38 protein-coding genes and 4 pseudogenes (1 of these 42 running past the window's edge) are annotated in these 47,858 nt (G+C 68.7%); 15 read left to right on the top strand and 27 right to left on the bottom strand.

The window, feature by feature from the left end; all coding sequences use genetic code 11:
• The 8 genes and pseudogenes from B1L11_RS14565 to B1L11_RS14535 all read right to left on the bottom strand — a co-directional run.
• Nucleotides 1-325 (bottom strand): sirohydrochlorin chelatase (locus B1L11_RS14565; protein ID WP_256862536.1); only part of this gene is annotated, 325 nt, incomplete at its 3' end.
• A 190-nt stretch (nt 326-515) separates the two neighbouring features.
• Nucleotides 516-1,322 (bottom strand): annotated as a pseudogene (locus B1L11_RS54815) (uroporphyrinogen-III synthase); the annotation flags it as partial.
• A 172-nt stretch (nt 1,323-1,494) separates the two neighbouring features.
• On the bottom strand, nt 1,495-1,851 hold the full coding sequence (gene nirD, locus B1L11_RS14555) for a nitrite reductase small subunit NirD (RefSeq protein WP_079314969.1): 357 nt from the start codon (nt 1,849-1,851) through the stop codon (nt 1,495-1,497).
• Nucleotides 1,848-4,301, bottom strand: a complete 2,454-nt coding sequence (gene nirB / locus B1L11_RS14550; protein ID WP_079314968.1) for a nitrite reductase large subunit NirB — start codon at nt 4,299-4,301, stop codon at nt 1,848-1,850. Before nirB ends, nirD begins: the two co-directional genes overlap by 4 nt.
• A gap of 14 nt (nt 4,302-4,315) precedes the next feature.
• The gene (locus tag B1L11_RS54810) at nt 4,316-5,377 is read right to left on the bottom strand and encodes an FAD-dependent oxidoreductase (protein ID WP_372974674.1); all 1,062 of its coding nucleotides are present in this window, start codon (nt 5,375-5,377) and stop codon (nt 4,316-4,318) included.
• 106 nt (nt 5,378-5,483) lie between these two features.
• Nucleotides 5,484-5,699, bottom strand: a pseudogene (locus B1L11_RS54805) (NAD(P)/FAD-dependent oxidoreductase); the annotation flags it as partial.
• A 23-nt stretch (nt 5,700-5,722) separates the two neighbouring features.
• Nucleotides 5,723-7,822, bottom strand: coding sequence for a molybdopterin oxidoreductase family protein (locus B1L11_RS14540; RefSeq protein ID WP_256862541.1), 2,100 nt, complete (start codon nt 7,820-7,822; stop codon nt 5,723-5,725).
• A gap of 237 nt (nt 7,823-8,059) precedes the next feature.
• A complete protein-coding gene (locus B1L11_RS14535; RefSeq protein ID WP_079314966.1) occupies nt 8,060-9,430 on the bottom strand; it encodes an MFS transporter in 1,371 nt (456 codons plus the stop codon).
• Nucleotides 9,431-9,902: 472 nt separating this feature from the next.
• On the opposite strand from B1L11_RS14535, the gene B1L11_RS14530 reads away from it, so the two are divergent.
• On the top strand, nt 9,903-10,718 hold the full coding sequence (locus B1L11_RS14530) for a peptidoglycan recognition family protein (RefSeq protein ID WP_079314965.1): 816 nt from the start codon (nt 9,903-9,905) through the stop codon (nt 10,716-10,718).
• A 13-nt stretch (nt 10,719-10,731) separates the two neighbouring features.
• On the opposite strand, the gene B1L11_RS50790 is transcribed toward B1L11_RS14530, so the two are convergent.
• Complete coding sequence (locus B1L11_RS50790; RefSeq protein ID WP_256862540.1) at nt 10,732-10,992, bottom strand: EamA family transporter; 261 nt, start codon at nt 10,990-10,992, stop codon at nt 10,732-10,734.
• 11 nt (nt 10,993-11,003) lie between these two features.
• Nucleotides 11,004-11,567, bottom strand: coding sequence for a hypothetical protein (locus tag B1L11_RS50785; protein ID WP_256862543.1), 564 nt, complete (start codon nt 11,565-11,567; stop codon nt 11,004-11,006).
• A 67-nt stretch (nt 11,568-11,634) separates the two neighbouring features.
• Here B1L11_RS50785 and B1L11_RS53990 point away from each other — a divergent pair.
• Nucleotides 11,635-11,775: pseudogene (locus B1L11_RS53990) on the top strand (helix-turn-helix domain-containing protein); the annotation flags it as partial.
• Between the two features lie 98 nt (nt 11,776-11,873).
• Nucleotides 11,874-12,215 carry a cupin domain-containing protein gene (locus B1L11_RS50780; RefSeq protein WP_256862535.1) on the top strand — a complete coding sequence of 114 codons (342 nt, stop codon included), beginning with the start codon at nt 11,874-11,876 and terminating at the stop codon, nt 12,213-12,215.
• 23 nt (nt 12,216-12,238) lie between these two features.
• Here B1L11_RS50780 and B1L11_RS14515 read toward each other — a convergent pair whose 3' ends face one another.
• Both B1L11_RS14515 and B1L11_RS14510 read right to left on the bottom strand, forming a co-directional pair.
• A complete protein-coding gene (locus B1L11_RS14515) occupies nt 12,239-13,498 on the bottom strand; it encodes a nucleotide sugar dehydrogenase (protein ID WP_079314964.1) in 1,260 nt (419 codons plus the stop codon).
• A 458-nt stretch (nt 13,499-13,956) separates the two neighbouring features.
• Entirely contained in the window at nt 13,957-14,319 is a 363-nt protein-coding gene (locus B1L11_RS14510; RefSeq protein WP_079314963.1) for a glycosyltransferase, read from the bottom strand.
• Between the two features lie 369 nt (nt 14,320-14,688).
• Between B1L11_RS14510 and B1L11_RS14505 the strand changes: the two genes are divergently transcribed.
• From B1L11_RS14505 to B1L11_RS14485, 5 genes are all read left to right on the top strand, one after another.
• A complete protein-coding gene (locus B1L11_RS14505) occupies nt 14,689-15,552 on the top strand; it encodes a methionyl-tRNA formyltransferase (protein WP_218671121.1) in 864 nt (287 codons plus the stop codon).
• 291 nt (nt 15,553-15,843) lie between these two features.
• Nucleotides 15,844-17,406 carry a Rieske 2Fe-2S domain-containing protein gene (locus tag B1L11_RS14500; RefSeq protein ID WP_079314962.1) on the top strand — a complete coding sequence of 521 codons (1,563 nt, stop codon included), beginning with the start codon at nt 15,844-15,846 and terminating at the stop codon, nt 17,404-17,406.
• A 75-nt stretch (nt 17,407-17,481) separates the two neighbouring features.
• Entirely contained in the window at nt 17,482-18,147 is a 666-nt protein-coding gene (locus B1L11_RS14495; protein WP_079314961.1) for a YdcF family protein, read from the top strand.
• Nucleotides 18,148-18,415: 268 nt separating this feature from the next.
• On the top strand, nt 18,416-20,332 hold the full coding sequence (gene asnB, locus B1L11_RS14490; RefSeq protein WP_079314960.1) for an asparagine synthase (glutamine-hydrolyzing): 1,917 nt from the start codon (nt 18,416-18,418) through the stop codon (nt 20,330-20,332).
• 156 nt (nt 20,333-20,488) lie between these two features.
• Nucleotides 20,489-21,997, top strand: coding sequence for an MBL fold metallo-hydrolase (locus B1L11_RS14485; RefSeq protein ID WP_218671120.1), 1,509 nt, complete (start codon nt 20,489-20,491; stop codon nt 21,995-21,997).
• 543 nt (nt 21,998-22,540) lie between these two features.
• On the opposite strand, the gene rfbB is transcribed toward B1L11_RS14485, so the two are convergent.
• The 14 genes and pseudogenes from rfbB to B1L11_RS14420 form a co-directional block, all read right to left on the bottom strand.
• On the bottom strand, nt 22,541-23,518 hold the full coding sequence (gene rfbB / locus B1L11_RS14480) for a dTDP-glucose 4,6-dehydratase (RefSeq protein ID WP_079314958.1): 978 nt from the start codon (nt 23,516-23,518) through the stop codon (nt 22,541-22,543).
• Nucleotides 23,515-24,582, bottom strand: coding sequence for a glucose-1-phosphate thymidylyltransferase (locus tag B1L11_RS14475; RefSeq protein ID WP_079314957.1), 1,068 nt, complete (start codon nt 24,580-24,582; stop codon nt 23,515-23,517). Before B1L11_RS14475 ends, rfbB begins: the two co-directional genes overlap by 4 nt.
• A gap of 149 nt (nt 24,583-24,731) precedes the next feature.
• Nucleotides 24,732-25,205 (bottom strand): GtrA family protein, encoded by a 474-nt coding sequence (locus tag B1L11_RS14470; protein ID WP_143737266.1) that lies wholly within the window; start codon nt 25,203-25,205, stop codon nt 24,732-24,734.
• 5 nt (nt 25,206-25,210) lie between these two features.
• The gene (locus B1L11_RS14465; RefSeq protein WP_079314955.1) at nt 25,211-25,915 is read right to left on the bottom strand and encodes a WbqC family protein; all 705 of its coding nucleotides are present in this window, start codon (nt 25,913-25,915) and stop codon (nt 25,211-25,213) included.
• Nucleotides 25,916-25,920: 5 nt separating this feature from the next.
• A complete protein-coding gene (locus B1L11_RS14460; RefSeq protein ID WP_256862534.1) occupies nt 25,921-27,054 on the bottom strand; it encodes a glycosyltransferase family 2 protein in 1,134 nt (377 codons plus the stop codon).
• Nucleotides 26,978-27,445, bottom strand: a complete 468-nt coding sequence (locus B1L11_RS14455) for a GtrA family protein (RefSeq protein ID WP_079314953.1) — start codon at nt 27,443-27,445, stop codon at nt 26,978-26,980. The genes B1L11_RS14460 and B1L11_RS14455 overlap by 77 nt, the downstream gene beginning before the upstream one ends.
• Nucleotides 27,442-28,386, bottom strand: coding sequence for a WxcM-like domain-containing protein (locus B1L11_RS53985; protein WP_079314952.1), 945 nt, complete (start codon nt 28,384-28,386; stop codon nt 27,442-27,444). Before B1L11_RS53985 ends, B1L11_RS14455 begins: the two co-directional genes overlap by 4 nt.
• Nucleotides 28,383-29,354, bottom strand: a complete 972-nt coding sequence (locus tag B1L11_RS14445; protein WP_218671119.1) for a glycosyltransferase family 2 protein — start codon at nt 29,352-29,354, stop codon at nt 28,383-28,385. Before B1L11_RS14445 ends, B1L11_RS53985 begins: the two co-directional genes overlap by 4 nt.
• Before the next feature lie 13 nt (nt 29,355-29,367).
• Nucleotides 29,368-30,018, bottom strand: a complete 651-nt coding sequence (locus tag B1L11_RS50760) for a DegT/DnrJ/EryC1/StrS aminotransferase family protein (RefSeq protein WP_256862538.1) — start codon at nt 30,016-30,018, stop codon at nt 29,368-29,370.
• Between the two features lie 7 nt (nt 30,019-30,025).
• A pseudogene (locus B1L11_RS54800) lies at nt 30,026-30,388 on the bottom strand (DegT/DnrJ/EryC1/StrS family aminotransferase); the annotation flags it as partial.
• Between the two features lie 191 nt (nt 30,389-30,579).
• Nucleotides 30,580-32,766 (bottom strand): hypothetical protein, encoded by a 2,187-nt coding sequence (locus B1L11_RS14435; RefSeq protein ID WP_143737264.1) that lies wholly within the window; start codon nt 32,764-32,766, stop codon nt 30,580-30,582.
• 298 nt (nt 32,767-33,064) lie between these two features.
• Complete coding sequence (gene rffA, locus B1L11_RS14430) at nt 33,065-34,294, bottom strand: dTDP-4-amino-4,6-dideoxygalactose transaminase (RefSeq protein WP_079314949.1); 1,230 nt, start codon at nt 34,292-34,294, stop codon at nt 33,065-33,067.
• 337 nt (nt 34,295-34,631) lie between these two features.
• Nucleotides 34,632-35,768 carry a glycosyltransferase gene (locus B1L11_RS14425; RefSeq protein WP_256862537.1) on the bottom strand — a complete coding sequence of 379 codons (1,137 nt, stop codon included), beginning with the start codon at nt 35,766-35,768 and terminating at the stop codon, nt 34,632-34,634.
• Nucleotides 35,769-36,059: 291 nt separating this feature from the next.
• Nucleotides 36,060-37,286 (bottom strand): hypothetical protein, encoded by a 1,227-nt coding sequence (locus B1L11_RS14420; RefSeq protein WP_143737263.1) that lies wholly within the window; start codon nt 37,284-37,286, stop codon nt 36,060-36,062.
• Between the two features lie 685 nt (nt 37,287-37,971).
• Here B1L11_RS14420 and B1L11_RS46820 point away from each other — a divergent pair.
• The 3 genes from B1L11_RS46820 to B1L11_RS14410 all read left to right on the top strand — a co-directional run bounded on the left by B1L11_RS46820 (nt 37,972) and on the right by B1L11_RS14410 (nt 42,900).
• Nucleotides 37,972-39,228 carry a hypothetical protein gene (locus B1L11_RS46820; RefSeq protein ID WP_179155144.1) on the top strand — a complete coding sequence of 419 codons (1,257 nt, stop codon included), beginning with the start codon at nt 37,972-37,974 and terminating at the stop codon, nt 39,226-39,228.
• A complete protein-coding gene (locus tag B1L11_RS14415; protein ID WP_179155143.1) occupies nt 39,225-40,331 on the top strand; it encodes a glycosyltransferase family 4 protein in 1,107 nt (368 codons plus the stop codon). Before B1L11_RS46820 ends, B1L11_RS14415 begins: the two co-directional genes overlap by 4 nt.
• Before the next feature lie 157 nt (nt 40,332-40,488).
• Nucleotides 40,489-42,900, top strand: coding sequence for a hypothetical protein (locus B1L11_RS14410; RefSeq protein WP_179155142.1), 2,412 nt, complete (start codon nt 40,489-40,491; stop codon nt 42,898-42,900).
• Nucleotides 42,901-43,045: 145 nt separating this feature from the next.
• Here B1L11_RS14410 and B1L11_RS14405 read toward each other — a convergent pair whose 3' ends face one another.
• Complete coding sequence (locus tag B1L11_RS14405; protein WP_218671116.1) at nt 43,046-44,179, bottom strand: glycosyltransferase; 1,134 nt, start codon at nt 44,177-44,179, stop codon at nt 43,046-43,048.
• Between the two features lie 469 nt (nt 44,180-44,648).
• On the opposite strand from B1L11_RS14405, the gene B1L11_RS14400 reads away from it, so the two are divergent.
• The 4 genes from B1L11_RS14400 to B1L11_RS14385 all read left to right on the top strand — a co-directional run.
• Nucleotides 44,649-45,749 carry a glycosyltransferase gene (locus tag B1L11_RS14400; protein WP_256862532.1) on the top strand — a complete coding sequence of 367 codons (1,101 nt, stop codon included), beginning with the start codon at nt 44,649-44,651 and terminating at the stop codon, nt 45,747-45,749.
• A gap of 30 nt (nt 45,750-45,779) precedes the next feature.
• Nucleotides 45,780-46,721: an NAD-dependent epimerase/dehydratase family protein gene (locus B1L11_RS14395; RefSeq protein ID WP_079314942.1), complete on the top strand. Its 942-nt coding sequence runs from the start codon at nt 45,780-45,782 to the stop codon at nt 46,719-46,721.
• 71 nt (nt 46,722-46,792) lie between these two features.
• Nucleotides 46,793-47,782, top strand: coding sequence for an NAD(P)-dependent oxidoreductase (locus tag B1L11_RS14390; RefSeq protein WP_079314941.1), 990 nt, complete (start codon nt 46,793-46,795; stop codon nt 47,780-47,782).
• On the top strand, nt 47,779-47,858 hold the start of the coding sequence (locus tag B1L11_RS14385) for a glycosyltransferase family 4 protein (RefSeq protein WP_179155140.1). The gene runs 952 nt beyond the window's last position; 80 of the gene's 1,032 nt are visible here — the first part of the coding sequence; the start codon lies at nt 47,779-47,781; its stop codon lies off the right edge, out of view. The genes B1L11_RS14390 and B1L11_RS14385 overlap by 4 nt, the downstream gene beginning before the upstream one ends.

The following is a 47,858-nucleotide window of genomic DNA, read 5'->3' as shown; positions in this document are numbered from 1 at the left end:
GCCAGGCGCGCGCCAGCACCGAGGTCAGCAGCCGGTGCGGTCCGAGCTGCCCGGCGACGACCGCGTCGGGCCGGGTGCGGGCGACGACGGCCGGCAGGTCGATGTGCGCGTGGTATCCCCCGGCGAGCAGCATGGGGACCACCACGACCGGTCCCGCCACCCGCGACAGCACGTCGGACAGCAGCGGCGCGCTGATCTCCAGGAAGCCGAGTTCGACCGGCGCGCCGGGCCGGGCGCGGCGCACCCGGGCCGCCAGGGAGTCCATGACCGACTCCCAGTGGCCGCTGCGCGCCCCGTGCGCGGCCATCACCAGAGTCGGGGTCACCGCTCGTCCCGGCCGCAGGCGAGGCGGTAGCCGCGCTTGACGACGGTCTCGACGATGCCCGAGGGGCCGAGTGCCCGGCGCAGACGGGTGATGGCCATCTCGACCGCGTGCTCGGCCGAGTCGCGGGAGGGCCGCCGGGCAGCACGACCCGCAGGTCGGCCCGGTTCACCACGTGCCCGGGACGCTCGGCGAGCCGCTTGAGCACGGCCATCGGGGCGGGCGGCAGCGGCTTGAGCTCGCCGTCGACCACCACGGCGTGGCCGCGGATCTCCAGCTCGTGCCCGCCCGCGACGAGCCGCGTGACGCCGCTTTCCGGCAGGTGGCGGGCGAGGGTCCGGGCGAGCGCGCCGAGGCGGGCCCGGTCGGCTGGACGACCGGCACGCCGCGCTGGGTCAGCGGCCCGGCCGTGACCGGGCCCACGCAGGCCGCGACCACGCGGGTGCCGAACGCGGCGAGCAGCGCGTCCTCCAGCCCGTCGGCGCGGGCGGCGCCCAGCATGGCCAGCACGGCGGGGCGCGCTGGTGAAGGCCACCGCGTCCACCGAGCCGGTGATCGCCTGGCTGATCAGGCGGCGCAGCGGCGAGGTGTCGCGGTAGGGCAGCCACCGGTAGACCGGCACCTCGATCACCTCGGCCCCCGCTTCCCGCAGCGCCGCGACGAAGCCGTCGAGCGGCTCGCCGTGCAGTTGCACGGCGATGCGGCGGCCGTGCAGATCCTGCGCGAGCAGGTACTCCTTGACCTCCTCGCACGACTCGGTGGCCGGCGTCCAGAAGTCCACCAGGCCGGCCGCGCGTACGGCCCCGCGCGCCTTGGGGCCGCGGGCGAGCAGCCGCGCGCCGCCCAGGTGCGCGTTCAGGTCGGCGGCCAGGCCCCAGCCCTCCGCCGCCGCCATCCACCCGCGGAACCCCACGCCCGTGGTGATGACCACGTCGTCGACGGGCGCCTCCAGGCAGGCCCGGGTGGCGGCGAGCAGCCCGGCGTCCTCCGCGAGCGGCACGATGCGGATCGCGGGCGCCGCACGACCCGGGCGCCCCGCCGTTCGAGGAGCGCGGCCAGCTCCTCGCTGCGGCGGGTCGCCGTCACCCCGATCGTGAACCCGGCCAGCGCGTCCGGCGCCGTCTCCAGGCTCATCGGGGCACCGTCCACGAGTGCGGGGTCCACCAGCGCGGTCATACCACGCTCACCTCCACGGTTCCGTCGGTGACTCGAATGGGATAGGTCGGTACGGAGACGCCGGAGTCGTCCGCGCACACGCCCGTCACCAGCGAGAACACCTGCTTGTGCATGGGCGAGGCCACGGTCGGCTCGCCGTTCCTGGTGCCGACGATGCCCCGGGACATCACGTACGCCCCGCTGAAGGGGTCGAGGTTGCCCAGGGCGTACAGGGCGCCGTCGAAGGTGCGGAAGACCGCCACCTGCCGTTCGCCGACGAGCACAGCCGCGCCCCGCTCGGGCAGCAGGTCGGTGTAGGAGCAGACCGGGGTCCAGTGGCCGGCAAGGGCCGGGGTCTCGTCGAGGATGGTCATGTGCGGGTCACCTCCAGTGGGATAAGCACCGGCTTGATCTGGTCGCGCTCGGTCTCGAAGGAGATCGAGGGGTCGGGAACGCCGGGGGCGTTGACGAAGCTGACGAAGCGGCGCAGCTTGTCGGGGTCCTCGATGGTGGCGCGCCACTCGTCGACGTACGTGGACACGTGCCGCTCCATCTGCGCGTCGAGTTCCGCGCAGATGCCGAGCGAGTCCTCCATGATCACCTCACGGAGGTAGTCGAGCCCGCCGTCCAGGTTCTCCAGCCACGCGGCGGTGCGCTGGAGCCGGTCGGCGGTGCGGATGTAGAACATCAGGAACCTGTCGATGGTCCTGACCAGGTCGTCGGTGGACAGGTCGGACGCGAGCAGGTCGGCGTGGCGGGGCTTGAAGCCGCCGTTGCCGCCCACGTAGAGGTTCCAGCCCTGCTCGGTCGCGATGATGCCGAAGTCCTTCGACCGGGCCTCGGCGCACTCCCGGGCGCAGCCGGAGACGGCCGACTTCAGCTTGTGCGGCGAGCGCAGCCCCCGGTAGCGCAGCTCCAGAGCGATGGCCAGGCCCACCGAGTCCTGCACGCCGTAGCGGCACCAGGTGGACCCGACGCAGGACTTCACCGTCCGCAGCGCCTTGCCGTACGCGTGACCGGACTCGAAGCCGGCGTCGACGAGGCGGCGCCAGATGGCGGGCAGCTGCTCGACCCGGGCCCCGAGCAGGTCGATGCGCTGCGCTCCGGTGATCTTCGTGTAGAGCCCGAACTCGCGGGCCACCTCCCCGATCACGATGAGCTTGTCCGGGGTGATCTCGCCGCCCGGGATGCGCGGGACGACCGAGTAGGTGCCGTTCTTCTGGATGTTGGCCAGGAACTGGTCGTTGGTGTCCTGCAGCGCGGCCTGCTCGCCGTCGAGAATGTGACCGCGGCCGAGGGAGGCGAGGATCGAGGCGACCGCGGGCTTGCAGATGTCGCAGCCGCGGCCGGTCCCGTGCTCGGCGATGAGCTGGGAGAACGTCGTGATCCCCCGGACGTTGACGATGTCGAACAGCTCGGCCCTGCTGTGCGGGAAGTGCTCGCACAGCGCCTTGCCGACGTCGACGCCCGACTTCACGAGGATCTGCTTGAGCATCGGCACGCAGCTTCCGCAGGTGGTGCCGGCCCGGGTGCAGTCCTTGATGCCCTGCACGTCGGTCAGGCCCTTGTCGGCGATGGCCGCGCAGATCCTGCCCTTGGTGACGTTGTTGCAGGAGCAGACCTGCGCGTCGTCGGGCAGGTCGACCGACGCCTTGCCCGCGCCGGCGAACAGCAGGTCACTCGGCGCACCGGGCAGCGGCTTGCCGACGAACGGCCGCAGCGCGTTGTACGGCGAGGCGTCGCCGACGCAGATGCCGCCGAGCAGGGTCGTGGCGTCGTCGCTGATGAACAGCCGCTTGTAGACGCCGCCCACGGGGTCCATGTAGGTGACGTCGAGCGCGCCCGACATGGCCCCGAACTGCGCGACCTCCACGCCCATCAGCTTGAGCTTCGTGGACATGTCGGCGCCGGTGAAGGCCGCGGACCCGTCCAGGATGCGCTCGGCGGCCACCTCCGCCTGCGTGTTGCAGGGCCCGACGAGGCCGTAGACCATCCCGCCGGCCAGGGCGCACTCGCCGATCGCGTAGATGTGCTCGTCGGAGGTGCGCATGCCCTCGTCGACCACGATGCCGCCGCGCTCTCCGACCTCCAGGCCGCAGTCGCGGGCGAGCTCGTCGCGCGGCCGGATGCCGGCGGAGAAGACGACGACCTGCGCCTCGATCGCCTCGCCGTCGGGCTTGACGAGCGACGTGACCCGGCCGTCGGGGCCGGCCTCGATCGAGCGCACGCCCGCGCCCGTGTGGATCGTCAGCCCGAGCCCCTCGATGTGCCCGCGCAGCACCGAGCCGCCGCCCTCGTCCACCTGGCGCGGCATGAGCCAGCCGCTCATCTCGATGATGTGCGTGTCCAGGCCGAGCCCGCGCAGGGCGTCGGCCGCCTCAAGGCCGAGCAGGCCGCCGCCGATGACCACGCCCGCCCGGGCGTCCCGCGACGCGTCCCTGATGGCGTCCAGGTCGTCGATCGTGCGGTACACGAAGCAGCCCGGCAGGTCCCGGCCCGGCACCGGCGGCACGAACGGCGCCGACCCGGTGGCCAGCACCAGCACGTCGTACGGCTCGCTGTCGCCGGCGTCGGTGGTGACGGTGCGGTTCGCGCGGTCGATCGCGGTGACGCGGACGCCGGTCCTGAGCCTGACGCGGTCCGGAACCGGATAGGTGAGGTCCTCGACACTCTTGCCGCTGAGGTAGGAGGTGAGCGCCACCCGGTCGTAGGCCGGGCGGGGCTCCTCCCCGAAAACGGTGACCGTCCCGTCGAAGCCCCGGCCGTCGAGCGTCTCGATCAGGCGGTGTGCCGCCGGGCCGTGTCCGACAACGACGAGGCTCATGCGCTTACGGTCCCTCATGCGCTTACGCCCTCCTGCTCACACAGCCAGCCGACGATGCCCTCGACCGCGTCGCGGCAGCTCCCGCAGCCGGTGGTGGCCCTCGTCGCGGCGGCCACGGCCTCCACGTCCCGCGCGCCGGACTCCCAGCACGCCCTGATCTGGCCCTTCGTCACGTTGTTGCACTGGCAGACCCGGGCCGAGTCCGGCATCCGGGTCGGGCTGTCGGCCACCGCCGCGCCGCCCACGCCCGCGAGATCGGGGAACAGCAGCCCGGTGCGGTCGCCGGGCAGGGGACCTCCCCGGTCGAAGAGCTGGGTCAGCGTGCCCACCGCGGAGGTCTCGCCCAGCAGGATCGCGCCGACCAGCCGGCCGTCCCGGATGACGAGTTTGCGGTAGGTGCCCTTGTGCCGGTGGGAGAAGCGGACGATCTCCGCCTCGTCCTCCGTCAGCTGCGTCTCCCCCATCGCCGCGAGCTCCACACTCCTGGCCTTGAGCCGGGTGACCAGCCGCGAGCCCCGGTAGCGCGCGCCCTTGTCGGCGCCTGTGACGAGGTCGGCCACGACCGACGCCTGCTCCCAGCCGGGGGCGACCAGTCCGTAGACCCGGCCGGCGTGCTGGGCGCACTCCCCGATCGCGAAGATCGACGGGTCGTCGGTGCGCAGCTCGTCGTCCACGACGACGCCGCGCTCGACCTCCAGCCCCGCGTCCCGGGCGAGGCCGACGACCGGGCGCACGCCGCAGGCGAGCACGACCAGATCGGCGTCGATCAGCTCGCCGCCGGCGAGTTCGACGTGCCGCTCCCGGATCGCGCTCACGGTGACGCCGGTGCGGATGGCGACGCCGAGCGCGCCGAGCGTCTCGCGGAGGATGAGCCCGGCCTCCTCGTCGAGCTGGCGCTCCATCAGGTGCCCGGCCAGGTGCAGCAGCGTCACCGGGACGCCCCGGCCGGCCAGGCCGCGCGCCGCCTCGATGCCGAGCAGCCCGCCGCCGACCACGACTGCGCTGCGCGCGCTCGCGGCGGCCTCCCTGATCCGCTCGCAGTCGTCCAGCGTGCGGAACGCCGTCGCCCGCTCCACGCCGGGGATCGGGGGGACGACCGGGCTCGCTGCCCGTGGCGAGCACGAGCACGTCGTACGGCTCTCGCGTCCCGTCGGCGGCGACCACCGTCTGGCAGTCCCGGTCGATCGCGGTGACCGCGACACCGAGGCGGGCGGTCACGCCGTGGTCGGCGTACCAGCGCGGGTCGAGGAGCCGGACCTGGTCCGGACTCGACGTGCCGGCCACCACGTTCGACAGCAGGACCCGGTTGTACGGCTGCCACGCCTCGGCGCCGAACACCGTGATCTTCACGTCCTTGTCCCGGGCGCGGACCTCGCTCACCAGGCGCGAGCCCGCCATCCCGTTCCCCACCACGACGAGCCTCACGCGACACGCTCCCCGTCTTCTGCGCACCGCTCGATCGCGGCGGCGCAGACCTTGAACTCCGGCATCCGCGACACCGGGTCGAGCGCCGGATTGGTGAGCAGGTTGACGCCCTCCCAGTGGAACGGCATGAACAGCGTGTCCGGCCGGATCGAGGCGTTCACGCGGGCCACGCCCTCGGCGGCGCCACGGCGGCTGCGCACCCGGACGCGGTCGCCGGGGGCGACGCCCAGCCGCTCCGCGAGGTCCGGATGCAACTCCACGAACACTTCGGGCGACGCCTGCGTGAGCGGGCGGATGCGGCGCGTCTGCGCCCCCGACTGGTAGTGGGCGAGCACCCGCCCCGACGTCAGGTAGAGCGGGAACTCCTCGTCCACGTCCTCGGCGGGCGGACGGTGGTCCACCGGCACCAGGCGGGCCCGGCCGTCCGGGGTGGCGAAGCCCTCCAGGAACGGCCGCGGGGTCCCGGGGTGTGGATCGGAGTGGGGCTCCCCCGCCGTCTCGGGACACGGCCAGAACACGCCGGTCTCGGCCGCGATCCGCTCGTAGGTGATGCCGGAGTAGTCGGCGACGCCCCCGGCGGAGGCCCGGCGCAGCTCGTCGAAGACCGTGCGCGGGTCGGCGGGGAACTTCTCGCCGCAGCCGAGCCGCTCGGCCAGCCCGTGAAGGATCTCCAGGTCGCTGCGCGCGCCGGGCGGCGGCGCTGCGGCCTGGCGGCGCAGCAGGACCCGGCCCTCCAGGTTCGTCATCGTGCCCGCCTCCTCGGCCCACTGGGTCGTGGGGAGCACGACGTCGGCCATGGCCGCGGTCTCCGACAGCACGAAGTCGGAGACCACGAGCAGGTCGAGCGCGTCCAGCCGCCGGGCGACGTGCCCGGCGCGCGGCGCGGAGACGACGGGGTTGGAGCCGAACAGCAGCAGTGCCCTCGGTCCCTCCGGCGTGCCGAGCGCGTCCAGCAGCTCGTACGCGGACCGGCCGGGGCCGGGCAGGCCGGCGGGGTCGATCCCCCAGACGGCCGCGACGTGCGCCCGCGCCGCCGGGTCGTCGATCTTCCGGTAGCCGGGGAGCTGGTCGGCCTTCTGGCCGTGCTCCCTGCCGCCCTGGCCGTTGCCCTGGCCGGTCACGCAGCCGTAGCCGGAGCCCTCACGGCCGGGCAGCCCGAGGGTGAGCGCCAGGTTGACGAACGCGGTGACCGTGTCGGTGCCCTTGGCGTGCTGCTCGGCGCCCCGGCCGGTCAGCACCATCGCGCGCTCCGCCTCCCCGAGGATCCGTACGGCCTCGCGCATCTGCGCGACCGGGACGCCGGTGACGCGCTCCACCCGCTCGGGCCACCAGGCCGACACGGAGGTGCGCACCTCCTCGAAGCCGGTCGTGCGGGCGGCCAGGTAGTCCAGGTCGGCGTACCCCTCGGCGATCGCGATGTGCAGCAGGCCGAGCGCGAGCGCGAGGTCGGTGCCCGGGGTGACCTGCAGGTGCAGGTCGGCCATCTTGGCGGTCTGGGTGAGGCGCGGGTCGACGACGACGAGCCGGCCGCCTCCGGAGCGCATCGCGGTCAGGTGCCGTACGAAGGGGGGCATGGTCTCGGCGACGTTGCCCCCGGCGAACAGGACGGCGCCGGCACGGGCGATGTCGGTGATGGGGAACGGCAGCCCCCGGTCCATGCCGAAGGCCCGGTTGACCGCGGCCGCCGCCGAGGACATGCAGAACCTGCCGTTGTAGTCGATCTGGCTGGTCCGCAGCGCGACCCGGGCGAACTTGCCGAGCTGGTAGGCCTTCTCGTTGGTCAGCCCGCCGCCGCCGAACACCGCCACGGCGTCCGGCCCGTGCTCCGCCCTGATGGCCTCGATCCGGGCCGCGACGTGGTCGAGCGCCTCGTCCCAGCTCACCGGGCTGCCGTGCAGCAGCGGGGTGGTGAGCCGGTCCTGCGAGGTCAGCAGCTCCGCCGCCGTCCAGCCCTTCTGGCACAGGCCGCCGGCGTTGGCCGGGATGTCCTCACGCGGGGTGATCTCGCCCTTCGCGACGTACATGCCGCACTGGAGCGCGCAGTACGGGCAGTGGGTGGCCGAGCCCACGGTCGTGCCCACGGCGGCCTGTGACATCACAGGATCGGGAGCGTGTAGTGAGATCGGCATGGATCCGATGGTGCTGACAGGCGGTTTCACCGCTGGGTCCCTTCTGTTACCGCTGTGCTACAAGGCGCCAACCGCGCTAACTTCGGCGAGCGCGGCGTGTGAGAGACCCCGTCGTCTCGAAAGCTCACTTGTGCTGTCGCCGCTCGTGAGGCATGAGTCCGGAAAAAGGCGGGCGCCGCGCGGGCGCCCGCGAGAGGCCGCGTCTCAGACCCGGGCGGCCGCCAGGCTCGGCGCCGACTTCGCTCCCAGGGTGCGCATGTAGCAGAACCAGGTGAGCGCGAAGCAGACGGCGTAGAAGGCGGCGAAGGCCGCGAGCGCCGCCCCCGCGCCGCCCGTGGCGGAGATGGAGCTGCCGAACCCGCGGTTGATGAAGAACCCGCCGAAGGCGCCCACCGCGGAGATGAACCCGATGGCCGCCGAGGCGTCGCGCTTGCCGGTCGCGAGCGCCTCCTCGTACGCGGGGGTGCCGGGCTCGACGCCGGCCACCGCCTTCGCCCGGAAGATCGCCGGGATCATCCGGTACGTGGAGCCGTTGCCGACGCCCGCGGTACCGATCAGCAGCATGAACGCGGCGAAGAACAGCACGAAGTTGCGGGCCGACATGGCCTGCCAGACGAGCAGGACCGAGGCGATCATCGCGGCGAAGTTCCAGAACGTCACCGAGGCGCCGCCGAGGCGGTCCGACAGCCAGCCGCCGACCGGCCGGATGAGCGACCCGACCAGCGGGCCGAGGAACGCCAGCGAGGTCAGCGCGGCGTGCTCGGGGAACTGCGACTTGATGAGTAGCGGGAACGCGGTGGAGTAGCCGATGAACGAGCCGAAGGTGCCGATGTAGAGGACCGACATGATCCAGGTCTGCGCCCGGCCGGCCGCCTTGGCCATCTCCCTCGGCTCGGCCTTGGCCGAGGTCAGGTTGTCCATGCAGAAGTACGCCCCGGCGGCGGCGGCCAGGACGAAGGGCACCCAGAACAGTCCGGCCGCGGCCAGCCCGAACCCGGCGATGACCAGCGGCATCAGCAACTGCACGGAGCTGACGCCGATGTTGCCGCCGGCCGCGTTGAGGCCGAGGGCGGCGCCCTGCCTGTTCTGCGGGAAGAAGTAGGTGATGTTGGCCATGCTGGAGGCGAAGTTGCCGCCGCCGAGCCCGGCCGTCGCCGCGATGAGCAGGAAGGCCCAGTAGGGCGTGCCCGGGTCGTTCACGGCCACCGCGAGCAGGACGGCGGGCACCAGCAGCAGCATCGCGCTGACCACCGTCCAGTTCCGGCCGCCGAACCGGGCGGGCGCGAACGTGTAGGGGATGCGCAGTGCCGAGCCCACGAGGTTGGGCAGCGAGACGATCCAGAACAGCTGGTCCGTGGAGAACTTGTAGGCGCCGAGCTTGACCGAGACGATGCTCCAGACGGTCCACAGCGTGAAGCCCAGATGCTCGGCCAGGATCGAGAACGCCAGGTTCCGCCGGGCCACCTTCTTGCCGGTGCTCTCCCAGAAGACCGGATCGTCCGGTCGCCAGTCACCGATCCAGCGGCCCTTCCGGGGTACTTCCGGGGCCGTGCGCGCCGCCTGCGTCGCCGTCATCGTTCCTCCCGCATCGTCTGTCGGCTGGGGCCGGAAACGAAGGTAGGAAGAGCGCGTTACGCACTTTGACCAAGCGTGACCGTGCGGCCGTTACATGTGCCGCACCCGCGAAACATGCAATCCACACGCATAACGGAGGCAACATCGGGTTAACACGGGCCCGCCTCTCGCGCGGCCCTCGTTTCGTCCGCGTGACGCCGGGCGAACGGCGCCCGGACCGGCCGTCGTCACGCAAGGTCAGCACCCCCGCCACGGCCCGTACGCGGGTATTTCGGGAAATTCCCGCGATCGCGGTAGCGCCATTCCATGACCGGACTGCGGCGTTTTCCCCTGCGGCATGGCACGGACATTTCGGTTGACATGTGACCGGTTTTCCGCGCGCAGGAATATCCGCGGCGGGGAAAGGGGATATCGATGCCGCCTCCCGCCGGACGAGGGCCCCCGAGGGCCCGCGCGCACTCGGGGAGGACGGATGCCAGCGGTCTCACGCCGCGCGTTTCTTTCGACGGGGCTCCTCTGGTCGGCGTGCCTGCCCGCGGCGATCCTGACCGCGCAGGGCGGGCTCGTCGCGTCGGCCACGCCCGTCTGGGCCGGGAACCGCCCGCGGCGGCCACGCGTGTACACCCGGTCGGACTGGAAGGCCGATCCGCCCAGGAGCAAGGCCGAGGTGCTCGACCGGGCGCCCGACCGGCTCGTCGTCCACCACACGGCGACGGCGAACACGGGCGCGACCGACCTCGACGCGGCCTTCCGGCTGTCCCGGACGATCCAGCGCTACCACATGAAGCACAACGGCTGGGAGGACATCGGCGAGCAGTTCACCGTCAGCCGGGGCGGATACGTCATGGAGGGCCGCAACCGCTCACTGCCGGCCGTGGAGGCGGGCAAGCACGTGATGGGCGCGCAGGCGGCCGACCACAACGACCACACGCTGGGCATCGAGACCGAGGGGACCTACACCTCCTGCCTGCCCCCGGCCCGCCAGTTGTCCGCGCTGACCGCCCTGCTGGCCTGGCTGTGCGACGCCTACGCGCTCGACCCGCACGAGGCCATCGTCGGCCACCGCGACCTCAACCGGACCGCCTGCCCGGGCGACCGTCTCTACGCGTACCTGCCGCAGTTGCGCGACGACGTCGCGCGCCGCCTGGGCGGGCGCGGGTCCGGGCGGAGCGAGCCCAGGCCGCCGCGTCTCGCGCTGCCCGAGGGTCCGTACGAGGGAGTCGCGCTCATCGGTGACCTGCCGTTGGAGCACGGTCCGGCCGTGGGCCCGCACGACCTGACCCGCTGACGGCAGCCGGCGATCAGTTGAGCGCGAGGAGGCTGACGGCGACGGCGGCGGCGCCGAGCCCGGTGAGCTGGCTGCGGTGGATGCGTTCGGCCAGGACGACGCGGGCCAGCAGGACGGTGCCGGCCGGATAGAGCGCGGTGATGACGGCGACGACGGCGAGGTCTCCGCTGCGGGCGGCCAGGAGGAAGGCGAGGTTGGCCAGGGAGTCCAGCATGCCCGCGGCGGCGCACAGGGCGGGCGCGGGGCGCCGGTCGCCGAGACGCTCGCGGAGCAGGGCGGCCGCGGTCAGGACGAGGGCGGAGGAGACGGCGCGGCCGGCGATGATCGGGGCGAGGCCGCTGTCGGCGGGGCCTGGTGGAGGCAGATGAGCTGGGCGGCGATGGCGGCGCCCGCGCCCAGGGCCAGCAGCAGGGCCGTGCGGCTGGGCCGGGAGGCGCCCGAGCCGGGGCCCGCGCTGACCAGGACGACGGCGATCAGCGCGAGCGGGAGGCCGAGCAGGGCGTAGGTGGTGAGGTGTTCGCCCTGGGCCAGGCCGAGGCCGACCGGCAGGACGGCGGAGACCAGCGCGGTGATGGGGGAAAGCACGCTCATCGGACCGATCGCCAGGGTGCGGTAGAGCAGCGCGAAGGCCGCGGCCGAAGCGGCTCCGGACGCGGCGCCCCAGGCCAGCGCGGCCGGGCTCCAGTGCGCGCCGAGGAAGGGCCACAAGGCGAGCTCGACGGCGAGACTGGCGGGAGCCGCGATGACGACGGTGCGCAGGACGTGCGCGCCGCGGGCGCTGAGCCCGCCGAGGAAGTCGGCGCAGCCGTACGCGAGAGAGCTGGCCAGGGCCAGCAGAAGAGCGGTCACAACGCATACCTTTCAGTGGAACGACCGTAAGGTACAATAGAGTGACCGACAGGAGGGATGGCAAGCGGTGGGGCAGACGGCGGCGGCGCTGCGGGCGGTGGCGTCCAACGTGAAGGCGGCCCGGCTGCGAGCGGGCCTGTCCGTGGAGCAGCTCAGCGCCCGGGCGCAGGTGAGCAAGGGAGCGCTGGTCAGCCTGGAGAACGCGCAGGGCAACCCCAACCTGGCCACGCTGGTGCGCCTCGCCGACGCCCTGGGCATGTCGGTGTCGGCCCTCACCGAGGGCCGCGGCATCGCGACATCCAGATCGTGGAGGCCGCCGACACCGAGCCGCTGTGGACCGGCGAGCACGGCGGCGAGGCCCGCCTCATGCTCACCACCAGCGGCCCGGCGCCGGTGGAGGTGTGGCGCTGGCGCCTGCACCCCGGCGAGGCGTATCCCAGCCATCCCCACCCGGACGGGGTGGTGGAGACCGTCAGCGTCATCCACGGCCGCCTGACCCTCGTCCTCGACGGCGCGGAACACCAGGTCCCCGCCGGGGCCACCGCCACGTTCGACGGCGGCGTCCCCCACACCTACCGGGGCGGCGGCGCCGAGCCCTGCGAGCTGCTCATGACCGTGCACCTGCCGCCGCACACCGGCGGCGGTTAGCGGCCCTTCGACGAGCCCGGCCGTCAGAGCCGCTCGACGTTCGGCCCCCGGCAGCGGTTGCGGGTGTCGAAGACGAAGGCGCTCTCGCGCTGGACCAGGGCGTAGTCGAAGCAGTCGTGGTCGGTGAGGACCACGACGGCGTCGGCCGCCGCGATCTCCCGCGGCGAGGCGTCGGCGATCGCCACCCCCTCGGGCACGAGGGCGAGGTCGACGTGCGGGTCGGCCGCACGCACGTCCGCGCCCAGCTTGCGCAGGTGCTTGGCCACCTCCAGCGCCGGGGACTCGCGGCAGTCGCCGGTGTTCTTCTTGTACGACAGACCGAGCAGGAGCACCCGGCTGCCGTTCAGGGCCTTGCGCCGGTCGTTCAGCGCCAGCACCAGCCGGTCGACGACGTGCGCGGGCATGTGGTCGTTGACGTCGTTGGCCAGCTCCACGAACCGGAAGTTGTGCCCCAGGCTGCGCTTGACCTTCCAGGACAGGTACGACGGGTCGATCGGCAGGCAGTGGCCGCCGACGCCGGGCCCCGGGGTGAAGCGCATGTAGCCGAACGGCTTGGTCGAGGCGGCGTCGATGGCCTCCCACACGTCGATGCCGAGCTGCCTGGCGAAGACCGACAGCTCGTTGACCAGGGCGATGTTGACGTGCCTGAAGGTGTTCTCCAGGAGCTTGCACAACTCGGCCACCTGCGGCGAGGACACGGGGACGACATGTTCGACGACGGCCTCGTAGAAGGCGCGGACCCGCGCGAGGGCGGCGTCGTCGAGACCGGAGACGACCTTCGGCGTGTTCTCCAGGCGCCACCGCGCGTTGCCGGGGTCGATCCGCTCGGGGCTGTAGCCGAGGTGGAAGTCGCCGGGGGCGCGCAGCCCCGATCCCTCCTCCAGGATCGGGCGCAGGTACTCCTCCGTCGTCCCCGGATAGGTGGTCGACTCCAGCACCACGGTCGCGCCCGGCCGCAGGCGTGGGGCGAGCGAACGGCCGGCCGACGCGATGTGGCTGAGGTCGGGCACGCCGTCGGTCAGCGGCGTCGGCACGGTGATCACGCAGACGTCGAAGCCCTCGGCGTCGGCGTAGTCCGCGCTGGCCCGGTAGCGGCCCGTCGCGTGCGCCGCCGCGAGCACGTCGTCGCCGATGTCCTCGACGTACGACTGGGCGGCGTTGAGGCGTTTGACCCGCCACTCGTCCACCTCGACGCCCACCACGCGATACCCCGCCTCGACCGCACGCATCGCGAGCGGCAAGCCCACGTATCCCTGGCCGATGACGACCAGTTTCTTCTTCATTCCAGGCCCCCGTCGTTCTAAGAATTCGATCATTTCGGCCGCGGCCATCTCGGGCGCAGTCACGCCGCGGGATGTACGCGTTGCGCTGCGAGTCGTCGCCTTCGGATCTCCACCCGCCATCGCATCACCGACGGCGTGGGAGGCGCCGTCACGGCCAGGGCCTGTTACCGTCTTCTTGGCCCGGGATTGCGATCCCTGGACAGAGGGTGATTCGTCGCCTCCCTGTTCTCACGCATCCGGTGACCATCACATGCTCCTGGCACCGGCTCGGGTGAACCGCGGTGACGCGTCCCGGCGGCCGCGAGTTTCATCAGCACCTGAAGGATTTCGGTTCCCCAGCCGTCGCCCGGCCCCTTCGCCAGGCTCCTCGGCATACTGGGCCGAATCGTTGTACATAGGACGCCCCATGCGCTCTGTATGAATTCTGCCGAGGTATTCTCCGATGATCCGAAGTGCGATCATCTGGGCCGCGGCGAACAGGCCTGCATTCCCACCCGGACCGTCCCGATCTTCGTGGTGGCCCACGAGAACGCGATAAGATCGTCACCCATTGTCACTATGCCGTAACTCGCACAGCGAATGCCGGCCACAGGAGCGTTGTGCTGCCCGTAATTCCGGGCCAGCAGCACGGCGCGGACGGCATCGCGCCTCTCGACGAGTTCCTGAGCGACTTCCCACGTATCGTCCACAGAGCCGTCGACGACGAGTACGACCTCGGACTGGGAGGCGGCGGTGGACAGGACGGCGAGAAGGCGCTCAACCAATGTGGGCAATGTCTGCGCGGACCGGTAACAGGGGATCACGACGGAAATATCGGTCATGACATCAGTCTGACCAACGCCCGTCCGGCACTCGGGCTACACGGCGGACTTTGCGTTATATTGATGAGCTTTAATCATATCCCTAATATGGGGCGACACGGGCGGCCGGTCTATCGGCGCGGATCGAGAGACGTATCCATATCGGCACCATGCCGCGCACCGGGGGCTCGGCGCCGACTTCAGTTCATTGACCGGTTCATGGAATTATTCCGCACTCGTCGGAAATATTTTGCAGACCCCCTCTTGCGCTGCGGATGATCACGGTGCCGCACCTGCTAGCGTGATCGCCTAAGTTCCCAAGCACCGGCCTCCTCTTCGGCTCGGCGACAAGACACCGCTGTATGCACCAGACTAAGGAGCGAGCCGAGAATGACCGACTCGATGCGTATAGCCCTGATATTTCATACTGCCGGTCGTCTCACACTCCTGCACGAGGCGTGCGTGAGGGCCGGCCACACACCGGTCGCCCTCGTTCATGCTCGCAGCCTCCGCCAGGGAAGGCCCACCAGCAAGACCTCCGCGGAGACCATCGCGGCCATCAGCGAGGCGCTGCCACCCGGCTCGAATCTATTGTTGCCCGGGAATGTCGACGGACTGGCTCAGGCGTTGGCCGGATATCATCCCGACCTCATCGTGGTCTATGGATTCCCCTGGAAGCTCTCCAGAGAGGTGCTACGAGCAGCGCGAATCGGTGTCATGAACATCCACCCGTCTCTCCTGCCCAAGTACAGAGGGCCGCTGCCCGTTCAATGGGCGGTCCGCAACGGGGACCCGGAGATCGGGGTGACGATTCACTGGATGACGGATGACTTCGACACCGGAAACATCATCGCGCAGAAAGGCGGCATCCGGATAGCAGAAGATCCGGTGCCCGCCGTCCTGTGGAAGGAGGTCGATCTGCTGGTCGAGGATCTGCTCGATGTCGCTCTCGAGAACGCAGCCGCCGGTGCCCCCGGTGAACCCCAGAGCGACGTCGATGCGACCTACGCCGGCTGGATGGAACCGGATTTCATGTTCATCGACTGGGCCCGCAGCGCCCGAGAGATACATAATCAGGTTCGCGCGTTCCGGTTCAATCTCTTCGGGCTTCGCGGCCCCTTCGGCAAGGTGCGCGGCAAATGGATGACGGTGCTCCGCACGAGGATCGAACCGGCGGAAGGCCTGCGGGTGGAGTGTGCGGACGGCCCGATCTGGATCACCGAAGCGATCTCGGCGGTACCCCCGGATCGGTGAACGGGCCGGGCTCAGCCTCGTCCCGCTCGCGCCGGCGATCCGCGAGCGTCGATGAAGGTGTTCCGCATCGCTGTGAAACTGATTGCGAGTGCGGGTCGTTAATGCGGTGCTATGGCCCGCCCAGCCTTTATGAATATTTACTCGGGCCTTAGTGTGCGCTTACGGGACATCCTCATCACCGCCCGACCCATGTGATTTACTTCGACGCCAGGAAGTAACCATCCGATGACCCAGCGGGCATGCGCCCTTTCGTCGATGCGCGGAATGCCCGGGTAAGGAAGATCGAGGCACATGGCAGCACTCACCTCCATCGGCCACGCCGGGCTCGCCGTCGAGACCTCCGCGTTCACCTTGGTGTTCGACCCTTGGATGAGCCCGTACGGCGGGTACATGGGATCCTGGTTCCAGTTCCCGCGAAATGACCACCTGGATGTCAAAAGCCTGACCTCCGCGACTTATGTGGCGATTTCACATGAGCATCTCGACCATATGGACACCTGGTTCCTCGAGCAGCTCAGCGACGAGACCACGGTGCTGATCCCCACCTATCCGTCGGACACCCTCATTGATCGGATCCGGGAAACCGGCGTCACGAATATCGTGCAAATCGCACCATGGGAGCGGTTCACCCTGAACGACGGGGAATCGTGGATCACCACGATTCCCCAGCCGTCTCCGCTGTACCACGATTCGGCGTTCCTCATTGTGGCCGAGGGCAGGTCGGTGCTCAATTGCAACGACGCGAAACTGATCGCGTCGCAGACCCGCCGCGCCAAGCACATGGCGGGCGGCCGGCTCGACGTCATGGCCGTCCAGGCCTCCTCGGCGACCTGGCACCCGATGCGTTACTCCTACGACGAGGAGGAGGAGCGGCGCATCGCCATGGAGAAGCGGGTCGCCAAGCTGGTCTCCGTCCAGCGCCTGATCCGTGCCACCAGGCCGGAGCTGGCCATCCCCTTCGCCGGCCCGCCCTGCTTCCTCGATCCGGAGTTGCGCGACCTGAACTGGGTGCTGGACACCCACAACGGAGCCTTCGTCCACCCGGAGGCCGCCAGGAGCTGGCTGAGCGAGCACCTGCCCAGGCAGGCATTTGAGACATTGAAGCCAGGCGACCGGCTCGACCTGGAGACCTTCGAGGTGACGCGGGACCCCGTGTCGGCGGAGTTCAGCTTCACCGAGGGCGTCGAGGAGTACATCCAGCGCTACGCGGAGGACCGCGCGGAGATCCTCGACAAGCTCCGGGTCGACTATCCCGAACCGGGCCCCGACTTCCCCGAGCGCTTCGTCAACCACTTCCTCCGGCTGGGCACGCTCAGCACATACTTCCTCAAGCACATCGACATGACGGTCCGCTTCGAGATCACGGGGCCGAACGGCGGCGTCTGGGATGTCCGCATGAACGCCGACGGCCTGGCCATCGGTCCCGCGACCGCCGAGCGGCCCGGCTACACGATCAGCGTGCAGGGACGATGGGTCGAACCCATCTTGGCCGGCGAGCTCGCGTGGGAGGACCTGCTGCTGTCCCTGCGGATCCGCCTGCACCGCGACCCCGACGTGTTCAACGGCTACCTGGTCGGGCTGCTTAAGCACGCCAACGCACCGGCCCTGCAGGCGATCGAGGAATACGAGACCGGCAGGGACGAGGGCGATCGTATCGTCGTCACCGATGGCGACCGGACGTTCGAGATCGGCAGGTACTGCCCGCACGCGGGCGAGGATCTGTCCGAGGGCGCCGTCATCGAGGACGGCAAGGTCCAGTGCCTCGGCCACTTCTTCACCTTCGACCTCGCCACAGGAGAGTGCGTGAACGCCCGCTGCGCCCCCCTGGCGACCCGCGAGATCTCGACACCCTGAGTATGCCGTGCGGTATCGAGGACATCCGGCCTGCGTTGAGGAAGCCCACTCCACGACGGCGACGAGGAAGCCAACGTGACAAGCGACCGGCAGGCCATCACCGAGGAGCACCGGCGGCAGGCGAAGCTGCTCTGGGACTACCACCGGATGGGCCACACGCTGCGGCCCTGTGACGTGGCCATCGGCCTGGGCAGCCACGACCTCGGCGTGGCCGGGCACGCCGCCCAGCTGTATCACGAAGGGCTGTTCCCCCGCCTGGTCTTCACCGGGGGCAACAGCCCGGCCACACTCGCCTGGTTCCCTCGCGGAGAGGCCGTGCACTATCGCGAGCACGCTCTGCGACTCGGCGTCCCGGACGAGGTGATCCTGCTGGAGCCGAATGCAGCCAACACCGGAGAGAACATCACCCTGTCGCGTCAGGTCCTGGCCGCCGCCGGGATTCGTCCGCGGTCGGTGCTGTTGATCGCCAAGCCGTACATGGAGCGGCGCTCGTTCGCCACCGCCCGCAAGTTGTGGCCCGAGGTCGAGATCGTGTGCGCCTCCCAACCGCTGGCGCTCGACGAGTACGTCAAGGCCATCGGCGACGAGAAGCTCGTGGTCGACATGCTCGTGGGCGACTTGCAGCGCCTCATCGAGTATCCCGGGCGCGGGTTCTCCATCCCGCAAGAAGTACCGGAGGTCGTGCGCGCCGCCTACGAGGCGCTCCTCGGCGCCGGTTTCGACAGCAGGTTGCTGGCTTGAACCTCGGGCGTGTCGCCCCGAGGTGGCTGGACCCGCCCTGGACACCGGCGTGAGCGGGCCGTGTATGCATGCGCGCGTAAAACCCCGGCATGGACACCGCCGCACACGAACGTCACGTCCCGTCGACGATCGTCACGCCGCCCAGACTGACAGCGGTGGGGGCGATGCGGCGCCGAGCTTCTGACGTCGCCGCGCCGGGGCCGGCGAGCATCCTCGCGGAGGACCACCCGGCGTCCGATCGCGTGCCTGAACAGCACCTGGAGGATCGATGTGCGGGATAGCCGGAATGGCGTCCACCCTGACCCCGGACCCCGACCTGGTCCGCCGTATGTGCGAGGTGATCGTCCACCGCGGTCCCGACGGCGCCGGCTACCACGACGACCCGCACGCCTCACTCGGCATGCGCCGCCTGGCCATCATCGACGTCGCCACCGGGGACCAACCCGTCCGCAACGAGGACGGCACCGTCGTCGCCGTCTTCAACGGCGAGATCTACAACTATCCGGAACTCCGCCGCGACCTCGTCGCCAGAGGACATCGGCTCCGCGGCCAGGGCGACTCGGAGACCCTCGTCCACCTCTACGAGGAACACGGCGCCGACCTCGTCCACCGCCTCCGCGGCATGTTCGCCTTCGCCATCTGGGACCGCGCCCGCCAGCGGCTGCTCCTCGCCAGAGACCGTGTCGGCAAGAAGCCCCTGTACTGGCGGGCCGACGGGACCTCCATCCACTTCGCCTCCGAGCTCAAATCCCTCGCCCAGGATCCCCGGATGGCCCGCGGCATCGACCCCGTCGCCCTGCACCACTACCTGACCTACCAGTACGTCCCCGCCCCCTGGTCGATCTACGCGGGGGTGCAGAAGCTCCCGCCAGGTCACCTCCTCGTCTGGGAGCGGGGCAGGGTCACCGTCAGCCGCTACTGGAGCCTCGACCGGACCGGAGGCGGGCCGGTGGACGAGCGGGAGGCCGAGGAACAGCTCCGGGAGCTCCTGCTGGAGGCGACCAGGATCCGCCTGGTCAGCGAGCGCCCCATCGGCGCGTTCCTCTCCGGCGGCGTCGACTCCTCCGCCGTCGTAGCGGCCATGGCGATGCAGAGCTCCGGGCGCGTGAAGACCTTCTGCATCGGCTTCGATGACAGCAGGTACGACGAGCGGGACATGGCCCGCCTGGTCGCCGACCGCTACGGCACGGACCACCACGAGCTGGTGGTGTCCGCCGACCTCCTCGACATCCTGCCGCGCCTGGCATGGCACTTCGACGAGCCCTTCGCCGACTCCTCCGCGATTCCCACCTTCTACGTCGCGCAGCTGAGCCGAAGGCACGTCACCGTCGCGCTCAACGGAGACGGAGGCGACGAATCCTTCGGCGGCTACCAGCGGTACGCCCTGATGAACCAGGCCCGGAGAATCCCGGCCCTGCCCGGCCCGCTCGCCGCGGTGTCCTCGCGGGTCGGCGACCTCATCACCCGGAGGAGCCACTCACGGTCGCGCCTTCGGCGGCTCGGCCGGTTGATGCGCTTCGCCGCGGAGCGCCCCTCCCGCCGCTACGCCGGCCTCATGTCCTGCTTCACGCCGAAGCAGAAGGCCGAGCTCTACGGCGACGCGCTGCGTGACCGGCTGGCGGAGACGGACAGTCACCTGCTGCTCGAGGCGATCTACCGTGACTCCCCGGCGGGCACCGACCTCGGGCGCGTCCTCGACGTGGACGTCCAGAGCTACCTGCCCGGCGACCTGCTCGTGAAGGTGGACATCACCTCGATGGCCAACTCGCTGGAGGCCCGATCTCCGTTTCTGGACCATCGTCTGATGGAATGGGCGGCGGCCCTTCCTCTCGGCCTGCACATCCGTGGCGGCCGGACGAAGCTGCTGCTCAAGCGCGCGGTCGCCCCGTGGCTGCCGCCTGAGCTGCTGAACTGCCCGAAGCGGGGATTCGGCGTTCCGCTCGCCGCCTGGCTCCGCCGAGAACTGCGGGACCTCTCCCACGACATGCTCACCGATGACACCGCGCGGGGCCGGGGCCTGTTCCGTCCGGAGACCGTGCGGAGCCTTCTGCGCCGGCACGCTGCGGGCGAAGACCACAGCACGCACCTGTGGACGCTGCTCCAGTTCGAGCTCTGGCACCGCACGCACGCGGAGGCGGGCGGGCTCGTCACGGCGGAGGCCGGCTGCCCGCCCCCGGGACCGTGACAGGTCCATCGCCCATCCTGGCCGACACCGGAAACAGCCCTTCTCAGAGGGCTGAACACCACACCCCGGCCTCGGCCAGCACCATCCACACGAGCCGATGACATGCTGCGATTTCAGCTGAATGGCACGACTCGTCTTCTCCGGAAGGACCTTTTCTTGAATCTGCGACGCGCCGGACACGAGTCCACATTGCGCTATCTCGGGCACGCGGGGTTCGTCGCCGAACACCATGGGGTGCGCCTGCTCATCGACCCGTGGTTCTACCCGGCATTCCTGTACTCATGGTTCCCTTATCCAGATAACCGGTATCTGCTGGACACCGTCCGTAACGGGCATTTCGATTTCCTCTACGTCTCGCACGCCCACGAGGACCACTTCGACGAGCGCGTCCTCCGCACACTCGACAGATCGATCACGGTGATCGTCCCCCGGTATCGGTCGAAGATCATGGTGAAGCGCTTCTCCGCCCTGGGGTACGACAACGTCGTGGCCCTCGGCCACAAGGAGACCTATGAGCTCGCCCCGGGCTTCACCGCGACCATGTACCTGGACACGAGCCACAAGGAAGACAGCGGGCTGCTGCTCGACCTCGGCGATTTCCGGTTCCTCGATCTCAACGACTGCAACACACCGATGTCGGAACTGCCCCAGGGCGTCGACCTGCTGAGTGCGCAGTACTCAGGGGCCATGTGGTACCCCAACTGCTACGACTATCCGCCGGACGTGATGAGCAAGAAGGTGGACATCGTACGGGCAGACCATCTCGACACCCTCTATCGCAAGCTGCGGATCACGGAGGCGTCCGCCTACCTGCCCTCCGCCGGCCCCGCCTGTTTCCTCGATCCTGTGCTGGAGGCCTACAACGACCGCGATGCGACGATCTTCCCGCATTGGGAGGACGTCGCCGAAGAGTTCAGTGAGGCCTGCCCCGACGTCGAGGTTCTGCGGCTGTACCCCGGCGACGCGCTGCGGCTCGGGGACCGGCGGCGGGTGGAGCGTTTCCCCGGGGCGCGGACCTCCGAGGACCTCGCCGCCTACCGGGAACGGCGTCACGACGAGTGGAGCGCGTTCTACGACGAGCCCGCCGATCCGGTGACCGCCGAGGAGATAGAGGCCTACTTCGGCAAGCTCCAGCGGTACAACAAGCGCTTTCTCGGCGACTTTTCGAAGGACATCCGCCTGGTGGCCGACGGCCGCATGTGGGACGTCCGGCTGGGCCGTCTGGCCGAGCGGTTCGTCATCGAGGGCGAAGAGCCGTACGACCCCGAATACACCCTGCTGCTGTGCCCGAGGACCATGAGGGCGATCATCGAGGAACGGGTCGGCTGGGAGGAGGCCCTGCTGTCCATGCGCGTGGGCCTGCACCGGGAACCGGACGTCTTCGATCTCACGTTCATGAGCCTGCTACGGTACGGCAACCAGCCGGTGCAGACCCTCCAGATGCTCAGAGAGCGGCACAACACCGAGACCATCGAGCGCGACGGCCTGCGGATGCAGCGGTTCTGCCCCCACGCCGGTGAGGACCTCGCGTACGCCGCCATCCACGACGGGGTTATCGAATGCCCGCGCCACCACTGGAGATGGGATGTCGCGACCGGCAGGTGCGTCAGCGGGGCCACCTTGCCGCTGCGTGTGGAGCCCCTGGATCAGGCGGACGGAGCGTAACCATCCACGGCAAGCCGAGACAGGGGGCGGCATCCGCCTGGCGGGTCCCGCACGGCACGTGGCGCTCGGCACACGCGGGTGCGCCGGATGATCGGGATCGTATGCCAGGCCGAGATCCACCGGCGCGCCCTGGCGAACCTGGCCGCCCGGCCGAAGTTCCGCTGCCAGGACGTCCGGATCGAGCATGCGGACACGAGAATGTATGAGGTCCCCGGCGACGCGACCGTCGTGTACCTGTTCGATCCCGCCACCCTGCGGGAGGTCGGCAAGCAGGTGGTGGCGAGCCTTGATCGCGCTCCCCGTCCGCTGACGGTGGTGTACAACAACCCCCGCAGTGGAGCCGCGAGTGGGGGCTCGGTTTCGAACACGAGACGGTTCAGGACCACCTGCGCCTGTACCGCCGGCGGCCTTCCGCGAACACGGTCTGAGGCGTCGCACGTCCGGCGCGGGGCGGACCCCGCGCCGGGACGACGGGCGTGTACCGGTGATCGGCCGCCGGCCGGGCGCACCGCAGTGCCGCCGGGCGCTCCGCCAGTGGCGCGGTCAGGAATCGGCGGTCACGAGGCCGCGCCACCAATCCTGGTTGTCGCGGTACCACCGGACGAGCCGGGCGAGTCCCTCGTCGAAGTCGATCTTGGGCTCGTAGCCGATCGATCGGATCTTGCTGGAGTCGACCGAATAGCGCAGGTCGTGACCGAGCCGGTCGGGAACGTGCCGGACCATCTCCCATCCCACGCCGAACGCCGCGAGGAGCCGCTCGGTGAGTTCGAGATTGGTGAGCTCGGTCCCTCCCCCGACGTTGTAGATCTCCCCGGCCGAGCCCTTCTCCACGACGAGCTGGATGGCCCGGCAGTGGTCGTCCACGTGCAGCCACTCCCGCACGTTGCGGCCGTCGCCGTACAGCGGGACGGCCTTCCCGTCGATCAGGTTGGTGACGAACAGCGGGATGACCTTCTCGGGGTGCTGGTAGGGGCCATAGTTGTTGGTGCACCGGGTGACCCGTACGTCGAGACCGTAGGTGCGGTGGTATGCCCGGCAGAACAGGTCGGCGCCCGCCTTGGCGGCCGAATAGGGCGAGTTGGGCAGCAGCGGCTCCGTTTCGGTCCACGCCCCCGCCTCGATCGACCCGTAGACCTCGTCCGTCGAGACCTGGACGACCGTGCGGACGTCTGCGTCCAGCGCCGCCTGCAGGAGCCGCTGGGTGCCCTGGACGTTGGTCGTCACGAAATCCCCGGCGCTCGTGATCGAGCGGTCGACATGCGTCTCCGCCGCGAAGTTCACGATCACGTCGTGCCCGGGGACCACGTCTCGGAGCAGCCCGGCGTCGGCGATGTCACCGCGGACGAAGGTGAACCTTGAGTCACCCTCGACCGGGGCGAGGTTGGCCGGGTTGCCCGCGTACGTGAGCTTGTCCAGCACCGTCACGTGCGCGTCCTCGAAGCCCGGATACGCTCCGGACAGCAAGGACCTCACGTAGTGGGAACCGATGAAGCCCGCGCCGCCGGGAACCAGAAGCTTCATGCGCGCACCTGAACCTTGCTGTGGTCTCCGACCATGAGCTGATAAGTGTTGGGCACACCGGTCGCCCGGGTCACCTCGACGTTGCGGCCGATGAGCGAGTGCGTGAGTCCGGAGACGCCGCGGATCGACGAGTCGCCGAGCACGATGCTGTAGTCCACTTCCGCGTCCTCGAGCACGCAGCCCTCGCCGATGGACGTGTAGGGGCCGACGTAGGAGCGGCAGATCTTGGCGTCCGCGCCGATCACAGCGGGTCCCCGGATGACCGAACTCTCCACGACCGCGCCGGGGGCGACGATGACCCGCCCGGTTATCTCCGAGAGCCCGTCCACCGTGCCGCCGAGGTCGGGCTCGACCGCCTCGAGGACGATGCGGTTGCACTCCAGCATGTCCTCAAGCCGGCCGGTGTCCTTCCAATAGCCCGTGACGAAGTGCGACTGGACACGGTGGCCGGTGTCGATGAGCCAGGTGATGGCGTCGGTGATCTCCAGCTCACCCCGGGCGGACGGCCTGATCGCGCGTACCGCCTCATGTATCGCCGGCGAGAACGTGTAGACCCCCACGATGGCGAGATCGCTGCGCGGATGTTCCGGCTTCTCCTGCAGCGCGAGGATCTCCCCGTCCGGCCCGAGTTCCGCCACGCCGTAGTACTGGGGCTCGGCCACCTTGGTGAGCAGGATGCGCGCGTCGCAGTCCGCCGCGTGGAAGGCGTCGACCAGGCCGGTGATTCCTTCGACGAGGAAGTTGTCGCCCAGGTACATCACGAACGGATCGTCGACCAGGAAGTCCCGCGCGATGAGGACGCAGTGCGCGAGGCCGAGCGGCGCCTCCTGACGGATGTAGGTGACGTCGAGCCCGAACGCGGAACCGTCGCCGACCGCCTCCCGGACCTCCCGTCCGGTATCGCCGACGATGATTCCCACCGTGGTGATGCCGGCTGCCCTGATGGCCTCCAGCCCGTAGAAGAGCACCGGTTTGTTCGCAACAGGAACCAGTTGTTTCGCCGAGGTGTGGGTCAGCGGGCGCAGTCTCGTCCCGTTGCCGCCTGCCAGAACGAGTGCCTTCACCGCTCCTCGAGTCCTTCCATGGTTGCGCCCTTTGACTAGAAGGCGTGGCCGGGTCGGCCAGATAACGGCTCGACACTAGCCCGCGCCCGAATCGGCCCCGTTCTGACGGCGGTGGCTTTTGCGGAACCGCGTCGCACATCTTGCCCGTGTTAGACGATGTTGCGCGCCCGGAATGCCCAGGTCCGATTTATCGCGTAACTCAGCGGCGGACTCAGCAGGATTATCAGCGCCTGCGCCACCATGAGCGGAATCCCAGCGATCTCCACCAGGATGGGGAGGCCGACGACGGAGGAGCCGAGAAACGTCAGACCGACAGCGTAGAAACGCAGGAAGCCGGACAGCCATCCCTGCCCGGAAACCTTGAAAACCACCAGGCGGTAAACCGGATAAAGGATCAACGTCGTGATGAAGTGGCTGACCACGACAAGGACAAGGTAGGGCACCGTGTCCATGGCGACGAGCAGACCGAGGCCGAGCAGGGCGTAGTAGACGCCCGCCGTCAGGGCGCCCGCCAGCAGATAGGTGATCCGCTGGCCGAGCAGAGCCCGGAGCGGCGCCCACGGAAGGGCATGCGGCGCCCGGACGCTCCGGTTGTTCGGTTTGAGCAGCGTTCCGCTGTCCATGCCGCTCACCTCCGTCGCCCGGGCGCGCCGCGCTTCAGGTAGCCACCGGCCGCGGCCCCCGTGCTGAAGATGAGATCGAGCACGGTCACCCGGTGGTCGAACGGCGGGTGGAGCTGCGGGTACTCGGGATAGCCCGAGTAGTCGAACCACTCGACCTCGATGCCCTCCTGGCGGAAGAGGCTCTCATCCAGATAGGCCCGGGCGGCCGGGCCCGTCACGTAGTGGCCGGCACCGGCCTTCCGGCACAGGTCGACGAGACGCTCGGTCTTCGAACCGGTCGCGCCGTAACTCTCCGCCCGGCTGAGGTTGGCCCGGATGCCGAGCAGCGGGCAGAGCCCTTCGAGGAAGTGCCTGTTGATCTCGGACAGCCGGTCGCTTTCACAGCGCCGGTAGAGCTCCTCCACGACGGGCGCGGCCTCGTCGAAGAAGGCGGCCTTCCGGTACGTCTGCGCGAGGATCCGCCAATGCGCGGTGCGCCATTGCGGATCGCTCGTCGTGACCTCGTTGATCAGCCGGCTCCGGGGTCCGCCCGTGACCGGAATCGACAGCCAGTCGAGCCCCCGCGCCGTCTTGATCCGGTTGCGGTTACGCCAGTCCCTGCCGGTGTACTGCACGTCATCGAGCAGGACGAACTCGTCGACGTGAGCGATCAGGTCGAAGTATCCCTTCCAGGGGATGTAGTTGGACTGGACGATGGCGATGCGTTTCATGCGTCTCACACTCTCGGCCCGCTCGAATGCCATGCCGCCTGTGCAAGGCTCTCCTGGGGTCGGACGCCGCGGTCGTCGGCCGCCGGCCGGGCGACCGGCGCCGCGGCGGCCTCCGCCGCCGTCAGACGTGCGGCGCCGTGCTCACACCGCTGCCGGACGATGTACATGGGCCGCCCCATCCGTTCGGTGTGGATCCTGCCGAGGTATTCTCCGATGACTCCGAGTGCGATCATCTGCGCGGCGGCGAAGAGCGAGATCATCGACGCCGTCGACGTGAAACCCGCCACCGTGCTGGCCCCGGACCAGTACATCCAAAGGAAGACCCCGAGCAGGGTGAGCCCAAGAGCTCCGGTCAGCAACCCGAAGTAGGTCACCAGACGGAGCGGAACGGTGCTGTAGCCCACGAGGACGACGATCGCATGCCGGACCAGCATCGGCAGGGTGTAGTTGGATCGCCCGACCCTTCTTTCCTGCAGGTTCACCGGGACCGCTCCGATCCTCGTGGTCGCCCAGGAGAACGCGATGTCGACCTGGGTGTGCGGGACCTCCACCCTGTCCAACGACTCCCGCAGAAATGCCCGGAAAGCCCTGAACGCAGAGATGTACTGGGCGTGTTCTCCGCCGAACCGCCCGCCGAGGACCGCCTTCAGGGATCTGGAGGCGAGGTTGCGCAGGGGTCCGTGTTTCCCGGCGACGGGGACTCCGTAGACGATGTCGAGGTCGGGACCCAGTCCCGCCAGGAGCTTGGGGATCTCCTCCGGTGAGTGCTGGAGATCGTCGTCCATCGTCACCACGATCTCGTGTCGCGCGCTGCGTATGCCGGCGACGAGAGCGTTCTGCTGCCCGTAGTTCCTGGCCAGCAACACCGCGCGGACGACATCGTGCCGTTCGACAAGCTCCTGAGCCACTTCCCATGTGTCGTCCGGCGAGCCGTCGACGACGAGTACGACCTCGAACAGCGAGGTGGCGGTGGGCAGAACGGCGAGAATCCGTTCCACCAAGGTCGGCAGCGTCTGCGCCGACCGGTAACAGGGAATCACGACGGATACGCTCGTCATGGCGTCAGTCTGACGAGTTCCGCTCCGGAATCCGGACCCACGCGTCTGGATTTGCGCGATATTGATGGATGCGGCCCGCATTCTTGGATCCCCCTCCTGAGGCGAACTCCTCCCTTTTCCTGAACACCTGCCGGCTCATCAGGAAGGTGAGCGGAACCGTCACGCACATCGTCACCGGCATCGCCGCCCGGCCGTCGACTCCCAGCCGGACCAGGAGCGTCAGGAGGGCCAGACCGACGAGATATTGGACGAGGTAGACGCCCGGGAACCGGACGACGGAACCGATCGACGCCCGGGCGCGGAACACGAACGCCGCGTTGACGACATAGGCGAAGGCGATACCGGCCACGTACATCACCGTGTAGGCCGCCGGCGACGGCAGCCACCTGGAGAGGACGACGAACAGCGCGTACGTGGCGCCGCTGTTGACGGCGCCACCCGCCAGGAAACGGAGGAACTGCCGATCCCTCACGAGGGAACCGTCTGCCTGGAGACGATGTCCAGGAACTCGTCGTACGAGCGGATGTAGTCGTCCGGGTCGTAGTAGTGGGAGGCGAACACGAGGAGCACGGCGTCGGGCGAGTACCTGTACTGCGTGCCCCAGATCATGGCCGGCATGTAGACCCCGCGGCTGGGGCTGTCCAGGGTGACCTCACGCCGGTTGCGGCCGTCGTCCAGCAGAACGCCGCAGGAGCCCCGCACACAGATCAGGAACTGCTCGCACCGGCGGTGCGCGTGCTCTCCCCGGACCTCCCTGCTCGGCACGTTGAAGACCAGGAAATAGCGCTTGGGCACGAACGGCAGCTCCCGCTCGAACTCGCCGACCGAGAGATCGCCGCGCAGGTCCTTGATGAGGTGCAATTCGTGCAAGCTCGCTTCCCCGACTCCGAACCTCACCGTGCCCCCCGTGTCACGGCTGGGAGGGGATGTGGCGAGATGCCCGAAGTCGGTGACATAGCCCTTGATGCGGGCGGGATTGCCCACCACAACCGAATTCGGAGGAACCGAACGCGTCACGACGGCCCCCGCCCCCACCATCGCGCCGGTGCCGATCTCCACACCCGGCAGGATCGTGCTGTTCGCGCCGATGGACGCACCGGAGCGGACGACCGTGCGGGCGAAACGTTCCGGGTAGACCTTGCTTCGCGGGAACGGGTCGTTCGTGAACGTCGCGTTGGGGCCGATGAAGACGTCGTCCTCGATCGTTATCCCGTCCCATATCTGGACACCGCACTTGACGGTCACGCGATCTCCGAGAACGACGTCGTTCTCGACGAAGACACCGTCGCAGATGTTGCACTCGGCCCCGAGGCGTGCCCCCGGGAGCACGTGCGCGAACGCCCAGATCCGAGTGCCGGCTCCGATGTCCGTGCTTTCACAGATGGCCTGCGGATGGATGAAGGCCTGTTTCATGAACGCCTGCCGGTGTACAGAGAAACGGGGCCGGAAGCACCGTCGAAGAAGCAAGCCGAGCGCACCAGAGCCAGCGGCCGTTTCTTGGTGTTCTCATAGCTCCGCCACGCGTAGGACCCGAGAAGACCGAGTCCCAGAGTGTTCAGCGCCCCGAAGAAGGTGATGACCAGGATCGTGGTCGTGTAGCCCGCCGCGGCGATCTGACCGGTCAGCCGCATGACGAAGACGAAGACGCCGAGGCAGGCCGCGAGGACGACTCCGAGCGCTCCCAAGACCGTGAAAACGCGGATCGGCAGGTCCGTGAAGGCGAAGACACTGTCCATGAAGTAGGTGACTTTCTTGGCGAGCGTCCAGGTGCTCTTGCCGTGCGCTCGTGCCCGCCGCTGGAACGGCACCTCGCATCGCCGGAAGCCGAGCCAGTAGACGAGGCCGACGAGGGAGCTGTTCGCCTCCTCCAGTCGCAAAAGCTCGTCCCTGATCCGCCTGTTGCACCCGAAGACGTCGACTCCTCCGGATGGGATCTCCTTGACGACGAAACGGCGGTAGAACGCCCAGAACAGGTTCGCCGCCAGGCGCGACATTCCCGGATCGTCGCGCCCCTCCCGGACTCCCACCGCGATGTCCATGTCGTCGCGCACGAGCCTGTCCAGAAACTGGAGCAGAAGCTCCGGCGGCTCCTGCAGGTCCGCGTTGATCACTGCGAAATAGTCGCCCCGGGCCGCGCGCAGACCGGTGCGGATGGCGGCGAACGCGCCGAAGTTGCGGGCGTGCAGGAGCAGTTGCGAGCGGAACGGCGCCTGCGGCAGGGCCCTTTCGAGAAGCTCGTAGCTGTCGTCCGGACTGGCGTCGACGACGAAGACGACCTCCACCGGCATTCCGTACCGTTCGGCGGCGATCGCACTTATGCCGCTGAACTCCGCGATCAACTGCGGCACGAATTCCGCGTTCCGGTAAACGGGAACGATCACTGAGAACATCGGGTCACCAGGTGTTGACGGAGGAGATCACTCGCGTGACCTCCTCATCGGAGAGCTCGGCGTAGCAGGGCAGCGTGAGGATCGAGGCCGATAGGTCGTCGGTGACCGGGAGACCGGGCCACTCCCCGAACTCGGCCAGCACGGGCTGACGGTGGTCCGGGACCGGGTAGTGCACATCCGTCAGGATCGACGCCCCGGCGAGATGAGCCCGGAGTGCCTGTCTGTCATCGCTCGTCACGACGTACAGGTGACCGGTGAATTCCTCTCCGTGGACCGGAGGACATGTCACCCTCGGGTTGGCGATCTCCCGCGAGTAGCGAGCCGCGATCTCGCGGCGCCGCTCGTTCCAGCCGTCGAGCAGAGGAAGCTTGGCCCGCAGTATCGCGGCCTGCATCTCGTCGAGGCGGCTGTTGCGCCCTCCTCTGACGCCGGCCCGATATCTCGATTCCCAGCCGTACTGCCGCAGGCGCTTCACCCGCTCGGCCACCTCCGGGCTGCCGGTGACCACGGCGCCACCGTCGCCCAGCGCGCCCAGGTTCTTCGTCGGATAGAAGCTGAAACTCGCCGCGGCGCCGAACGACCCCGCCCGCCGGCCGTCCCCGGCGGGCTCCGTGGGCCTGCGCGCAGTCCTCCAGTACGGGAAGACCGGCCCGATCCGTGAGATCGAGGACCGCCTCCATGTCGTGCAGGAGCCCGAAGAGATGCGTGATCACGACCGCGTCGAGGGCTCGTTCCTCCAGGATCTGCTTGAGGTGGGCGAGGTCCATCAGCCGCGTACCGCGGTCCACGTCCACGAAGACCGGTTCCGCGCCGAGTGCCATCAGTGCGGTGGTCGTGTAGCAGCCGGCGTTCGCGACCGTCGCCACGCGGCTGCCCGGGCCGACGCCGAGCGCGCGAAGACCGAGTTCGATGGCGTCCGTTCCGCTGGCGACGCCCACGCAGTAGGCAGTGCCGCAGTATTCGGCGAATTCCCGCTCGAAGGCTTCGCACTCCTCGCCCAGGATGTACCAGCCGCTGCTCAGCACCCGCTGGACAGGAGCGCGGACGACCGGCTCCGTCAGAGCCGCATGACGCCGGAGGTCGTTCACCAGGATCTGGTCAGTCACGTCTTCCCTCGCTGTCTCGACGTGCTCGACGCGATCAGCCTATGGATTTCCGCACCGGCGAATGGCCCGGCGCACCCTGCTGATCGTTTCTTTGCCGGTAATGGGGCGGATCAATGTTCCCCGTCGTCCCGCACCCGATAGACGGCATAGTCACCGGAACGAAACCGTAGATCCGCGAATTCGCCGATTCTCTTTTCCGACCCGGCGAACTGCTCGTCGACGAAAAGCCAACCCACTCCGTAGCGCTCGCGGAGGAGCCGGATCGACGACGCGGAAGGAGTCGTGAAGGCCGCCTCGTTCGCCGCCAGGCTCCGCTCGTCCCAGAACGGGAGGTGCAGCACCGACAGACCCGGCCGCCAGCGGTCCTCGTTCGTCGCCGTGAAGGCCCACCCCTCGAGCAGCACCCGCCGTTCCGAGAACGCGGCCACCCAGAAGTGACGGCTGTCGCAGGGATCGGCCTGCCCCCACAGGCAGTGCGCGTTCGTCGCGACTATATCGTCGGGACTCGAGTGCGAACGCAACCAACGTCCAGCCGCCATGGCACCGGGCGGGTATGCCGGAGTCTTCACCGTCGGACCTGATCCGCGAGGAGTGGATTGTCCGAAGAGAAGTCCCAGAGCGTGCGTGTGACCGTCTGCGAGCAGGCCCATGCTCGCGGACAGCACGATCATGATGGCCGCGGCGTGGAGACGTCCCCGCACCGCGATCAGGATGATCGCTGCGACGACGGCGAGGACCAGCAGCGCGACGTAGGGCCAGATCAGGACCGTGTCCGGCTGGCCCGGGCGAAGCGGCACGCGGACACCACACGCGAGGGGAATGACGTAGACGGCGACCAGCCCCGCGCAGACGGCGAAAGCCACCCCCCGGTAGGACAGGCCCGCACGCCGTACGACGGCGAGGATTCCGTAGACCGCCACGATCGCCAGATAGGGATAGGCACCCCCGAGGAAGAAGACCTGACTGTGGCCGGGATGGCCCAGAAGCAGCGCCGCGCCGAGGCCCACCGCTCCGATGCCCAGCATGAGGATCACCGGAGGTCTGAGGAGCGATCGGGGACGGCTCAGCAGCCCCAAGATGCCCGACCAGGTGATGAGCAAGCCCAGCAGGCACACCAGGGTCAAGGCGAGCATCGAACCCGAAGACGGCTCTGCCGGCTTTCCCAATCCAGTGAGTTCATCCCAGGTTGTCCCTACGAAGTACAAGGGGATGACCATCGTGGCGTGCCGGGCACCGCCGAACAGGACCAGCTGCCCGTACAGCAGACACCCTCCAGTGATCGCCAGCACCGCGGCTGTCTGCCGGGACGGGCGGCGCCGCCTGACGGTCTCGACCACGGCTACCGCGAGCAGCCCCGCTGCGAGCATGGGCAGATAGGTCGCCTTCGCCCCCATGACCGCGACGAGCAGGAGAACCAGCAGAAGCCATTCGCGGGCGTGATCTCGATGACGACGAGTGTCGACAATGAGGATCATGACTGCGGCGAACAGCAAGGAACCAAAGGTCTGGGTGGGACTCGTCCACGCGTGCTCGGGAATCCCGATGAAGGTGAACGACCCGTTGCTGCCGAGGTACAGGCTCGGAATCGCGGCGAAAACCGCACCCACGACGGCGATCGACGCGCCTCCCCAAAGGCCGATGACGCGCCTGGCGGTCATCCCGATCAGGACGACGAGGGCCGCGAGCATGGGCAGCATGGCCAGGCGGGTCAGCAGTACCAATGGCTCCAGGCCCGTGGTCCAGCTCGCCGCGGCGAGGTGTGCGTAGACGAACCAGTGATAGAGCAGCGGCTCACCGGCGACCATCGGGATGGTCGGCGGAACGTGGTGCTTCAGCTCGCCTATCAAAGCGAGATGGAAGGAGACGTCGGGCGCCGCGCTCCCGAGCGCCGGCCAGGTCAGCGCCGTGGTCCTGAAGTAGGTGACGGCGCCCCAGAGCACGAGATAAACGAAGGCGATGGCGAGCGACCAGGAGTACCAGAGCGGTGGCGTGCTTCGGCGGCGACCGCCCCTCCAGTGCCCCCGCAGCCCGGGGACGGCCAGAAACAGAACGTAGGTGGTGATCGGCCAGATCACCACGAGCAGCGGCGCCCCCAGGGCGCGCACGCCGATGTAGAAGAATACCTCGATCGCATAGCCGCAGGTCAGACCGAGGGCGATCTCCTCTGCCCTTGTACGGTCGCCGCGGTACAACACACGGACCCACAGCACGCCGGGCACGGCGACGCCAAGCATGACATAGGCCGCGAAGATGGCGACATCACCGATGGAAACTCCGAAGAAGTGCACGACCGCCACGGTGAGAACGGCCGCGAACGTCGCAGGCAGCCATCTCGCCAATGTCCTCGTCGTGACCGGTCGGTTCCTTGGAGTCTTTTCCCGCGTCGCCATCGGCTTGGATCGCAGGAGGGACGGCACTTCACCCATGCGGGAGAGACTGGCGACCGACAGCGCCCGCGTACTGCCGGACACTCGCGAACGGTGATGTTCTTGGCCACTCCTTTCATGACCCGTGATGGCATCACGGTGCGGCCTTCATCGGCTCCACGAGGTCGCGCTCTCCGGGTCCGCCCCGGTCGATGTCCCGCCGCCGATGTCACCGCTGCCGGCCGGTCACCTCGAAGGCGCGCACGGCGTCGATCACGCGGGTCACGTCGTCCTCGTCCAGGTCCGCGAACAGCGGCAGCCGTACGAGGCGGCCGGCGGCATCCTCCGTCACCGGGCATCCTCCGGGGATGGCCCTGCCGTGCAGGAGACCTGCGGGCGCGTTGTGCAGGGGCTGGTAGTGGAACGCCGCTCCTATGCCCCGTTCCGCAAGGTGGGCGATGAAGGACTGCCGGTGCTCGAGGCCGGGGAAGAGCAGGTGATAGAGGTGCGCCGGATGTTCGCAGTCATCGGGGACGATCGGGCGTCGAATCCCGTTCTCTTCCGCCCAGCCGGCCAGCTCCTCGTGGTACCTGCTCCATATGGCGTGCCGCCGAGCCTGGACGCTCGGGAAGGATTCGAGCTGGGCGACCAGCATCGCGGCGAGAACGTCGGACGGCAGATAGCTGGAGCCGATGTCGATCCAGCGATACTTGTCCACCTGCCCGCGGAAGAACCGGCTTCTGTCGGTGCCCTTCTCCCTGATGATCTCCGCGCGGGCGACGAGTCCCGGGTCGTTGAGCAGAAGGGCGCCGCCCTCCCCGCACTGGACGTTCTTTGTCTCGTGGAAGCTCTGTGTCGCCATCTCGCCGAAGGAGCCGAGCGGCCTGCCCCGATAGAAGCCCCCTAGGCCGTGCGCGTTGTCCTCGATCAGAGCGAGACCGTACCGCTCGCAGATCTTGCCGATCGTCTCCATCTCGCAGGCGACCCCGGCGTAATGGACGACGACGACGGCCCGGGTACGCCGCGTGATCGCGCCCTCGACGAGTCGCTCATCGATGTTCAGCGTGTCGGGCCTGCAGTCGGCGAACACCGGAACCGCTCCCCGCAGGGCGTACGCGTTGGCGGTGGAGACGAAGGTGAAGGACGGCATGATCACTTCGTCGCCCGGCCGCAGGTCGAGCAGGATCGCGGTCATCTCCAGTGCGTGCGTGCACGATGTGGTCAGCATCGCCTCACCCGCCTGCGTGATCTCCTCGAGCAGCGCCGTGGCGCGCCTCGTGAACGGACCGTCGCCGCAGGTGAAGCCATTCCGCACGGCCTCGGTGATGTAGTTGAGCTCGTTCCGCGCGACATGCGGTCGATTGAAGGGAATCGCACTAAGGCCGGTCGTGGTCACTACCACAGTGAACGACGGCGGCCCAGCAGCCTCCAGCGGCGTCGCGGGCGTCTGGCGAGCCATTGCGAAAGCCTTACGGCGCACCTAACAACGGATCACGCCACTCCAGGCCGACGACGCCCTCAGACCAGGGTTGACGAGATTCTCCGATACCGAGACGGCGTGCTGAAGGTTCTCGGACGTCGGCGACTCACCCGCCCTCGCCTTGGGCCCGTGCGCCGTAAAGCCCGAACATCAGCGGCGGGACGCGGGTTCGGCCGCCATCCGCGCCGTCCGCGCGTGGGGCGAGAACCGGCGTCCGGTGTCCCGCTCTTCGAATACGGCGAACGGCCCTCAGCGCGGCTGGGGGCCGTTCGACCGCCGCGAAGATCGGCGGCGCCGGCAGGTCTGCGGGAAACGACTATCTCGTGCGGGCGCGTGCCAGGAGTTCACTGTAGATCTGGACGTGTTCGTCCACCATGGCGTCGAGGGTCAGGTGGCTTCTGGCCCACGCCTGGGCCTTGACCGCGAGATCACGAGCGCGCTCGCGATCCGCCAGCAGGGTGGCCAGAGCGTCGGCCAGAGCGGCGGCGTCGCCGGGGGGGACGACCAGACCTCGCCCTTCGAGCAATTCGGGGGGCCCGCCGGACGCGGTTGCGACAACAGGAACGCACGCGGCCATCGCCTCCATCACGGCAGTGCTGAGCCCTTCGCTCACCGACGGCAGAACGAAGACGTCCGCGCGCCGCAACAAGGCGGCGACGTCTTGACGAAGGCCGAGAAAACGGATGTCCGCGGAGAGTCGCCGTGCCTGCTCCTCGAGACCCTCACGTTCGACCCCGTCGCCGACCAGGAGAAGCGTGCCGGCGATCCCTCGCTCCTCCAGCAAGCCCATGGCTTCGATCAGGTATTTGTGACCCTTCGAACTACGCAGGTTGGCGACACAGAGGACCACGGGCAGGGCGGTGTCGATGGCAGCCGGCATGACTTCGTCGAACGCCTCCGGCGCCAGTCCGTTGTAGACCGTGGTGATCTTGTTTGCGTCCAGCCCTTCCTGGCGTACCGTGTTTTCTGCCACCGCCCGGGAGATGGCGATAACGCGATCCGTCATCCGGGTGGCGACGCGCTCGACGGCCAGCATCGCCTTCTTCTTGCTGTTCTCTTTATAGAACCCCATGTTTCGCCGTCCGGCCACGACCACGGGTACTCCGGCAAGCCGGGCTGCAGGCGCGACTACTACATACGCGTAATACAGGAAAGCGTGTACCACGTCTGGCTTCTCCCGCCGAAGCAGCCGAACCAGGCGGATGAAAGCCGCGAAAGTGTTGGCCGGGTCACGAGGAATCTCACGTCCACCCCGAAAACCGAGGTAGACGACAGTTATCCCCTCGTCTCTCAGCGCGGCTTCGTGTGGCCCACCGCCGAACATCACGAGCACGACCGTCTCGATGCCTCGACGGTGCAGGCTCCGAGCGAGAAGAACGAGTTGATTCTCGGCTCCCCCGAGAGCCAACTGATCCGCGACCAAGAAAACCTTTCTGGGACGCGTTCCTGACATCGAGGCCTGCGCAGCTGTTTGTTCCGTACGCATCTACGAGACTCTTTCGATCTAGGAAGGTTCGGCCGGGTGTCACGGTGATCACGAGAGCTGCTTCTCAGCGGCACAGACTTAGTTGCGGCCGACGAACGAGGGAGGACGCCGCCTCCGAGGACGTGAAGTCGGTGGCTGAATCAGGATCGCCCTCACGGAGCAGGCATCGTCGGCGACGTCGCCATAAGACCGCGAGACATTGCGCAGTTCTGTCCTCGGCATTACCCCCGACAGAGCCATTCCAGGCCGTATGCGGGGTCACGCGCTCTGGGTGGGACGTGCCGCCGAATCCGGAAGGCGGACGTGTGATTCGGACGTGATGACGCGTCGCAGCGACGTGATCCAGAATCCGGTGCCGAGGATGGCGATCACCAGCCTCCCCCACGCGAAGAGAAGTGCCGTCGTCAAGGCTGCGGTAGCCGTCCACGCCGCGATGAGCAACGCTGCGACGAGTAGGGCCGCCTCTGCGCAGAGATAGGCGAGCCGCCAGCCCGGCTTCCCCGTTGCGAGGGGGAGAACATTGCACCAGCAGACCAGGCCCTTCACGCACGCCGCGCCGAGGAGCAGCATCGCGACCACGCCGGTGTCGGCGAATTCCGCGCCATAGGCCACGGTGATGACGGTGCCGAGCATCGGAAGGGCGATGGCGGCCGTCAGCGCTCCGCCCCCCGTCATCAGCAGCGTGGTACGCGCGATGTCGCGTTTGATGACAGCCGCGCCGGCTCCTCGCGCGACGGCTTGGGCGAGTCGTGGATACAGCATCGCCGCGACCGGAGTGGCCAGGGTGGCATAGAAGCGCCCGGGAGCCATTGTGATCTTGAGTATGGTGACGAGGGGTGGTCCGCCGACGAAGCCCGCGATGGTGAGAATGCCGGTGTCGGAAATCCCCGCCACAATCGTGCCGATTGAGGTCGGCAGGGTGAACCGGAGCATCCCCGCGGGTAGCCGTGGGCTGCCGACGGCTGGGCCCAGTGACTGTGCCACCGCGCGCGAGGCGAGGAGGCAGAGCACCGCAGCGACCAGGAGTGCGCCCACCGCCTGACCGGCCAGATAGAGCAGAGGTCCACCGGTGAAGAGTCCGGCGAGCGACAATCCGAACGAAACGAGCGCGCCCTGCACGCGCAGGAGTCCCGACACACGCAACCGGTCCGCGATCGCGAACCCCGTGAACGCCATGCCATACGGGGCCATGACACCACGTCCGGCGACCGAGAGGACGAGCATGAGCGCAAGGTCCGCCGAGAGGATGCCCAACATCCACGCGCCGAGAACCGCGGCGAGGGCGACCACGGTCGCCGCGAGGGCGATCCCGGCGTCCAGGCGCAGCAGGCGCAGGAAGAGTGCGCACCCGTGACCGGTCCGCTCCTGCTCGATCGGGACGAACCGCTGGGTGGCCCTCTCCAGACAGGGATCGAACACGAGGAACCAGAAGCTCGCGAGGGACTGGGCGAAGATGACATGCCCGGAGGTCTCGGCCCCGGTCACTCGGACGAGGGCTATGAGGCTGAGCGTGGGAAGAACGGTCTCCCCGAGCCCGGCCGAGCTCAGCGACGTGAAGGTGAGCAGATGCCGCCCAAGCGGGAGCCGAAGCCGGCGGAGAGAGCGCCTGAGAAAGGTTGTCGACATGGTTTACGAACCCTCGCCATCCAGGCCTCGGTCACTTCTAATCAAACGGCTATGCGCTGACACAGATGTTTCACCTCGCCGCCATGACATCCTTGCCTGGAGAATCCTCATGTCGGCCTCCTGACTCCCGTTCACGCAAGAAACCGTGAAGAGCGAAGACGAGGTCACCAAGGGCAACGTCGTCGTAGCGGACACCCGCGAATGGGGAAAGTCACCGGCTCCCCAAGAGACGCTTCACGCTTCTCCGGTGCGCGAAGGCGAAAAGGCGAGGTCAGGCACATGAGCGCAAGTCTGGCGACTGATATGCCAAGAGCCGGGGCCGACGCGGCCCGCCCACTGTCCCATTACCAGAATCTTATCGGGGCGAAGCACTCTCGATCAGTTCGTCCCCGGAAGGTCGGCTAGCGACCTGGTTGCCGCTCGGACCGGGGAATGACCTTTTACGGGGACTTGGTATACCGAGCGGCCCTGCGTCCAGCGTGCGTCACGCCCTTCCCCGTTAGATTGACGGACGTCCCGGAACGTCTCGGCCACTGATCTGCGGGTGATTCTTTTGGAATACGTGGTCATCGCGATAACCGCGGCAACACTTGTTTTTCTCGTTCACGCCTTCATCGACCGGGACACCGCACGGATCGTCCTGCCGGTGCTGCTCCTCGCGTTCGCCGTACGGCTCATTGTCAATCTCCTGGTCATTCGCTCCGGCCTGCTGCCGTACGGCGGCGACAATCACACCTATGAGCACAGAGCGATGGAGATCGTCGCTTACTGGGACCGCGAGGGCATCCAATTCGTCACCTCAGCCCAGATAAGCGGCATCTATTCCGTCACAGTGCCCTGCAATCTCTTCGCGCTCATCATCTACCTGTGCGGCGGTCCGGCTCCCCTGGCGTGCACCTCCGTGGTGGCACTGATCGCCTGCGCGCTGTGCATCGTCGTCTACCGGTTCGCGAGGATCATCGGGGCCGACGAGCGGTCCTCCTTCCGGCTCCTCACCCTGACGGCGTTCATGCCCTCGCTTCTGCTGCACACGTCGAGCACGTACAAAGACGGTTTCAACGCGTTCCTCGTCGTGGCGTGCCTCTACCTCGCCGCCTCGAACGTGCAGAGATTCGATGCCCGGAAGCTACTGCTGCTCGCACCGCTGCTGTGGGCGCTGTGGAACGTGCGCCCCTACATGGTGTTCATGTGCGGGCTCCCGCTCATCCTCGGCTTCGTCGCGTCCAAGCGCGCTCTCCCCTTGTGCACTCTCGCCCTGCTCGCCGGTGTTCTTTCCCTCTTCGTGTTCTTCCCCGAATCGACGCAGTTCGCAGCCGGGTCGTTCCAGGAACAGCTCGACCAGGGGCAGTCCGAAGCGGTGCGCAGCGGGAACGCGGAGGGAGGCTCCGGTGTCGTGTTCGACGACGGCGGAGATCCATGGAGCGCGATTCTGCCGAAGCTCGTCTACACGCTGCTGTCGCCGTTCCCCTGGATGGACGGCAGCCTCGTGCTGCAGCTCGGGAAGATCGAAACGCTGGTCTGGTACTACCTCCTCTTCTGGGCGTGGCGAGGAGTACGCGACCTGTGGCGCCAGGACCGCCGAGTGTTCATGGTCATCCTGCTCTTCGTCGTGCCCTGCACGATCGCGTATGCGACGAGCATGTCCAACATCGGCCTCATCTTCCGGCAACGGATGCCGATCGTGATCGCCGTAAGCCTGCTGTCCGCGTTCGCCTGGGCCCGGGCGTCGCAGCGCCGCGGCCAGGCCCCGTCCGGCACCTCGCATCACCCGCCCATCAGCACGGCCAGGAGCCTGACATGAGAATTCTTCATATCGCCTATCGGCTGCCGCCCGAGCCCGGAGGCATGGAGCTCCATATCGAACGGCAGATCCGCGCGCAGGTGCTTGGCGGCCACGAGGTGGTCGTCGCGCATCGTCGCGGAGCGCCTCTGCGGGACACCGAGTCGCTGCCCCTGACGCGCACCGCGGCCAGCCGGGCGGTCTCCCAGAAGTCCGACCAGGTCGCCTTCGCGATGGAGTGCGCCGCCGCGCTCCATCGCACGGGCCGGCCAGAGGTCATCCACCTGCACGGCGATCACCGGGAGGCGCTCGCGCTCGGCCCCGCCGCCCGGCGCCTCGGCATTCCGCTCGGGCTCCAGATCCACGGCGCCCTCGCGACGCACCACCGCTGGATCATGCCCTGGGCGTTCCGCCATGTCGGCGGATTCCTGGTGGCGGGAACCCGCCCCAGGGGGGACCTGCTGGCCGTCGGCGTTCCCGACCCGCTCATCCGGATGACGTCGGCCGGTCTGGACCTGCCGCGTCTGACCAGGTTTCGTACGGAGGACCACGTCGAACGGGGGTTGATCGTCAGCGTCGGTTCCCTGATCAAGGCGAAGAACCATGCCCTGACCATCGAGGCCTTCCACCGCGTCCGGAAGGCCCGGCCGTACGCGCGCCTCGTCATCGCCGGGGACGGGCCGGAACGGGACCGGTTGCGGCGGCTCGCGGCGGCCGGTCCGGGGATCGAGTTCACCGGGCACATCCCCCCCGACCGCGTCTACTCGCTGGTGAGCCGGGCCCAGATCCTCGTGCACTCGTCCCGGAGGCTGCGGGGCATGGGTGAGGGGATACCGAACGCGGCGCTGGAAGCGCTGGCGCTGGGCGCCGCCGTTCTCGTCTCCTCGGACGCCTCGCTCGACCCTGCGGCCCCTCCGGACGCATACCAGATGTTCCGTTCGGGGTCGGTGGACGATCTGGTCACCCAGCTCCACACTCTCCTCGACGACGACGAAGCACGGCAGCGGATGATCGAAAGAGGCGTCCGCGCCGCGGAGGCGCTGGATTGGCCGCTGGTGGCCGCGCGCGTCGAGCGCTGGTACGACGCGGTCATCTCCCGCCGGGTCCCCACCCTGCCGGCGTGATCTCGCCCTGATCGTGTCGCGGAGGGGCGCTCCCGGTCCACACGCTCGCCTCCCGGACCGGCCGGCACGACCGGTCCACGCGGCACGACCAGGCGCCGGAGTCCTCTCCGGACCGTTGTCGCGCGTACGACCGGCGCTCTTCCGAGCTTCTCGCACAATGTTCAGCAAGAAACCACCAACGAGCCGTGTCCGGCCCGGAGTGATTCGCCCACGCTATTACGGTGCCATCATGGCGATGGACCGGGTCGGAGATAATTCTTCCGTCCGCAGCGGAGAATACGTAAAAACAACCACGCCGGACACGGGTCCGGCACGACAATCCAACATCGACCGGCCCTCGCGACGCAGATCAGTCCGCCCCTGGTTCCCGGCGGTCTTTCTCGCTGTTTTCACCCTGACCGTCCTGCGCCTCTCCGGTGTCTCGATCCCGGATATCGCGGTCTTCTTCACCTACATCGCGCTGGGATTGACCTTTCCCGGCGTCCTGCTGATCCGATTCCTCTATCGCGATGCCCGATCCCTGACTGAGGAACTCGCCCTGGGGTTGGCGCTGGGTTACGTCCTCGAGGTGGCTGCATACATCGCGGCACGCGTGGCCGGCCTCCCCCTGCTCGTGCTGGCCTTTCCCGTCGGCACCTACCTGCTGTTCTTGGTGGTGCCCCGGCTGCGCGGACATTGGAGGAGCGCGCCCCGCCGGGGCATACCCCTGTGGTGGTCGTGGTCGATCACCCTGACGGTCGCCTACCAGGTCGCCTGGAGCCTGTTCGCCTTCTTCACCAAGAATCCCCTGACCTGGCCGGCGCTCGGGTCGTCGGCCACCGACACCTCGTTTCACCTGTCCCTGATCGGTGAGATCAAACACCACATGCCTCCGAAGGACCCCGCCGTCGCCGGAGAGCCGCTTTTCTACCACTGGTTCGTCCACGCGGAACTGGCCGCGACGAGTTGGGTGACGGGGGTGGAGCCTGTGGTCCTGCTGCTCCGCCTCGCCATGCTGCCCATGCTGGGCGCGCTCGTCGTACTGGTCGGCATGGTCGCCCGCCGCGTCATCGACTCATGGCCGGGCGCGTTCCTGGCCGTCCTGGGAGCGATGTTCATGGCAGCTCCCAGCCTTTATCTGGGCAAGAACGGCATATTCACATGGGGCGGGATTCCGGACGAGGCATGGGCCAGCCCGAGTCAAACGTTCGGGGCCGTCCTTTTCGCACCGGCCGCTCTTCTGCTCATCGACATCCTCGAAGGAGGGGTACGCCGCCGCAGCAACTGGCTGCTGCTCACGATCTTCCTCGTCGCGTTGACGGGTGCCAAGTCGACGTATCTTCCGCTGCTGACAGCGGGACTGATAGCGGTCGCCACTCTGGGAGCGGTCCGGAGCCGCCGTTTGCCGCGGACCCCGCTGATCGCACTGGGGATCACCCTGGCGTGTCTTGTCTGCGCGCAGGCCGTGCTGTACCGGGGCGCCCGTCAGGCGGTCAGCCTCTCCCCCCTCTCCATCACCACGAACCTCTGGCACGAGTTCACGGGACTGCCCGGCGGCCCGGCACCGGCAGCCGTGGCCGGTCTCACACTCGTGTACCTGCTGTGCTGGGTCACCGCCTGGTGCGGGATCGCGGGGCTGCTCACCCGGCCAGGCCTGCTGATGCGCCCCTCCGTCGTCATGATGATCGGCATGGGTGGCGCCGGTCTGGGTGCGGTCCTCCTGCTGGGGAACAGCCACCTCAACCAGCTCTACTTCCTGCGAGCGGTGTATCCCTACATGGCCATCGTTTCGGTGTACGGGCTCGTCGTCGCCGTCCGCCATACACGTGCCTCTCTCGTGATGACGGCTTGCGCCGCCGGCGCCGGAGCCGTCGCCGCCTGTCTCATCCCGCTGCTCTGCGGCATCGCGATCCCGCTGCACCCCGGTCAGCCGCCCGCGCTCCTGTACCTGCCCTACCTCGTGCTGCTGGCTCTCGTCACGCTGGCGGCGATCGCCCTGATCGTGAAGCGTGGCCGTGCGGGTGCCGCGCTCACGTTGTCGCTGGTCGCCGCTGTGGGCTTGCCCGCGGCGGCGCACGCGCGCGTCTTGGAGGCCCTGTCGAGGCTGTACCCGGCCGCCGGAGCCGGGCCGGAGAATACGGCGGGGCCGATGACGGCGACGGCCCTCCCCCAAGGCGCGCTGACCGCCGGACGATGGCTTCGCGGCCATTCAGGGGTGGACGATCTCGTCGCCACGAACGGGCATTTCCGCTGGAGCAGCTCGAAATGTCACGATTCCCGCCAATTCTGGGTGAGTGCTCTGACCGAGCGGCGCGTACTGGTCGAGGGATGGGCGTACAGCAGCAAGAACTGGGAGCGGGTGCAGCCGGGTCAGGCTCCGGAGTGCGCGCATTTCTGGGACAGCGCGCGACTCGGGGCCAACGACGCCGCGTTCGCCGCCCCCAGCCGGGAATCCGTCCAGCGACTGCGGAGCGTCTACGGGGTCCGGTGGCTCTTCGCCGACGAGCGGCATGCCGGACGCATCGCGGACTACGCGACCGAACGCTTCCGTTCCGGCGACTTCGCCGTGTACGAGATCCCGGAGCGGTGACGCTGCCGAACGGAAGGAGGGGCACCGCCCTGCGGGTGTCCCTCCTGTCCTCTATCCATCATGAACCGTTCGCCGGGTTCGGTGTGGGCCGCGCGCCGGCCAGGCGTGAAAACATCGCCCCTGCGCGGCGACGCCGCCCTGCGCGTCAGACCCTCACTCCTCTGGTCAGCTCCTCGTAGAGCTCCTCGAACCATTCCGACGTCGTGACCATGTCCAAGCCGTCCCCATCGGCCAGGGCTCCGGCCCGCAGCTCACGATGGGTCCGCGGCTCCATCGCCTGGATCACGGCGCCGGCGAGGGCGCCGGGCGATCCCGGCTCGGTGAGGATGCCGTTCCGCCCCGACGTGACCAGGTCCGGCAGTCCGCCGACCCGGGTGGAGACCACGGGCACCCCCGCCGCGAGCGCCTCCATCACCACGACGGGCAGCCCCTCATGGTGGGAGCTGAGGACGAGAAGGTCGGCTGCCGCGATCAGCCTCCTGGCTCCGGATACCCGCCCGAGGACGCGCACCTGCCCGGTGAGGCGCCGCTCCCGCACGTCGCGAACGACCGCGTCCCGCAGCGGCCCTTCCCCCGCGAGCAGGAAAACGGCGTCCGGGCGGGCACGAACCACTTCGGAGGCCGCCTGGACGAGCATGCGATGGTTCTTCTCAGGGCGGAAGTTGGCGATGGTGACGCACAGGAAGGCGCTCTCGGGCACGTCGAACTCGCGCCGCACGCCGGCCGCCCGTGCGGCCCACTCCCGCTGGTCCCCCACGTCGACCCCGTGAATCCGGGTCAGCAGACGACGGCAACCCGCGACGGCGCGAGAGCGCGCCACCGTCGGCGACACGGCGACGGTACGGTCGTCCAGCAGACTCCGGGTGAGCCGGTCGAGGAACATCGTCTTGCGCCATCGCACGCCGTGAACCGTCGACACGAGGACGGACCTGCGCCTGGTGAGCCGCACGAACGGGCGGAGCACGATGCCGGGCGCCGGAGAATGCACGTTCAGCACATCCGGCGCGATCCGCCGGACCAGTGCGGCAAGCCTGGCGTAGACCAGCGCCCGTGGGCACGAACTGAGATCTACGACCGTCACTCCGGCCGAGCGCAGGCGCTCGATGAGCTCACCGGTCGACGCCCGCAGGCAGATCACCGTGTAGTCCACAGCGCTGTCCACGATCCGCCTCCGGGCCGTCACCAACCGCTCGACGAGCAACACTTCGGCGCCCCCGGGATCGAGGGTCTTCACGACCTCGCACACCCGGAGACGGGTCGTGCCCGGGCCGGCCGGCACCGGCACGTCAGTGTGGCCGCAGCCGAAATTGGAATGACAGTCCATGTGCTCCGCCTACCGATTCTTTATCCGCGCCATTCGGAATCGCGGGTTTGAAATGCCCGCGGATCGCGCTTCGCCGACTCGGCGAGCGCACCGGGGATATCTGAAAAGGAAATCATCGGGACGGGCACAGGCAAGCGAAACACGGCCCCTTTGGACTCTCCTTTCCCGCACATCGAGCCGCCTGTCCGAATGCGGCCCGCAATGGCGATCAACACCGCGAGCAGCCACGATGTCCGTCTCGCCCGAGGCGACGGCCGATCGATCATGGCCGGGTACCGAAATCGGAAACTCTTCCCCGTCACGGTGAGCGCACCGATGCGGAGATCCGCGCGCCGGTTAGTTTCTCGGGCGTGAGGCAGGCCTATCAGCGAGGGACCCTATGAAGCCGGACAGCCGGATTCGCGTCATGGAAATCATTGCCCGCATGAATGTGGGCGGCCCCGCCACGCAGGTTCTGGGACTGTCGAAGGGTCTGAACTCCGAGGAGTTCGACCACCGGCTCTACATCGGCCACGTCGGGGACGCCGAGGGCGACCATCTGCGCCTGCGTGACGCCTCCGTGCCGGTGCACCGCGTGCGGGGCCTCGGCCGGTCGATCAGCCCGGCGAACGACGTGCGCGCCCTTTTCCGGCTGGTCCGTGCCATGCGCGAGTTCCGGCCGCACATCGTGCACACTCGCACGGCCAAGGCGGGCGCGCTCGGCCGGACGGCGGCGCGCCTGTCGGGGGTGGGGGCGGCGAAGGTCCACGTGTTCCACGGGCACCTGCTGCACGGCTACTTCTCCCCCGCCAAGCTACGCCTCTACATACGGACGGAGCGGGCGCTCGCGTCGATGTCGGACCGGCTGGTGACCGTCGGAGCCCAGGTCCGCGACGAGTTGCTGGCCGCCGGTATCGGGCGGCGGGAGCAGTACGTCGTCATCCCGCCCGGCGTGCGGCTGGGCCCGGTGCCCGCCAGGGAGGCGGCCCGGGCCGAGCTGGGGCTCCCCCAGGACGCGCCGGTGGTCGCCTACGTCGGGCGGCTCACCCGGATCAAACGGCCCGACCGCTTCCTCGAGGTGGCGGACGCGGTCCTTCGCCGCATACCCGGTTGCCGGTTCGTCGTCTGCGGCGACGGCGAGCTGAGGCAGGAGCTGGAGCACGGGATCGGCTTCGCCCCGAACTCCTTCCACCTGCTCGGATGGCGGAAGGACGTCGAGACGGTCTACTCCGCCGCCGACGTGGTGCTGATGACCGCCGACAACGAGGGCACCCCGCTGACACTGGTGGAAGCAGGCATGGCCGGAACACCCGCGGTCTCCACCCGCGTCGGCAGCATCGCCGAGATCGTGCGCGACGGCCACACAGGACTCCTCGCCGCCACCGACGCTGCCGAACTCGCCGAGCACGTCGTGCGGCTGCTCTCGGACACCGAACTGTCCCGCCGGATGGGCGAGGCGGCCCGCGAGTGGACGACCGGCACGTTCGGCGTCGAACGCCTCGTCTCGAACACAGAAGCCCTTTACCGATCACTTCGCGGCGCCTAGCGGCACCGCCTTGTCTGAAAAGAGCAACACATGAGGATCCTTGTGACGGGCGGCGCCGGTTTCATCGGTGCGAATCTCTGTCGCGCGCTCACCACCCGGCCCGAGATCGAGAGCGTCACCGTGCTCGACGACCTGAGCACCGGCGACCGGCGCAATATCGAGGACGTAGGCGTGGAGCTGGTGACCGGGAGCATCCTGGACCGGGAACTGCTCGGCGATCTCGTCTCCCGGGCGGACACCGTCGTGCACCTCGCCGCGCGGCCCTCCGTGCCCAGGTCCCTGGCCGACCCGCTGGCGTCACACACGGCCAACGCGACGGGCACGCTCCACGTCCTGGAGGCGTGCCGGGCGACCCGGCCGCACCTGATCCTGGCGTCCTCGTCCTCCGTCTACGGCGACTGCACGGAACCGTACAAGCACGAGGACCTGCCCACGCGCCCGCTCAGCCCGTACGCCGCGAGCAAGCTCGCCACGGAGGCATACGCCGTGGCCTACGCGGCGAGCTTCGGCCTGCGGGTGCTGCCCTTCCGCTTCTTCAACGTGTACGGGCCCATGCAGTCGTCCGGCCACGCGTACGCGGCGGTCATCCCGGCGTTCGTGACCGCCGCGCTCGCCGGCGAACCGGTGCCGATCCACGGCGACGGCACCCAGGCACGGGACTTCACCTACGTCGGGACGGTCGCGGCGGTGCTCACCGAGGCGGCGGTCCGCGGGGTGGCGAGCGGCACCCCGGTGAACCTCGCGTTCGGGTCGCGGACCTCGCTGCTGTCCCTGAAGGACGCCCTCGGCGCGGTGCTCGGCCGCCATGTGGAGGCGACGTTCCTCCCTCCGCGCGCGGGTGACATCCGTGTGTCGCAGGCGTCTTCCCGGCGGCTTCTCGACCTGTTCCCCGGCGTGCGGGCGGTGCCGATGGACGAGGGGCTGCGCCAGACCGTGGAGTGGTTCGAGAAGACCTCCGGGCCGCACCGCTGACCTCGTCCCTTCTGCACACGCGTTTCGCACGCCGTCTTTCACATCTCAAGCACACGTCCCAGGAGGATTCGGTGACTAACGCACCAAGGCGGACCTACCTCATCACGGGTGGAAGCGGTTTCGTCGGCTCCCATCTGACCGACGCGTTGCTCGCCCGCGGCGACTCGGTCGTCGTGCTCGACGACCTGTCGACAGGCCGGCTCGCCAACCTCACCCCGCACCCGAACCTGCGTTTCGTGCAGGGATCGGTGCTGGACACCCTCATGGTCGACGAGCTCGTGCGCCAGTGCGACGTGGTCGTCCACCTCGCGGCGGCCGTCGGGGTCAAGCTGATTCTCAAAGAGCCGCTGCGCTCCTTCGTCACCAACATCCGCGGCACGGAGACCGTCATCGAGGCGGCCCACCGCTACCGGCGCAAGATCCTCGTGACGAGCACGAGTGAGATCTACGGCAAGAACGCCGGCGACGCGCTCACCGAGTCCGCCGACCGCATCCTCGGCAGCCCGGCGCTGGCCAAATGGTCCTACAGCACGGCGAAGGCCGTCGACGAGATCCTGGCCAACACCTACCACAAGGAGCGCGGCCTGCCGACGATCGTCGTGCGGCTGTTCAACACCGTCGGCCCCCGGCAGAGCCCCGCGTACGGCATGGTCATCCCCGCCCTCGTCCGGCAGGCGGTCACCGGGCAGCCTCTCACCGTGTACGGCGACGGCACCCAGACTCGGTGCTTCGCCCACGTCAAGGACGTGGTCGACGGGTTGGTGCGCCTGCTGGACCACGAGGGCGCGGTGGGCCGGACGTTCAACATCGGAGCGAGTCACGAGGTGAGCATCCTGGAGCTCGCCAAGCTCGTCATCGAGATGACGAAGAGCACGTCGGGCGTCGAGCTGGTCCCATACTCCGAGGCGTACGGGGAGGGCTTCGAGGACATGACGCGCCGTGTCCCCGACACGACCAGGCTGCGCGAGCTGACCGGATGGTCGCCGCGCCGGACGCTGGACGACATCCTGACGGAGACCATCGCCGAGGCCCGGGCGGAGCTGGCGGCTCCCCTGCGGTGAACAGCTCCACTGTCCTGGCCGCCGCGGTCTGCGGCTTTCTGCTGACCGCGGCGGCCACGCTCGTGCTGCGACGGGT

The organism is Microbispora sp. GKU 823 (genome assembly GCF_002027145.1).
In the GTDB taxonomy this organism is placed as follows: domain Bacteria; phylum Actinomycetota; class Actinomycetes; order Streptosporangiales; family Streptosporangiaceae; genus Microbispora; species Microbispora siamensis.
Note: the sequence above shows the minus strand (reverse complement) of the source record. Positions and strands in the feature narration are given on the sequence as shown.

Excerpts from the sequence above, each read along its gene's own strand:
- nirD (WP_079314969.1), bottom strand. The coding sequence starts at position 1,851 with ATGACCATCCTCGACGAGACCCCGGCCCTTGCCGGCCACTGGACCCCG.
- nirB (WP_079314968.1), bottom strand. The coding sequence starts at position 4,301 with ATGAGCCTCGTCGTTGTCGGACACGGCCCGGCGGCACACCGCCTGATC.
- B1L11_RS14540 (WP_256862541.1), bottom strand. The coding sequence starts at position 7,822 with ATGTCACAGGCCGCCGTGGGCACGACCGTGGGCTCGGCCACCCACTGC.
- B1L11_RS14535 (WP_079314966.1), bottom strand. The coding sequence starts at position 9,430 with ATGACGGCGACGCAGGCGGCGCGCACGGCCCCGGAAGTACCCCGGAAG.
- B1L11_RS14530 (WP_079314965.1), top strand. The coding sequence starts at position 9,903 with ATGCCAGCGGTCTCACGCCGCGCGTTTCTTTCGACGGGGCTCCTCTGG.
- B1L11_RS14515 (WP_079314964.1), bottom strand. The coding sequence starts at position 13,498 with ATGAAGAAGAAACTGGTCGTCATCGGCCAGGGATACGTGGGCTTGCCG.
- B1L11_RS14510 (WP_079314963.1), bottom strand. The coding sequence starts at position 14,319 with ATGACCGATATTTCCGTCGTGATCCCCTGTTACCGGTCCGCGCAGACA.
- B1L11_RS14505 (WP_218671121.1), top strand. The coding sequence starts at position 14,689 with ATGACCGACTCGATGCGTATAGCCCTGATATTTCATACTGCCGGTCGT.
- B1L11_RS14500 (WP_079314962.1), top strand. The coding sequence starts at position 15,844 with ATGGCAGCACTCACCTCCATCGGCCACGCCGGGCTCGCCGTCGAGACC.
- asnB (WP_079314960.1), top strand. The coding sequence starts at position 18,416 with ATGTGCGGGATAGCCGGAATGGCGTCCACCCTGACCCCGGACCCCGAC.
- rfbB (WP_079314958.1), bottom strand. The coding sequence starts at position 23,518 with ATGAAGCTTCTGGTTCCCGGCGGCGCGGGCTTCATCGGTTCCCACTAC.
- B1L11_RS14470 (WP_143737266.1), bottom strand. The coding sequence starts at position 25,205 with ATGGACAGCGGAACGCTGCTCAAACCGAACAACCGGAGCGTCCGGGCG.
- B1L11_RS14465 (WP_079314955.1), bottom strand. The coding sequence starts at position 25,915 with ATGAAACGCATCGCCATCGTCCAGTCCAACTACATCCCCTGGAAGGGA.
- B1L11_RS14460 (WP_256862534.1), bottom strand. The coding sequence starts at position 27,054 with ATGCGGGCCGCATCCATCAATATCGCGCAAATCCAGACGCGTGGGTCC.
- B1L11_RS53985 (WP_079314952.1), bottom strand. The coding sequence starts at position 28,386 with ATGAAACAGGCCTTCATCCATCCGCAGGCCATCTGTGAAAGCACGGAC.
- rffA (WP_079314949.1), bottom strand. The coding sequence starts at position 34,294 with ATGGCTCGCCAGACGCCCGCGACGCCGCTGGAGGCTGCTGGGCCGCCG.
- B1L11_RS14425 (WP_256862537.1), bottom strand. The coding sequence starts at position 35,768 with ATGTCAGGAACGCGTCCCAGAAAGGTTTTCTTGGTCGCGGATCAGTTG.
- B1L11_RS14415 (WP_179155143.1), top strand. The coding sequence starts at position 39,225 with ATGAGAATTCTTCATATCGCCTATCGGCTGCCGCCCGAGCCCGGAGGC.
- B1L11_RS14410 (WP_179155142.1), top strand. The coding sequence starts at position 40,489 with ATGTTCAGCAAGAAACCACCAACGAGCCGTGTCCGGCCCGGAGTGATT.
- B1L11_RS14400 (WP_256862532.1), top strand. The coding sequence starts at position 44,649 with ATGAATGTGGGCGGCCCCGCCACGCAGGTTCTGGGACTGTCGAAGGGT.
- B1L11_RS14395 (WP_079314942.1), top strand. The coding sequence starts at position 45,780 with ATGAGGATCCTTGTGACGGGCGGCGCCGGTTTCATCGGTGCGAATCTC.